Genomic DNA, 55,577 nt, shown 5'->3' with positions numbered 1-55,577 from the left:
GGTCAGTCCATCGAATTGCTAGCGAACGGCTAAGCGCGATCGCGGGATTCGTCACGCTTGCGGCCGCGGAGCAGTTCCAACGCGAGCGGAATGAGCGAGACGATGACGACGAGCGCGATGATCGGCAAGAGGTACTGGTCGATTCCGGGAATGCTGGAACCCAGCAGGTAGCCCGCGACCGTGACACCGACCGACCACAGGAGACCGCCCAGGACCTGCCAGAGCGTGAACGTCCGCGCGGGCACCTCGAGGATCCCCGCGAGCGGGTTCAGCACCGTCCGCACGACCGGGACGAACCGCGCGAGAACGATGGCTTTCGCGTGGCCGTAGCGGCTGAAGAGCTCTTCGGCCCGGGCCATCCCGCGGTGCAGGTGCTCGTTCCGCGACTTGGCGAGCAGGGCGCGGCCGCCCCGGCGACCGAGGAAGAACCCGGTCTGGGCGCCCAAGAGCGCCCCGGCGGCCGACGCGATCAGCACGGCGGGCAGCGAAAGGTGGACGGTGGCGGTGGCACTGGTGGTGCAGAACAGGCCGGCGGTGAAGAGCAGGGAGTCGCCGGGCAGGAAGAACCCGATCAGCAAACCGGTCTCCGCGAACAGGACGAGGAAGACGCCCGCCGTCCCGAGGCTGGACAGCCAGGCCGTGGCGCTCAGGGGGTTCATCGGTCACCTCTCTTCGACAACTACGTAGTAGTTCTACACCGATGTCGTTTTTGACTGCCACCCGCCCCGCTCACGGAGTCGTGGCGCCGCCTCGCCGGCGCAGCCACTCGCGATCCCACAACCGGGCCCGGCGCTTGTCCAACCCGCGGCGGAGCAGCAGGTAGACACCACCGACCACGACGAGCACCAGGGATTCCCAGACGACTCCGCCGAGGATCGCCGTCGTGAACACTTCGGCGCCGCCGGGTGGTGGGGCCACCTGACCGCCCGCTTGGTCGACCCACACCTGGACGTGTTGCGGCAGCGCCGGCCCCGCGCCCACCCGGACGAGGCCCTGCCGGATCCGACCGTCCGGCGCGGTCCAGGTGGCGGTGATCGTGGCCGTTTCCCCGCCTGCGGACTCCGCGCCGGCCGGCACCGGAATGTCCGGCCGCAGGGTCGCGACCACCAGGTGCCGCGACCGGGCATCCGCCGCCGCCTCGGCCGTCAGCCGTTCGTAGTCGGCGACGACGTGCGCGCAGATGACCGCGACGGAGGCGACGACGAGCACGCCCAGCGCGAGGACAAGCAGTGCTTCGAGCCGGTCGGACGCCCGAGCGGATCCGAGGAAGACCGGCTTGAGCAGCCGCATGCGCCGCGACACCCCACTCGATCTCCTCATGCTCCCAGGGTGCGCCACCCGATCCGGCTGTCGCAGCGGCATTTACCGCACGCTTGCCTGGCGCTGGAAGATGCTTGCCCGGCCGGACTCCTTCGACGCCGCGACCAGGCACGTCGCAACCAGCGCCCGTTTTGTCTGTTCCTAAAGTTTCACTAACTCTCCCCTCTCGCCTGGATTTGGAGGTGAGCCTTACCTAATGCTGACGAGGTTCACCTCGTCACCGGACCGCCAGGGAGTCGCGCGTTGTTGTTCTCCAGCCTGCTGATCGGCCTGCGGGAGGGGCTCGAGGCCGCGCTTGTCGTGAGCATCCTCGTGGCCTTCCTCGTCAAGACCGACCGGCGATCGGCGCTGCGCTGGGTGTGGCCCGGCGTGGCCGCAGCCGTGCTGCTCTCGGTCGCCGTGGGCGCGATCCTCACCTACACCACCGCGCACCTGACCTTCGCGCACCAGGAACTGGTCGGCGGGACACTGTCCATTGTGGCCGTGGCGTTCGTCACCGCGATGATCTTCTGGATGCGCACCGCCGCCCGGCACATCTCCGCGGAGCTGCGCGGCAAGATGGAGACCGCGCTGAAGCTCGGCCCGCTGGCCATCGGCCTGGTGTCGTTCCTTTCGGTCGGCCGCGAAGGGCTGGAGACGTCGGTCTTCTTCTACGCGTCGGTGCAGACCGCCCAGGGCCAAACCGCCCTGCCACTACTCGGCTTCGCCATCGGCATCCTGATCGCGGTCGCGCTGACCTGGCTGCTCTACCGCGGCGCGTTGCGCTTCGACCTGGGCAAGTTCTTCAAGATCACCGGGGTGCTACTGGTGTTCGTCGCCGCCGGCGTGCTCGGCTACGGCCTGCACGACCTGCAGGAGGGCGGCTTCCTGCCCGGACTGTCCACTTTGGCCTTCGACGCGTCCGGCGTGCTGCCCGAAACCTCGTGGTACGGCACGGTGCTCAAGGGCATCTTCAACTACTCGCAGCAGACGACCCTGCTGCAGGGAATCGCCTGGGTGGCCTACGTCGCGATCGTGCTGCCGCTGTTCCTGCGTCCCGCGCGGGCCGAGTCCACCACCGGAGTGAATCAGTGATCAAGCGGACCGGAATCACGCTGACCGCGCTCGCTCTCGTCGCGGCGTGCGACGCTCAGCCACCGGCCGCCGCTCCCGGCGGCCCGATCACGGTGACCGCCACGGACACCGCGTGCCAGGTGTCGGCGACCACCGCACCGGCCGGGAACATCACGTTCCAGATCGCGAACCAAGGCAGCAAGGTCACCGAGTTCTACCTCTACGGCGAGGGCGATCGGATCATGGGCGAGGTCGAGAACATCGCACCCGGCCTGAACCGGCGGCTGATCGTCGAAGTCGCCGGCGGCGGCACGTACCAGACCGCGTGCAAGCCGGGCATGGCCGGCACCGGCATCCGCGGGACGTTCACCGTGACCGGCGGCGCGGCCAAGGGCACCGACGCGAACGCCGAACTGGCCGACGCCGCCCGCGGCTACGCCCGCTACGTCGCCAGTCAGACCACCGCGTTCGCCGACGAGACGAAGAAGTTCGCCGCAACCGTGAAGGCCGGCGACGTCGCCGGCGCCAAGGCCCAGTACGCCCGGACGCGTATCTACTACGAGCGGATCGAGCCGGTCGCGGCCAAGTTCGGCGACCTCGACCCGGCCATCGACGTCCGCGAAGCCGACCTCGAAGCCGGCCGGAAGTTCACCGGGTTCCACCGGCTGGAGAAGGACCTGTGGGTGACCGGCCTGCAGCAGGACTCGGGGGCGATCGCCGACCAGCTCGTGACCGACGTCACGACACTCGGCCAGAAGGCGGCGGCCCTGCAGCTGAGCGCGCTCGACCTGGCCAACGGCGCCAAGAGCCTGCTCGACGAGGTCGCGACCGGAAAGATCACCGGTGAGGAGGAAGCCTTTTCCCACACCGACCTCACCGACTTCCAGGCCAATGTGGACGGTTCGAAGGCGGCCATCCAGTCCCTGCGCCCGGTACTGGCCCAACGCGACCGCGCACTGGTGACCGCGATCGACAACCGGTTCGCCGACGTCCAGAAGCTCCTCGACGCCCAGCGCACCGGGGACACGTTCAAGCTCTACACCGACCTGTCGAAGGACCAGGTCAAGGAGTTCGCCGCCGCGGTCGACGCGTTGTCCGAGCCGCTGAGCAAGGTCGCGGAGGTCGTGGCCAAGTAGCGCTGGACCACCTCGCTGTCTCGACAGCGAGTAACCGCAGTGTGCGTAGTAGCCGGCGCCGGGCTCGGCGCGATTTCAGTCGACATTGCTGTCACAGTGCGTTGTGTACGCGCAATTCACGCAGCGTCCAGTCGGTGGCCGCCTGGGACGACGCCGGGTTCTGGCCGGTGAGCAGGTTGGCGTCCACCACGACGTGCCGCTCCCACGGCGCGCCCGTCTTGAAGTCCGCGCCCCGCTCCCGCAGCCGGTCCTCCAGCAGCCACGGCGCGCGGTCGGCGAGGCCGACCAGGCGCTCCTCCTCGTTGGTGTACCCCGTCATTCGCCTGCCCTCGAACAGCCAGTCGCCGTTGCGCCGGTTGGCCGGGAGCAGTGCCGCCGGACCGTGGCAGACCGCCGTGACGACGCGGCCCGTGTCGAAGAACTGGACGAGGAGCTCGCCGAGCGGCTGGAAGCCGGCCAGATCCTCCATCGGCCCGTGCCCGCCGGGGAGGTAGATGGCGTCGTAGTCGGCGACGTGCCCGATCGCGTGCTGCAGCACCATGGGCTGGGCCAGTTCGGTGGCGATCGCGTCGAGGTAGTCGCGGAACGCGGTGGCTTTCCTCTCGCCGCCCGCCATCTCCGGGTCCAGGCTCCGCTGGTCCACCGTCGGCGCCACCCCGCCCGGGGTGGCGACGACCACCTCGACACCCTGGGTGCGGAACCCGTTGTGCGGCACGACGAACTCCTCGGCCCAGTAACCGGTAGGGTGCCGGGTACCGTCCTTGAGCGTCCAGTGGTCGCTGCCGGAGAGCACCACCAGGATTCGGGTCATCGGTCAGCCACCGGTGACCTTGATCTTGTTGGGCTTGGCGGCGTCCACCTTCGGGACGCGTACGGTGAGCACGCCGCTGTCGAGTGATGCCTCGATGCCGTCGGCGCGGATGTCGCCGGGCAGCGTCACGCGGTACTCGAACTCACCGACCCTGCGGGTGCGGCGGCGGAGCAAACCCTTGCGCTCCCGCTCTTTCAGCTCACCGGTGATGACCAACTCATTGCCGTACAGCTCGACGTCGACGTCTTCCCGCCGGACGCCGGGCAGTTCGATCTCGACCAGGTAGGCGTCGTCGGTCTCCGAGAAGTCTCCGGCCGGCAGCCACGGCCCGCCGTCCCGTGCGGTGCCCAGCGCCGACTGCGCGAGCCGGTCCACCTGGTGATAGAAATCTTCGAATTCGCGCAAGGGGTTCCATCGATCCGTCTGGCCGACAGAACGCCTGACGGGCAGAGTCATGGTAGATCTCCTCCCGTTACTCGAACGTCACCGCTGATCGTGTCGCGCAGCGTGGCGAAGACCGCTGCCGTGCCGATGTCACGGGCCGAGCATGGCAGCCGCGGGCGGGTGGCGTCTCAGACGCCGGGGACGGATTTTGCCGGGCCGATTCACCCTGCCAGGCCGACCGGTGTGCCAGGTCAGTACCACTGTGGACGGCCTGCGCCACCACGACGACGTGGCAACACAGCTGCTGTTCGTGCTTGCGGAGGACGACAGTCCGACCTGGTCCGCGGCGCCGCCCGATGCGTCTGGCAGGCCCGTTCGCCGTGCTGGTTTCGACCTGCCAGGTCGATACGGCGCCGGTGCGATCCGATGCATTGTCGAGACAGGCCGGTGAGACCAGAAGGAGCGGACGGGACCCGCGGGGACGCCCGGCGGGGCCGGAACCGCTCCTCGTCCCCGGCCAGGCCCCCGGCGGCCGCTGCCGGCTGGAATTCACCGCGTCGAGGAGGAAAATCCGGGAGCCGTCCACACATCGTCCATAACGGACACCGTCCCGAACCTGGAAGGCCCATGACCGACCACGAGCAGCTGCCGAAACCGGGTTTCGTTCTCAACACGAAGCTGGTCAAGAGGTTCGTCGCCGACGAGTTGGACGAGGACGCCCAGGCCGAGCTGGCCGACCAGGTGGCCCTCATCGCCATGTTCCACGCCGAGCTGCCCACCGCGCTCGCCGCGCAGATGACCCGGATCGTGCAGTACCTCGGCGGCGACGCCGAGCTGGTGCGGTGGCTGGACCGCTTCCCCGGCCGACCGAAGATCGTGGCCAGGCTGTTCGCGCTGATCGACCTGCTGGACACGTTCAGCGCCGAGCCCTCGGTGGTGACCGCGCTGTCCGAACTGCGCGCCGACACCCGGTACCCGCCGGGACTGTCCGGCTACCTGTCCCCGGACGCCGACGACGAGACGCTCGCCGGGCTGGCCTGGCACATCGAGCAGCTGGCCGCGGACGACCGGATGGCCGACGCGGTGCGGCTGGCACAGAACTCGACGGCGCTGGTGGAGCGGCTCGCCGCCAGGGCCAGGGAGCTGAACCCGGACCTGCCCGACCTGGCCGACCTGGCCGCCAAAGCGGGCAAGGCAGTCGACGAAGCCGCCCATGAGGCGGCGGGCCTGACAGAGTGAATGGACAGTCTCCCTCGCGGTCCGCCGTGGCAGCGCCCGGACGCCGTCCATCGAGGTCGTCCGATCCGCGATCACGCAAGCGCTGGAACCAGGTACTGTTCGACAGATCTAAGTGTTAGTCGTCTTTCACTTATCTGGTAGCCTCGGAGTTGCCGCTGAAGATGCGGCGCGATGCGCGACCTGGAGGCCAGGTCGAGCAACGGTCCTCGAGGAGAACCATGCGCACATTCGTCATCACCGGAGGCACCGACGGCATGGGTCGCGGGCTGGGCCTGCACTACCTGGGGCGAGGTGACCGGGTGATCGCAGTGGGCAGCAGCGACGCCAAGGGCGCCCGGTTCCTCGCGGCAGCGGCCGACCTCGGCGCGGCCGAGCGCGCTTCCTTCGTCCGGGCCGATCTCAGCACGACGGCGGGCGTGCGCGAGGTCGTCGACCGGATGCCCGAGGTGATCGACGTTCTGGTCCTCGCCGCCCAGCGGTTCCGGAGCGAACGCGTGGAGACCACGGACGGGCTGGAGTCCACCTTCGCCCTCGGCTACCTCAGCCGCTACCTGCTCGGCCATGACCTGTTCGACCGGCTGGAGAGGGCGGAGGCGCCGCTGGCGCTGAACATCGCCGCCCCGGGCGCCCCCGGGAAGATGCGCTGGGACGACCTGCAAATGCACACGGGCTACAGCAGCATGCGCGCCGCGACGCAGACGGCGCGCCGCAACGACCTCCTGGGCAGGTCCTTCACCCAGGTCCACCCGGACGCCCGCACCCGCTACGTGGTCTACGGCCCGGGCTTCGTCGCCACCGGGATGGGCGAATCGATGACCCAGCCCATGCGCACCCTCTACAAGGGACTGACCCGGCTGTTCGCCGCTCCTGTCGCCAAGGCGATCGCCCCGATGATCAAGCTGATCGACGACCGTCCGGAGGCGGCCCTGACGGTGTTCGACCAGGGCAAGCCCCTGCCGGTCGACGGTCCTGCCTTCGATCCTGCGAACGCCGAGCGCCTGCACAAGGCAACCGCGGATGTGGTCGGCTCGATCGGCCGATGACCGCCCGACGTGGCTGAGCCTCCACAGCTGTGAAAACCTGGGAACAAGGGGCACAACCAGTCAAGCAAGAAGACAAGCCTCCTGCCCGATCGAGCCACCTGGTGAGAGGTCACAGTGCGAGCTGACGCCGCCCGCAACTACGAACGGATCGTCGGCGCCGCGGTCGAAGCGTTCGAGGAGATCGGGCCCGAGGTGACCCTCGAGGAGATCGCCGCGCGCGCGGATGTGAGCGCGATGACGCTCTACCGGCGTTTCCGCACCCGCGACCACCTCGTCCAGGCCGCCTTCGACCACGTCCTCGCCACCGAAATCGAACCCACGACAGCGGTCCACACCGATGATCCCTTCCGAGATCTCGCCGGCGTGCTCGAAGCCGTCATCGAGGTGATCGCCCGGCGGCAGGTGGTCAACTCCCTCGCCTTCGAGTTCACGGCGTTCGCCTCCGAAAGCGCGCAACGCTTCCTGAACTCCGTCGAGCCCGTGCTCCGCCGCGCCATCGACGCCGGCGTAGTCCGCCCCGAGCTGAAGGTCCGCGACGTGACCGCCGTGATCATCATGGCGATGGCCACCACACACCCGGCCGACCCCGACGGCGCGGACCGCCGCCGCTACCTCACCCTGCTCACCGACGGACTTCGCCCCGCACCGACCACCCTCCCGCCGCCCTCACCCCACGATTTCTCCCCGCCCGCCGCCCACCGGCTCTGACCCTGCGGACGGGGAGGACGCCCGACGAGGCCGGCGACGGCCCCGAGCGGTGTGGCGGCCCGGACAGCGGAGAACGGGTGTTCATGACGAGGTCGAGGCATCCGTGATGGAGCGGCCGAGAGTCACTCGCTGACCGGACCACGAAGGATTCCCATGACGACCTCCGCCCGACTGTCCGGGAGAGGCGCGCAAGCCGAGACGGGAGCGGATCTTGCCCGCCTCGACCAACCTCGCCATGGCCGCATCTGGGCACGGATCGAGAAGAGGCTGCCGTAGCCGGCGTGGATCTGGTGCAGGCCGACGGGGAAGGGGGCCAGGTTGGCGATCCGGTCGCCGATGGTGCGCTCGAGGTTCGGCCGAGCGGTGTCCACTTGGTGGAGACGGTGACCTCGTCCGGCGTCATTCCGGCGTAGCCATGAGATCAATGTACCTTATTATGAGACGCTGATGTCTCGTTGCGAGGCGTTAGTATGGTCGAATGGTGAAATCGGATGCCGGGATGCAGCGCACGCGGTCGGCGATCCTCGACGCCGCCGCCCGGGCCCTGCGCCGGCGGCCGGACGCGGGGATCGCGGAGATCGCGGACGAGGCCGGTGTGGGACGCGCGACGCTGTACCGCCACTTCCCCACCCGGGATTCGTTGCTGCGGAGTCTCGCCGAAGCCGGGATCGCCGAACTCGCGACGGCGTTCGAGGCCGCGAATCTCGACGAGCTTCCCGCGGATCGCGCGCTCGCCCGCGTCGTCGCCGTGTTCCTGCGCAACGGCAGTAGGTATGCAGCCGTGATCAGGCAGGCCGACGGATACCGCGACCCTGCCGACGTCGAGCGCACGACCAAGCCCGTCCGCGAGGTCCTCGCCCGCGGCGTCCGGGACCAGGTCCTTCGCAGCGATTTGGGCGAAGACACCCTGTTCGAGTTGTTCTCCGCGATCGTGGAGCGCGTCTTCCGGCTCACCGTCGATCAGGCCACGACACCGGAGGAAGCCACCGAGGCCGCCGTGAGCATCTTCCTCGACGGCGCCCGCAAATCCCGCTAGCCATGCCCCGTCCCCCGCACTACCAGGTCACGTGCAGCGAGCTCACTCCGTAGACGGGGTGGAAGATCCGGAAATCGGGCTCGGCGTCCGGATCCGCCAGCGCAAGCCCGGGGAACCTCTTGAACAGTGCCGGGAACGCGATGCGCATTTCCGTCCGCGCCAGGGGTGCCCCCAGGCAGTGGTGCACCCCGTGGCCGAAGGCGACATGACCGGCACCCCCACGGGTGACGTCGAGGACCTCGGGATTGTCGAGCAAGGCGCGGTCACGGTTGGCGGCCAGCGGCGAGGGTGCCACGAGCGAGCCTGCCGGGATGGTGTGCCCGGCGATCTCGACGTCGGCCTTGGCGGCGCGGATCAGCGACGGCACGATGGACAGCCAGCGCAACAGCTCTTCGACGGCCGGTTCGACGTGCGCCGGGTCGTCGCGGACCATCGCGAGCTGATCCGGATGGTTCAACAGGGCCAGGGTGCCCAGGCCGAGCATGTTCGACGTCGTCTCGTGCCCGGCGAGCAGAAGCAGGCTCGCGATGCCGATCAGCTCGTCGGTGGACAGGTCGTGGCCGTGGTCGCGCACCAGCATCCCGAGCATGTCTTCACCCGGGTCCGCCTGCGCCCGGGCGACCAGGGTGCTCATGTAGGCGCGGTCCTCCTGCCTCGCCGCGTTGCGGTCCGCAGCCGGGGCCGCGAGGTCCAACATGCGCGCGGAACGGTCCTGGAACTCGGCCCGGTCCGCATACGGCACGCCCAGCAGCTCGCAGATCACCAGCGAGGGCACCGGCAACGCGAAGTGCGCCACCAGATCGGCCGGCTTCCCCGCCTTCTCGAGATCGTCCAAAGCGGACTCGACGATTTCGGTGATCCGCGGCTCCAGCCGGCGCATCCGCCGGACCGTGAACTCCGGGGTCAGCATCCGCCGCAACCGCGTGTGCTCCGGCGGGTCGAACCCGATCAACTGCCCGGCCTGCAGCTTGGCCCGTTCCTCCGCCGCCAGGTGTTCGGTGTCGGGAGGCCCGTCGAAGGCGCTGCTGAACCGGCCGGCGTCCGAGAACACCTCCCGGACGTCCTCGTACCGCAGGATCAGGTAGGCGTACTCGCCGAACGGCGTCATCTGCCGCAGCACGCCTTGACCTTCCCGTACCCGGCCCAGCTCCTCGACCGGGTTCACCCCGTTGCGCCGCATCTCCAGCGGCAGTTCCAGTGCCTCTGTCATCTTCAGTCCGCCCCTTGTGTCTCGTAGTTCGCTCACACCAGCAGAAGCGTCTTGCCGATCGTGGCCCTGGCCTCGATGGCGGCGTGGGCGTCCTCGGCCCGCTCGAGCGGAAACGTCTGCCCGACCACCGGGCGCAGCCGGCCCGCCGCGGCCTCCGCGAGCGCGGCGATCCCCAGCTCACCCATGATCGGGCCGAGCTTGGCCACCATCTGCGGGATCCCGAGCACGGCGACACCCCGGGCTTCGAGGTCCGCGGTGTCGGTGTAGGCGCCGCTGGCCGCGCCGTGCACCACGAACCGCCCACCGGACTCGACCAGCGACGTCGCCGCCGCGCCGATCTCCCCGCCCACACCGTCGAACACCACGTCGACGGCCGCACCGCTCGTCAGGCCGCGGACCCGCTCGAGCCAGCCGGGCTGCCGGTCGTTCACCGCCTCCGCACCGGTCGCACGTACCGTGTCCAGCTTGGTATCGCTGCCGACGGCACCGATCACGCGTGCACCGGCGTTCACGGCGAGCTGCACCAGCAGGCTCCCGAGCCCACCGGCCGCGGCCTCGACGAGCACCCACTCCTGCGGCTTCGGTTCGACCAGCCGGAAGAAACCCATCGCCGTGCGGCCGTCGTCGATCAACGCCACCGCGTCGGTGGTGGACACCTCCGCCGGAATCGGGATCACACCGGTGGCACCGAGCACCGCCTTCTCCGCGTAGCCGCTCGAGCCGACCACTCGCTGTCCCAGCAGGCTCGGATCGACGTGCGGACCGATCGCGGTGACCACTCCGCCGACGCTGTTGCCGGGCACGAACGGCGGAGTCGGCAGTGGGAACGGGGCCATCGAGCGCCCGGCCCGCGCCTGCGTCTCCGCGAACAGCACGCTCGCCGCTTCCACGTCCACCAGCACCTGGTCCTCGCCGGGAACCGGATCAGGGGCATCCCCGGCGACCAGCACCGATGGGTCCCCGAATTCGGTCAACCAGATCGCTTTCATCGCCAGTCGGGGGCGCTACGCCCTCGCGGGCCGGCCCCCTCCTCCCTTCACGTCCACGCCTCCGGGCTCCCCGCCCATCGGACTATCCGTTAGTTGACTAACAGATAGCTGTCACCGTACACGGTTATCGAGCAGTGGACGACTCGTAATGAGATGTCAATGTCTCGCAAGAGATGAACTCCAACGCCCGCCTGACCGGCAAACCATCGGACCGTCGTCCTTCGCCGGCGCGGCCACGCAAGCGCGACCCCGGACGACGAGGACCTGGCCAACGGCGGTTCGAAGGACTGGCCCCGGCCGCCTACGACCGCGGAGACGGCGGCTGGGCCGCACTCGTGCTGCTGGTGGTGATCTTCGCTCGGCTGCTCGCCCGTGGTGTCGTCCGCCGGCTGCGGCGTCCGTAGCGAAGGTCGCGCCGCGGCATCGAGTAGAGCCGCATTGTCGTGTTCACCGTTCGTTCATCTGCCGGTTGTCTGATGGGGTACACCAGACTCGCCAGGACCGACACGCGGGGAGGCACCATGAGCACACCCACCCTGGACACCATGGCGTCCGAACAGCTGAACGCCCACTTCGAACAGCTCGAGGACCGCCTCGTGAACGACTACACCGGTGTCGAGGCCACGACGGTGCACGACCTCGTCGAGCACGAACGATCCCGCTTCGGCAGCGCCCGCATCCACGCCTTCGTGCCCATCCTGGTCGAACGCGCCGTCCGAGCCACCCTCGCGGCCCCACCGGCGAAACACCGCAAGGGGTAACCCGTTTGCCCGGGTGATCGATACACTGAGACCGTCTCGGCGAGCAGCGCAAGCTCCGCGCCCTGGGCGACCCGGCCCGGCAGCAGCCCGGGCCGTGGACGAGGTGACACACGCGGTCCAGGCGCCGATGGCCGGTGAGATCACACAGATCCGGCGTCAAGTGTCGAGCCTGGGCGAACAGCCCGACCGCCGGGCCCGCTCCGCCGCGGACGCGTTCGAACGGCACTACCAGTCCTACCTGGCCGGCTCCTACGCGACGTTCGAGCTGTTCCAGGTCGGCGCGGACCGCCGACCGGCACGTCCTGCTCGTCGGTGGAGCCGGCGCCGGGAAGACCACGCTCCTGCAGTGGCTCGCGCACAAGGAGGTCGCCCCATGTCCGAATGCGCGGCGACCACCCGAAGACCGTGCGAAACCATCGCCGACTCTGCTCGCGGCCGCGCCGACCGTCCCTATCGCCGATGAGCGCACATGGCGGATGAGCGAGCCCGTGAGGTCAATCCTGCCACCGCCCGACCGTAGCTCCAGCCGAACGCACTCTTCTGCCGCCCACGATCGCAGCCATCGCCCACCGGTGGGGCCCCACCGACCCCGCACACTTCAGCTCGGCGTTCGGTGCCCGCTGCGGCGTCCCGCCCAGCACCGTACGCCAGCGATCGACCGTTTCACTGCCGGCCGAGCTCGGCCATCTGTTACCTGGCTTCGCCCGGGGTCCGGAAGGTCACCTTGTCCAACCGGCCCGGCTCGGTCCGGTCGTAGCGGGTAGCCACCGCACTCTAGGCGACCTGCGGGTCTTCGCGGAGGATCCGCCAGCACAGGTAGAGGCAGGCGCCCGCCGAGGGCGCGCCTCCCAGCAGCGTGGCGGCGATGCCGAGTGCGGTGGTCTGCCCGGCCACGTACAGCGGCAACTGCACCGCCGTCGCGATCGCGCACTTCACCACGAACACCGCCGTGCACAACTGGTAGCGCCGCCGTGCCGCCGGATCGCGTCGCCAGCCGAACCGTTCGCGGCGCGCCACCCCCATGACCACCCCGACCATCGGCCACCGCACCAGCACGGACAGCAGGAAGACCGCCCCCTGAACGGCCTGGATGACCACGGCCGGAAGGTAGAAGTTGATCGCCTGCCCGGTGGCCCCGGCCAGCAAGGCCGAGCCGCCGACGATGGCCAGCCCGATCGCCGCCGACCAGTAGCGCCGGTCGGTCCACACGCGCACGACCGCGAGCGCCGCCACCCCGCCGACGGCGATCAGCGCGGCGGTCCACACCCGGCCGGTCAGCAGGTAGGCGACCAGGAACACCACCCGGGACGCGACACCCTCGGCGACCGTGCGCCACCCGCCCACCGCGTCGAACAACGACAGGGACTTCCGGGTCAGCACGTCGAGGCTCATGCGCTCGCCTTCGCCGCGACGGGCGTGAAGCTGGTGCGGCGCATGGTGTCCTCGTACGCGCCGATCGCGCCGGGCAGGTCGAGCCGGCCACCATCCGCCGCGGACAGCGCCTCGCCGAGGCGGTGCGCGTCCCGCATCGCGAGGTTGCCACCGAAACCCGGGGCCAGGTGGATGGCGTCGCCGAGGACCGTCACCGGACTGGCGGGCCAGGCGGGCATCGGCGGGATCGTTCCGATCCGGAGTGCGGCCGTGACGTCCGGCCAGGCCTCGGCGACGATCAGCCGCAACGTCGGATGCAAGTCCGCGGCCAGGTCCTGGGCCTGGTGCCACACCGAGACCGGTGAGCCGAGCCGCTCCCGTGTGCTGGGCAAGGCCCACATCACGTAATCCTCGGCGTCGACGACCGCGCGGGAGCTCAATGCGGGCAACAACTCCTGCCGCGCGGTCACCGGCCGCCGGGTGAACCGCAGCACGCCCAGCGCCATCATCGTGCCGCCCTCCCGCGCGGCGGCCGGGCTGTCGCCGACCAGCTCCGGCAACCCGGTGCCGGCCACCGCTCGCAGCGGCGTCGCGCCCATGATCATGCGCCGTCCCGTGTCGGCCACCCGCACGTCCGGCAAGTATCGGCGGCGAACCGCCGAACCGATCCCGTCCGCGCCGACCAGGACGTCCCCGGTGTCCGTGCTGCCGTCCGCAAAAAAGGCCCGGACCGTGCCATCGGCGCGCTGCTCGAACCGCGTGAACTCCGCGCCGAACCGGACCACGTCGTCCAGTCCCGTCAGCAGCACCGCCCGGAGCAACGGCCGGTGGACCTGCCGGCCAGGCCGCGGCCGGCCGGCCACACCGTCGGACGGGCGGGTGTCCACGACGGTCAGCTCTCCCTCCACATCGGACAGTGTCAGGGTCCGCTCGCGCAGCCCTCCCATGGTGGCTTCCGCCATCGCGGCGTGCGCCGGGGGCAGGCACGCCCGCAGCGCCGCCGCGCCCCGGTCGTCGACGTGCAGGCTCACGCCCTGCCGACGTCCCCGCGCGCCATCCCGCTCGTACACCGCGACGTCGATGCCCGCCCGGCGGAGCCCGTGGGCCAGCGTCAGCCCACCGAGACCGGCTCCGATCACGATCACTCTCATGTCAGCACCCTTTCTTCACCACCCGATGAAGAACACGCTACGACGAGTTCGGGCAAAACTCCACCGACTGATGAAGAAAGGGTGCTAGGCTTAGGTGGTCATGATGGAAGACGACACCCACAGCCGCCCCGGACGCTGGCGATCCGGCGCGGAGAGCAAGCAGCGGATCCTCGAGACCGCGCGCGAACTGTTCGGTGAGCACGGTTACCGCGCCACGACGGTGCGCGCGATCGCCACCGCGGCCGGAGTCGACCCGGCGATGGTGTTCTACTTCTTCGGCACCAAGCAGGGCTTGTTCGGCGCCGCTGTCGAGATGTCCGGCACCGTCCCGCCGGCCATCGAATCGATCTTCGCCGGCGGCCTCGACACCATCGGCGAGCGCATCGTCCGGACGCTGGTGGAGAACCTCGACAAGTCGGGCCGCACCCCGCTCGTGATGCTGACCAGATCGGCACCGACCGACGCCCAGTCCCAAGCGCTGCTGCGCGAGTTCATCGACCGCGAGATCACCGACCGGCTGGCGGCGCTGCTCGGCACACCGGACGCCGCACTGCGGGCAGCCATGGTCAACGTCCAGATCCTCGGTCTCACGGTGGCGCGGTACATCATGCGGATCGAACCGATCGCGTCCTCGACCGTCGACGAACTGGTGGACCGGTTCGGTCCCCTGGTGCAGCACTGCCTGACCGGACCCACGGCATCATCGTGAGCCGGTAGCGCGGCGGAAAGCTTTCTCACCGACTCTTTGCACGCTCGTCGTCTGCGGCCGGTCGGACGTCTCGGAAGTCCGGAACGGCCGCTCGGGAGATTCGGATCAGCCTCGCTGGTTCGCGCGGGCCGAAGCAGTCGTGCCACGCCATGTCCACCAGGTGCGGCAGATCGAGTGCCGCCTCGACCTGCGCGGACGAGAATCGAGCCTCGACCGAAGCGACATCGACGTCGTCGCGCATCGGCTGGTGCACGGCGGCCCGGACGTCGTCGAACCCGCCGTGGTCAACGGCAAAGTGCGCTCGGCCTATCCCCTGCCCGCGCGCTGGCGGGCCCGCTGGGACCTGCGGCGGTACGGCTTCCACGGGCTGTCGTTCAGCTGGGCGACCAAGCGGGCGGCCGAGCTCTTGCGTCGTCCGGTCAGTGAGCTGAACCTGCTGGTGGCGCACCTGTCCGGCGGCTGCTCGGTCGTCGGACGATAGCCGTGATGTCGCCCGCGACGGCGACGTCACGGCACGGTTCGCGCTGGCGGTCTTCGAGCACCGCACCCGCCGGGAACCGGCCGCGGTCACGGCAAGCCTCGACCAGGTCGACGCGCTCGTCTTCACCGGCGACATCGGCTGGGACCAGCCGAAAACCGCAGAGGCGATCGCCGGGGGCCCCGGGGTGCTCGGCATCACCGGAGGCCTCAGCCGTCTCCGCGAGCGGGATTCGGTGATCAACCCGCGAACGCGGCCGTCCCGGTGCTCGCCGTCCGCTCTCGGGAAGAGCTCGAGCTGGCGACGTCCGCCGTCTCAGGCGTTCCGGCGCCGCCGAATCCGGAACGCCGACCACGCGACCATCGCGAAGACCACCATCGTGATCAAGTGCAGGAGGACGTCGGCCCAGTTCAGGTTCAACCGGTCGCCGGTGCCGACGGTGATCACGAGGAGGCTGTAGGCGTTGAGGCCGGCGAACGCGACCGCCGCCGCGAGCGCGTAGATCCGCGTCCAGGAGGCACTGCGCGCCGCGACCACGCCCGCCACGCCGACGAGCGTGTGGAGCATGTTCAAAACCGGTCCCACACTGAAGATCAGCAGCGTGTATTGCGTGGCGTGCACTCCGAAGGGACCGGCGGTCGTCGAACCGGCGTTGCCGGGGACGAAGAATCCCACGACTCCCAGCACGAGGTAGACGACACCGATCGCCAGCACCGCGATGCGTAACGGGGTACCACGGGAAATGACGTCGCGTTCGGCGGCGATTCGCTCGGGCACGTCGGGCTCTCCGTTCACGGGCGCCGCGCTCATTTCCCGAGCGCGGTGCGGATGACGTCACGCGCCCGGTCCATGATCGCCGCCGGCGGGCCCAGCAGCAGATTGGCCTTGGCGCTCTCCACGCCCGGGTGCGGCCGCGTCGGCGCCACCGCCTCGGCCAGTCGCACCGTCGCCGCCATGGCCAGTAACCGCTCCGGCGTATGGTGCGCACGCAGGAACGGGAACTCTTCGCGCTCTTCGTGATCCGCGTGCGCGAGCACGTCCTCGCGCAGCTGGACCAGCAGCGTGTCGAACCCGTCGGCGTCAGGACCCATCTTCTGCAACGTGGTCAGCAGCTCCTTGGCCCGGTGCTCCTCGCCCAGCCGAGCCTCGACGACGGTCTCCGCCGCCGGTTCGAGATCGCGGATCTCGGGGTGCACGACCTCTTCTTCGGCGGTTTCATGCACGGCCAGCAGGCGTACCAGATCCCGGAAAACCTCTTTCCGCCGGTCGTTTGCCGCGGTTTCAAGCTCGGCGAACATCGCCCGGATCTCCCGGTGCTGCCGCTGCAGCAACGCGATGACGTCTTCGTCGTGGTCCTCCATGGGAACTCCTCATCAGAACGGGGTGAGTGCCGCACCACGGCGGGAAAGTGAGGCCGGGGTGGCTGCGGCGAGTGAACTCGAACTTTCCGGGCCACTATCTCCTTGCCCTGTACCCGCATACCTTCCCACCAAACGAACGGCGTCCCGTCAAGTGAGCGGCCGCTCGACACGAGCCGATTGCCGGTCGAGTAGCTATACGGCACTCATCGCACGGCGAACTTCCCCTTGCTCTTCGAGAACAAGGGCGCGCCCTGCAAGGACATCGGACGTGGCCTGGGCGACGCGATCCACGATTTCGCGGGCGGCATCAGGTTCCATCGTCAAATTGGACATCTGGTTTCGTCTACCGCTTCGGACGGGTCTACACCGCCTCACTGCCCCGGACCTCCGGTTCCGGGTATCTCCCCCGGCTCCGGTCGAAGGCCGTCGTGGCGATGCCGGCGGCGATCATCCGCCGATCATCAAATATGCCCGGGAGGTGCCGTTCGACCGGACCGCGAATACGCCGACCACCCCGACCACCAGGTGGATCAGGTTGTGCAGTACGGAAACGGTGAAGACTCCGAGCAGGCGGGCGCCCGAGTGCGGGCCGGCGAGCGGCACTTCTTGCCGCACTTCGTCGTGAGCGAACTCCTGTCATGACACCTCCGCGCCGGTTGACGAAAGCGCGGTTTCCCGCTTCGGAAGCCGGTAAACCCTAGCTTTCGCTGGTGGTCGAGGGCCCGGGCGGCCCCAGGCACCTCCGGCCGGCGGCGGGCGGCCTCGCCTCCGCCCACCGCCGGTCCGAGACTGCCGATCAGGTGAGCTTCTTCTTGGCCGCCTTGGCCTTGCCCTTCGCGGTGCCCTTGGCGTTCTGGAGCGGCGCGTAGGTGCCGTAGAGCGCGGGATCGGGCTTCGGCGCGGTGCCCGGGCCGCCGAGTGGTTCGGGTTCCATGAGGTGTTCGATGCCTGCGTCGGTGGTCCAGCCGCCCTTGGCGCCGGGCGGTCTGCACCGGCCCTGCGCCTCGGCCGCGACATTGGCGCGGAAGTCGGCCGGCAGGTTGCCGGAGGCGACGATGTACCGGCCGTCCCAGGGGTAGCCGTTGCTGTCGGCCGGCAGCGCCCCACCCCCGCCGACGATGGCCTGCTGGACGTCCATGCCCCCGAGCGTGGCGGCCATGACCGGGTCCTTGACGGCTTCGGCGGTCACGGAATCGAGGACCGCAACTGTCCGCGTCCGGCGGCAAGGTAGGCGACGTCAGCCCTACTACCAACGGAGAACCCCGATGAGCCGACACGTCCAGGTCACGTTCGACGCCCACGACCCGCGAGCGCTTTCGGCGTTCTGGCGCGAGGTGCTGGGCTACGTCCACCCGGCGCCACCCGGCGTCGAACTGCCCGAGGGCGCCGACCCGTTCGCCGCGTGGGACGAGTTCCTCGAGCGGGCCGGCGTGCCGGCAAACCAGCGCAACAGCAGCTCCGCGGTCGAAGACCCCGACGGTCAGGGACCCCGCCTGTTCTTCCAGCAGGTCCCGGAAGACAAGACCACGAAAAACCGAATCCACCTCGACGTCCGGGCCGCACCCGGCCTGCGGGGCGCCGAGCGGATGGCGGCGCTCGAAGCGGAGTGCAACCGGCTGATCGCCCTCGGCGCCACCCGGGTACGCCGCTTCGAGCCCGAACCGCCGCTCAGCGCCGGGTTCATCGTGATGACCGATCCCGAAGGCAACGAGTTCTGCCTGGATTGACGGTAAAGCATGTGACCGGCTTGGCCGTCGCCGCCCGATCAGCCGAGGACTTCGCCCGCGGCGTCGTCGGGCGGTGATCTCGTGGTGTTTGCCGAGCTGGGTGATCGCGGGGTTTTACCCGTTCCGGGTTCACCGGACACGATCGGGCCGCGCCGCGCCGAGGTCTGGTCGCGGTTGAGCAGAGTCAGGCGTCTCCCGGTGCGGGTGATGTCGCTGACCATGCCGCGAGTGCCGCTGCGGGGAGCGACAGTGGGTTCGGGCACCAGTGCGGCTCTCGGCGGTCGGGTCGAACACGCCGAATGGGATGACCTCGGCCAGCGGGCGCCGTTCCGGCTCGGGTTCCAGGGCCGGCTCGACGGGTCTGATCGAGATCAGCTCGGCCCCCGCAGATCCGATGGCGCTGAGCGGGTACGGGCGACCGCGCGCCGGATCCGGGCGGGTCCGGCGCCGACGTGTGTGAGCAGCCTCGAGCGCGGGCGACGTCGGCCTCGTTGGTGTCGCCGCCGCCGCGTTCAGCGACCAGGGCGCGGGCGGCTGGATTCGTCCGGGAACGCTCGCCGCTTCACCTCGGTTCCACCTCCGTTTTCCGTGCGCTGTGGCGGAGCGCGTCGAGCGCACCTCGCTGAGCATCCGGCGGCATGAACGAGAGGGATTCGTCTCATCGCGGCTCGGCGATCTGAAGGATGATCTTGCCGCCGGGGTGTTGTGACTGGCTCTGTTCGATGGCTTCGCGCCAGTCGGAGAGGGGGATGGTGCGGGCGATGGGGACGCCGAAGCGGCCCTGGGCTGCGAGCGCGGCGCACATTTCGACGATGTCGTAGCGGTGACCGAGCGGTCCTTGGGTGAACGCGTCGCGGGCGCCGGATTTCCGTGCCTGGGCGAGGTTGCTGATGGTCAGGACGTGCTGGGGGTCGGTGACCGTGTGGAGGAGTTGCGGGATGGTGCCGTCGGCGGGCGGTGAGACGTCGAGGACGACGTCGACGGGCCCGCCCGCCAGGTCGCGGATCCGTTCGGCCATGCCCTCGCCGTAGGGGGTGACCTCGGCTCCGCTGGCGCGCAGGGCTTTCGTGTGGGTGGGGCCGGCGGTGGTGAGCACCCGGGCCCCGATCCGGCGAGCGAGTTGCACGGCGGCGAAGCCGGTGGTGGTGCCGCCGCCGCTGACGAGCAGGGTTGTGCCGGGGGTGATGCGGAGCAGGTCCAGGCCGAGTTGCGCGGTGTCCACAGCCATGGGCAGTGCGGCGGCGGCCGCCGGGTGGAGGGCGGGTGGCCGCGGGAACCAGATGTCGAGCAGCGCGTGGTCGGCGGCGCCCGCGGTCGGTCCGGTGAACGGCGCGGGACCGAACACCGCGTCCCCGAGCCGGACGCCTGTGACGTCGTCGCCGACGGCATCGACAATGCCGGCCACTTCGAGCCCGACTCCGCGGGGCAGGTCGCCGGGGTAGAGGCCCCGGCACAGGGCCAGGTCGGCGGGGTTGATGGTGCAGACCTCCACGGCGACCCGGATCTGCCCCGGGGCCGGCCGGGGCGGCTCGGCCTCCTCAAGTCGCAGGACGTCGAGGGGCTCACCGGTGTAGTGGAAACGCAGAGTACGCATGGTGATCTCCTGGCTCGGCCAACGATGACAGCAGATGCTGTCGTCACTACGACGGTAGCACGGTGACGACAGCATCTGCTGTCGCTATGCTCGAGGCCATGGCTCGTTGGGAGGGCAACACCCGTGAGCGGCTCGAGCGCGCCGCGTTGGAGTTGTTCCGTGACCAGGGCTACGACCGCACGACGGTGGCCCAGATCGCCAAGCACGCCGGCTTGACCGAGCGATCGTTCTACCGCTGGTTCACCGACAAGCGCGAGGTCCTCTTCGCCGGCGACGAGCTGCAGGCCTGCTTGGAAGCGGGCATCGCCGAGGTGCCCGCGGGAACCGGTGCGCTCGCGACGCTGATGGCCGCGTTCACCGCCGTACCGGAGGTGCTGCGTCCGCGTGAACTGCTGATCGAGCTGCGCACGGTCATCGTGGCCAACCCGCCGTTGCGGGAACGCAGCCTGATCAAGGAAGCGATGCTGTCCGAAGTGACCGCGGCGGCCCTGCGTCGCAGGGGCCACGACGAGCAGACGGCCCGGCTGGCCACTGCCCTCGGGATGGCGATCCTGGGGGCGGCCACCAGACGCTGGGTGTCGGGTGACGAGGCCGGCTTCGCCACCCTGCTGGCCGACAGCGCCGGCGACCTCCTTGCCGTCGCCGCCGACCTGCCACCTGCCAACCCCGCGACCGGCCACGCGCCGCGCAAGGGGAAGTAGCGGGAGGCCAGGGGGCACCTCGAGTTCGGGCAAGCACGCCACGATCTTCGTCGGCGGCACCGCCGGTGACACCGACGACTACGACATGCCCTGCTCGAACTCGGTCGTAGGCACCCCGCGTACCGGGGTGTCGACGGCTTGTCGACCGCTTGTCGACGGCGCCTGCGAGCGTCGGACAGACGCCGAGCGGTTGGAGTACCGAGCGATGACGACTGATCCCACCCCAGCGCCACCTTGCCTTCCCGAGCAGGGGAGGCCGGCCGATGTTTGACGTGTCGAAGGCGTCGCGCTACCTCGTGGTGGCCTCCGCCAGCCAGGAGATCATCGACGAGTGGAAGAAGAAGGACCCCAACCGCGTGTTCATCCCGGTCGTCCGGGACTACGCCCTGATGAAGGTCCTGCACAACATGCGCAAGAGCAGCAGGGCGTTCGGCATCCACGTCAACATCCTGCAGCACACCACACCGGTGTCCCCCTTGGACTTCTCCGGCCTCAGGGACTCGGACGTCATCTTCATCGCCGGCCACGGCAACCCCAAAGGGCTCTACGCCATGGGTCACGACGGGGACGAGGCGATGACCAGGATCGTCGACGCCCTGACGGCGGACGGCAACCTCGAGAAACGCCGTCGAGGCAAGAAGATCGTCATCGCCCTCCTGTCCTGCCGCTCGGGGCTCGGTTTTCACAAGGCACTGGCGCTCCAGCTTTCCGAAAGGCTGTCGATCGAGGTCACGGTGGGTGGCGCGGCGGGGTTCACCTTCGGGTCGATCCGGGCCCCGAGCAAGGCCTGCAACGAGGTCCTCGTCCGCGGCATCCCCTGGCACATGGAGTACCAAGGCAGTATCCCGCCGAAGGAAGCCGAGGCCGTGACCTCGGCCCGGGAGAAGAAAACCCTGACCATCGCCGGGAAACAGGCCGAGATCGACCGGTTCCTGGTCACCAAGACGGCTCAGGAAGACGCCATGCGCGCCATCGTCGAACAACTCGACGGCACCGAGGTCAACGCGGCGCTGACGGAGCTGGACCTCCGGTTCGGCTTCCGGCGCTGGGAGCCCTTGCTCCGGCAGCAGTTCGAGCTCTATTCCAAGGCGAAGGAGCCGAAGCCGAGCAACCTCGAGTTCGACATGTGGTTCAAAGAGATCACCGACGGATACCTGTGGACCGACGGGCAGACGGTCACCCACGCCGAGGTCGACGCCATTCTCGCCGGCGACCAGATCCCGGTCGGCGACGGATTCACCTCGACGAGGTGACCGGCCATGACCACACCAGACGACACCTTCCTGCAGTTCCTCCTCCGTGAGGTCCGCCTGCTGCTCGTGCCCTTCGAGGGCACCGTCGAGGGCGGGGTCACCGCGCAGCTGCTCTCCGACACCACCGGCTGGAGCCTGCAGGACGGCACGGACCCGGCGAACGACGTCCGCGTCCTCCAGCTCGCGACCGCCTACCGCGCGCTCGACGACCTCCTCGAAGACCCACCGCATTCGCTCGAGGACGTCGTCCGGGTGCTGAACCGCCTCGACGGCCTGTGGGCCGGCGCGCGCCAGGTCCCGGTCCAGCCCCTGCCCGGGGGCGAGGACGCCGGCGTCCTCGGCCGCAACCTCGTCGAGGGCCTCGTGCTCGACGGCCTGCGCACCCAGCATCCGGTCGTCCACGACGTCCTGGCCCTGCTGACGATCATCCGGCTGCCCGGCCGGCTCTCGCTCGACCGCGTGACCGGCCTCTTCACCCATCCGTTGACGCTGCTGCGCGAGGAGTACCTCGGGCCGGGCGGGCTCACGACCGCCGACGACGCACGCGCCACGGCGGACAAGCTCTTCCCCCGGGTCGCCGCGCTCCTCCAGAACCTCGGGCTGCACGCCGAGTACGGCGCCCAGTCGCTGGGCGGGCCGCTTCCGCCCGAGGCCGCCGCGCACGTCGCCGGAGGCCTGCTCTCGGTGTACCTCCAGCCCGACTTCGAGACCCCGGACCGGTACGGTGTCACGCTCGCCCTGTCCCCGCGGGACCTCGGCGGCCCGCAGCTGGTCGTCGTCCCCTTCGGCCGGGTCTCGCCGTTCTGGGACGCGGACGTCGACCTCCGGGCGGCGGCCGACGGCTTCGCCATCGGGCCCGACGGCGTCACGCTGTTCGGGACGTCCGGCCCCCTGCACAACGCGGTCACCCTCGCCGAGCCGGCCGGGCAGGTCGTCGGCGCGGTCGACGCGACGCGCCTCGAACTCGGGGCGATCACCGTCTCGGCCACCCTCGCCCTCGACGCCCGGAACCCCGAGTACGGGCTGGCCGTGGACCTGGGCACCTCATCGCTGGTGATCGCGGCCGGCGACGCCGACGGCTTCCTCGCGTCGATCCTGCCCGCCGACGGGCTGCGGACGAGCTTCGACCTCGGCGTCAGCTGGTCCAACACGAAGGGCCTGCACTTCAGCGGGACCGCCGGGCTCGACGTGTCCCTGCCGGGGTTCACGGTCGGCGGCGTGCTCCGCGTCCCGTCCGTCGACCTCTCGCTGCGCGCCGTCGACGACCACCTGTCCGCCCAGGCGTCGGCGGCCGTGTCCGTCGATCTCGGCCCGGTGCACGCAACGGTCGACGGTGTCGGGTTCGGCGGCAAGCTCACCTTCCCGGCCGACGGCGGCAACCTCGGCGCCGCCGACATCGACCTCGCTTTCGTGCCACCGACCGGGGTCGGCCTGACCATCGGCGCGAGCGGCGTGTCCGGCGGCGGGTTCCTCTCCTTCGACGCCGAACGCGGCGAGTACGCGGGCGCGGTGGAGCTGGAGCTGGCCGACTTCCTCGCGATCAAGGGCATCGGGCTGATCACCACCCGGCGGCCCGACGGCTCCCCCGGCTTCTCGCTGCTCGTCGTGCTCACCGCGGAGTTCCCCACCGGGATCCAGCTCGGCGCCGGGTTCACGCTGCTGGCCGTCGGCGGCCTGATCGGGCTGAACCGCGGGATGGACCTGCAGGCCCTCGTCCAGGGCGTGGCGAGCGGGGCCATCGAGTCGGTGGCGTTCCCGAAGGACGTCGTCGCGAACGCACCCCGGATCCTCTCCGACCTGAACCGGTTCTTCCCCGAGGAGGACGGCACGTTCCTCGTCGGGCCGATGGTGAAGATCGGCTGGGGCACGCCGACGCTGATCAGCGTCTCGCTCGGGGTGATCGCCGAGATCCCCGGCGACATCGCGGTGCTCGGCGTGGTGCGGGCCGCGCTGCCGACCGCGGACAAGCCGCTTCTGCTACTACAGGCGCAGTTCATCGGCGCGCTGGAGCTCTCCAAGTCGCGGGCGTGGTTCTTCGCCAAGCTCTTCCAGTCGCGGATCATGGGGATGACCGTCGAGGGCGGCATGGGCGTGCTCGCCGCGTGGGGCGGTGCCCGCGACCTGATCGTCACGGTCGGCGGCTTCCACCCGTCGTTCCGGCCGCCGCCGCTGCCCTTCCCGGTGCCCGACCGGCTGGCCGTGCCGCTGCTGAACCGCAGTGGCCAGCTCGTCCGGCTGACCGGCTACTTCGCGATCACCCCCAATACCGTCCAGCTGGGCGGCGACGTCGAGGTCCGGCTCGGGTTCAGCGCGTTCCGCGTCGAGGGCCACCTCGGGGTGGACGGCCTGATCCAGCGCTCGCCGTTCCGGTTCACCGCGCACACCGGCGGCGACGTTTCGCTGAAGGTGTTCGGCATCGGCGTATTCACCCTCGGCCTCGACTTCACCCTCGAAGGGCCGGCGCCGTGGCGGGCGCACGGGCGCGGATCGATCGGGTTCCTGTTCTTCTCCGTGTCCGCGGACTTCGACCTCACGTGGGGCGAGGTACTGGACTTCTTCCTGCCGCCGGTCGTGGTGCTGGACCTGCTCGCCGGCGAGCTGGCCAAGCCCGAGGGGTGGGAGACCCGGCTGCCCTCGGGCGGGACGCGGTCCCTGGTCAGCCTCCGGGTGCTGCCCGGCACGGACGACCTGGTGCTGCACCCGCTCGGCACGCTGGTGATCACCCAGCGGGCGCTGCCGCTGAACGTCCGGGTCGACCGGGTCGGCGGGCAGCGGGCCAGTGACGGGAAGCGGTTCAGCGTCGAGCCGGTGGACGGCACCGGGCTCGAGCGGCTCTCGATCACCGGTGACCGGTTCGCGATGGCGCAGTACCAGGACATGTCCGACGCCGCGAAGCTGTCCCGGCCCTCCTACGAGACCCAGGACGCCGGCTTGGAGCTCACCGCCGCCGGCGGTGCGCTGGCCACGGCGCGCGTGGTGCGCCGCGCGGCCCGCTACGAACTGCACGTCATCGGCGACGACGCGCCCGCCACCGCGACCGCGCTCGCGGCCACCACCCCGCCGGTGAAGCGCTTCCACAGCGTCACCGCGCCGGTGTTCGAGGAGCTGCGCAAGGGCGCCAGCACGAGCCGGGCGCCGCTATCCGCGCGGCAGGCGCGGCGCAAGCAGCCGTTCGCGGCGCAGGACACGGTCCGGATCGACGAGCAGCGTTTCGTCGTGGCCTACGTCAAGAGCAACCGGCAGGCGTTCCCGCGCAGCAAGCCGGGCCGCCCGAGCGTCGCGGCGACGTTCCGCAGCCGCGCGACGGCGGAGGACGCGCTGGCCGGCTTCGTCACCGACGATCCGGCGCTCGCCGGCCGGCTGCACGTGATCCCGGTGGCCGAGGCGGCCCTCACGCCGGGTGTGCCCGGCACGTGGTCGCCCGCCGGCACTCTGCCGACCACAGTGTCCACAGTGGACTTGGTGGCGCTGCCCAGCGACGCCGTGCTGATCGCCGGGGGCACCGGCGAATCGGGCGAGCCGGTCGCCGCGGCCGCGGTGTTCGACCCGACCGGGGACTCGTGGGCGGCCGGCCCCGCGCTGGGGACACCCCGGCAGCGCCACACCACCACGGCGCTGCTCGACGGCCGGGTGCTGGTCGCGGGCGGTGCGGACGCGGCGTCCGCGGAGCTGTTCGACCCGGCCGGCCGCCGCTGGATCCCGACGCCGTCGATGACCGCCGTCCGCCACGGGCACTCGGCGACCCGGCTGGCGGACGGCCGGGTGCTGGTGGCCGGCGGCCGCGGCGCACTGACCTCCGCCGAGGTGTACGACCCGAAGGGCGGGACGTGGACCGCGACCGGGCCGATGACCGACGCCCGCACGGACCACCAGGCCGTGCTGCTCGACGACGGCCGCGTCCTGGTCGTCGGCGGCGCGCTCCCCACCGGCGACGGCGGGGCGGCCCCGATCGCGTACTGCGAGGTCTACGACCCGAAGACGCGGGAGTGGACCCCGGCCGGCACGCTCCACCAGCCACGCTCGGGCCACCAGGCCGTGGTCCTGCCGGACCACCGCGTGCTGGTGACCGGCGGCGACCCGGTCCTCGCCCCCGATCGCACCCTGGACCCGCACAGCCTCGCGACCGCCGAGCTGTACGACCCCAAGACCGGGGTGTGGCAGGCCGCGCAGCCCATGCCGGGCGGCGGGCGCAGCGGGCACCGCGCGCTCGTGCTGCGCTCAGGCGCGGTGCTCGTGACCGGCGGCACCGGCGCGCCGGAACGCACCGCGGGCTACCGGTCGGTGCTCGCCTTCGACCCCGTCGCGGGCACGTGGTCCGCGCTCGGCGGCCTGATCACCGGCCGGAGCTCCCACGCGATGACCGAACTGCCCGACGACCGCGTGCTCCTCGCCGCGGGTGCCGGCACCGGCGAGGTGCTCATCCCTTGACCAGCAAAGGAAACCCAGCCATGGCCGCGCCAACCGTGACATCCGTCGGGACGTGGACGCCCGCCGGTACCCTCCCGACCCCGGCCGCCTGGTACGGCCAGCACGACGGGCCCGTTCTCCTCGACACCGGCGACGTCCTCGTGGCCGGCGGCGCGGACGCGGGCGGTTCCCCGGTCCCCGACACCGCTGTCTTCGACGCCGGGCACACCCAGTGGCACCCGGCGGCCGGCGGCCTCGGCACGCCGCGGCGGCTGCACACGCTCACCCGCCTGGCGAACGGCAAGGTCCTCGCCGTCGGCGGGCTCGACGGCTCGACCGGCCTCCCGTCGGCCGAGCTGTTCGACCCGAAGACGGGCCGGTGGACCCCGACCGCGTCGCTCGAGACGCCGCGCTGGGGCCACACCGCCACGCTGCTGCCGGACGAGACCGTCCTCGTCACCGGCGGCAGCACCGCCCGCCCTGGCGGAGGCACCACCGCGGTGCGGTCCGCGGAGCGGTTCGACCCCGACCCCGACCACCCCGTGTGGCACGCCGCCCAGGACATGACCGACGCGCGCACCGCCCACACGGCAGTGCTGCTCGCGAGCGGGTTCGTCCTGGTCGTCGGCGGCGTCGCCCCGGTCGGGGCCGTCGACGACCCCGCGCTCGCGTTCTGCGAGCTGTACGACCCCGGCCACGACAGGTGGACGACGACCGGCAGCCTCCTGCACGGCCGGCGGCACCACCGGGCGACCCTGCTGTCCGGCGGCGCGGTCCTGGTCACCGGCGGCACGGCGCCCGGCTCGCCGGGGACCACGCCGTTCGACCCGTTCAGCCAGCGGACCGTCGAGCGGTTCGACCCGGCCACCGGCACGTGGGCGGAGAAGGCACCCATGCCGTCGGGCCGGGCGTTCCACCGGGCCGTGGCGCTGCCGGACGACCAGCTCCTGGTGGTCGGCGGCGCGGCGAGCGACCGCGACGAGTCCGGCTTCCGCAGCGCGCTCGTCTACGACGCGGTCCGCAACGAGTGGGCCACGGCCCCCGGGCTCCGGGACGGGCGCTGGTCGTTCGGCGCGGTGGCGCTGGCGGACGGCCGGATCCTGGTCGCGGGCGGCGTCGCCCGCTCCGGTCTCGCCGCCGCCGACCCGGGCGTCACGGAGCTGATCGCCACCGCCGAGGTGTCCGGGGTAGCTCCATGACCGCCAACGCCTACACGTTCCTGCCGTGGCTGCGCGCCGGCATCACCGCCCGTGTCGACACCGACCCCGGCACCGCCCAGCGGGCGAGCGTTCCGGTGGAGCTGCTCGTGTCCGGCGACACGTCGTCCAAGCCCGTCTCGAAGAACGTCCAGCTGTACGGCCCGGGCGACGTCATCGGGGTGGACCCGCGGGCGATCTCCCGGCTCGAGCCGCGGCCCGGGGTGGCGGGCGTGGAGCCGAACTTCCTGGCCCACATAGAGTTCTCCGAGGAGGACTTCCCGTGGCGCTACAGCCCCGCGCCGTCCGGGCCGGCGACGCCGCGGCTCGCGCCGTGGCTCGCGCTGGTGGTCCTGGCGACCGGCACCGAGTTCACCGACGCGCCGGGCACCGACCCGCTCCCGGCCGTCGACGTCGAGGACCCGGCCGGCACGCTGCCGCCGCCGGAGCAGCTCGGCGCGTGGGTCCACGTCCACGTGGACGGCTCGCTCACCGGCCCGATCGCCACCGACCGCACCGACGACGCCCTCGCGACGCTGCAGGACGTGCTGGGTGCCGACCCGGACCGCGCCTGCTCCCGGCTCGTATGCCCGCGCCACCTCGGGCCGGACACCGCGTACGAGGCGTTCCTGGTGCCGGCGTTCGAGACCGGCAGGCTCGCCGGGCTCGGCCTCGACCCGGTGGTCTCGCCCGGCGCGCTGTACGCCGCGTGGGGCCCGCACTACCCGGGCCGCCCGGCCGAGAACCGGCTGCCGTACTACCACCGCTGGGCGTTCCGCACCGGCACGGCCGGTGACTTCGAGTTCCTCGTCCGCCTGCTCACCCCGCGCAAGCCCGACGCGTCGGTCGGCCACCGGCCGGTGGACACGCACCGCTCCCCCGGCTTCGGCGTCCGCGGTGTCGAGGAGCAGGGCGGGGTGCTGCCGCTGGGCGGCGCGCTGCGCGTCCCGAACGTCGCCGACCCGGCGGAGAACTGGGACAACTTCGCCGGCGACCCGGATCAGCCGCCCTACCCGCGCCCGTTCGAGGAGGACCTCGCCGGCCTCGTCGACCTGGCCGACGACTACCAGCGCCACGCCCCGGGCGAGGCGCACGCCGCCGCCGGCCTCACGGCGGCCGGCGACCCCGGCCCGGACCCGATCATCACGCCGCCGCTCTACGGACGCTGGCACTCGCTGACGTCCCGGCTGCTGACCGACGAGGACGGCGTCCCGCTCTCCCCCGAGCTGACCCACAACTGGGTGCACCGGCTGAACCTGGACCCGCGGTTTCGGATCGCGGCGAACCTCGGCGCCCAGGTCGTGCGAGACCATGAGGAGGAGCTGATGGCGGCCGCATGGGCCCAGGTCGGCGACGTCCTGGTGGCCAACGGCCGGATCCGCGCCGCCCAGCTGGCCCGCGAGGTCGGCCACGTGCTGCAGGCCAAGCACGTGGATCCGCCGGCCGGCACGGGCCTGGCCGCGGCTCCGGAGCGCTCCGGCCGGGCGCTCACCCTGACCGCGCCCGCCCACCCCCGCGTGACGACGACGTCGGCGGGCGGCGCGGCCGGGCTGGTCGCGGGCGACGCCGACACGGTCGCCGTCGGGTTCCGGGTCGCGTCGAGCCGGGTGGCCGCGGCGCCGGTGTCCCCGGAGATGCGCCGGATCATCCGGCCGGGTGCGCGCCTGGTGAAGACGCTGGAGTTCCCCGAAGGCCGCCGGCCGGACAGGCTGCTGTCCAGAATGGACGATCCGGTCGCCCCGGCGGTGGCCGCGCCGGTCAAGGTCACGCCGGGCGCGCTCGTCACGCCGAGGGACGTGACCACCGCGCTGCACCCCGAGCGGCCGCCGGACGCCGACCCGGTCGACGTCCTGGCGCACAGCCCGGACTTCGTCCTGCGGTCCCCCGGCGACCCCGTCGTCCCGCACCCCGGTGCCACCGACAGCGACGAGGCGCTCCGGTTCAAGGCCGCGCTTCGCGAGCTGCACCAAGGGTTCGACGCGGGCCGGGCCGTCGGCCGGGCACCCGAGCCGCCGGCCCTCGACCTGGCCGCCACGACCACCGACACCCTCGCCGGGCTGCGGTCCGACGACACCGTGCCGAGGGCGCTGCTCGACGGCTCGGTGAGCCTGCCCGAGCGGCTGCGCCCGTTCGCCGAGCAGTTCACCGAAGCCATGGCGTACCCGGTGTTCGACGTGCCGGTGTTCCGGTCGCTGCTGGACGTCTCGCTCGACTCGTTCGTGCCGAACCTCGGGCTGCTGCCGCCGAACTCGCTGACCCTGCTGGAGAACAACTACGAGTTCATCGAGTCCTACCTCGCCGGCCTCAACCACGAGATGGCCCGCGAGCTGCTGTGGCGGGAATTCCCGACCGACCAGCGCGGCACGCCGTTCCGCCAGTTCTGGGACGCGCTCTCGCCCGCCGGGGACATCCCGCCGATGCACGAGTGGTCGACGGCCACCCGGCTGGGCGACAACGCCCACCGCCGTGGTGACCTCGTCTTCGTCGTGCGCGGCGAGCTGCTGCGGAAGTACCCGACGACCGCCGTCTACGCGCAGCGGGCGGAGTGGCCGCCCGGCCGGGACGGGCTGCCCGACAAGACCAAGCCGCGCCGGCTGGTCGAACCGCCGTCGGCGGCGGACATCGAGCTGCCGCGCTACGAGGCCACCGTCGACCCGGACATCTACCTGCTGGGGTTCGACCTGACCGCGGAGCGGGCGGTCGGCGGGCCGGACGACGCCGGCTGGTTCTTCGTGCTGAAGGAGCGGCCGGGCGACCCGAGGTTCGGGGTCGACGACGGCCCCGCGGTGCCCGTCGAGGTGTGGAACGACCTCACCTGGTCCGATGTGGACCCGGCGGGCCGGGGCTTTCTCGTGCTCGACCCGGCCGTCACGGTGGCGCTCGCCGGCTTCGACGGATCCGACGACGACGCCGAAAAGGCCGACCAGCGCGCCGAAGACGAGAACGTGCCGCCGTGGTCCGCGGAGCTGTCCTCGGCCGACCTCGCCTACCTGCTGTTCCAGGTGCCGGTCATGGTCGCCGTGCACGCCAAGGAGATGGTGCCCCGATGACCGCGCTCAGTGACGACTTCCCGGTGCTGCTGGCCCCGGTCCGCGTCGAGACCCGGTTCACCCCGACGGAGCTGCTCGTCCGGGTGTTCCCGGACGAGTGGGCGATCGACAAGTCCGAGCCGAAGCCCGCCGACGCCGAGATCGCCGCCCTCGACGCGTACTGGACGGCCCGCTGGGCCGCCGGCGGCCGGGAGACGCCGCTGCGGGAGGCGTGGCGGGAGCTGGCGGCCCGGGTGCCCGCCGGCCGGGCGGACTGGCTGCTGCGCACCCGGGTCCCGGCCAACCCGGCCGAGGAGCCCGCCGGGGTGGCGCCCGGCGCCGTGGTGCTCGTCATCCGGACGGCCGCGGCGGTGGCCGCGAACGACCGGGCGCCGTCGATCGCGTACTGGACGGCGGTGTGGCGGGCGCACGGCGACCGCACGCTCCTGCGCCAGGCCGACACCGCGCTCGACAACGCCGTGAAGAACGCGGGCCGGGCCGCCGGGATCCGCGCCCGCCGGCCGGCCGGGGTGGACGCCGCGCTGACGACCGTGTCCCCGGCACCCCCGGCGACCGAGCTGGTGGTGGTGGCGTTCCTCGTCCTGCCGGCGCCCGCGGCGGGCACCGTCGCGACGGCCGCGTGGACGCAGGGGGCGCGGGCGCGGCTGCTGCCGGACAAGTTCCAGGTGCTCGGGTTCACCGGCGGCACGCAGGTGGTGTCGGTGACCGGCGCGACCGTGCCGGCGACGCTCGCGGTGAGCCCGGACCCGGCCGCGCCGGACCAGATCAGCGTCAACGAGCAGACCGGCGCGCTACACGTGCCCGACGACCTGCGCTGGCTCGTCGACTTCGACCGGGCCGTGCAGGTCGGCATGGGCGTGCGCATCCCGCTGACCGACCAGATCCGCGGCGGGCTCGAGCGGCTCGTCGTGCTCGGGTTGCGGGAGACGGCGACGCCGGCCCAGTCGGCGACGGCCCTCACCGACCTGATCACCCGCCAGCTGCGTGGCTCCGACGGCTTCTCCTTGCTGCCGCAGGGAACTCCGACGAACAACTCGGAGGCGGCCGACGCCGGTCAGGACGCCGGGGACGAGGCCGACAGCGTGCGGGCGAAGCTGTCCGCCACCGCCACCACCGACTGGACGACCCGGACCGACGGGCAGCGGTTCGCCGACCTGCTCGGCCTCGCCCCCGGGGTGCTGACCGGGATGCCCAACGCGAACAGCACCGACCACCGGGACGCGCGCGCCGCGAACACCGCGCTGTGGCCGGCGACCTGGGGCTACTTCCTGCAGACCGCGCTGCACCCGCTGCTCGGCCCGGACGCTGTCGCCGCGACGCGGGACTTCTTCCTCAAGTACGTGTCCGGCCGCGGGCCGCTGCCCGCGGTGAAGATCGGGCGGCAGCCGTACGGGATCCTGCCGACGACCGCGTTCTCCCGGCTGTCCTTTCCGGACAGTGCCACCCATCGCCGTGCGCTCGGCCGGGTGCTGACCGAGGCGGGCCGCGACTGGGCGACGGCCGCCGAGCACGTGCCGCACCTCGGTGGCGAGGCCGACGACGCGCACCAGCACCTGCTCGACCTCCTCGCCCTGCACCCGACCTCGGCCGAGTACCACCAGCGGTACGCCCAGAGCGTCGAGGACCTGTTCAACCGCGAGAACCTCGGCGGGCTCGGCGCCACGGTGGCGGCGCTGGGCCTGCCCGGCCCGGTGCGGGCGCTGCTCGACCGGTTCGGCACCGGCCAGGCCCCGGACCTGCTGCGCCGGCTGTTCACCGACTTCCAGCAACCCCTGCCGGGACCGCTGGTCGACGACCGCCCGCTGTCGGAGACCGACCTGATCCGGCCCTACACCACCGACGGCCGCGACTACCTGACCTGGCTGGCCGGCCTGGCCCGCACCGACCTGCACGGCATCCGGCTGGAGTCGGGCTTCGCCGCCGGCAGCCGCCCCGCGGCACTGCTGTACCTGTTGCTGCGGCACGCCTTGCTGCTCGGCTGGGACGACGCGGCCCGCGCGCTCGCGGCCGCGGCCGGCGTGCCGGCCGGGCCACCGGTCGACCCGGCGTTCATCCACGTCCACCTGCCCACCGGGGGCGAGGACCCGGCGAGCGAGAGCCGGTTCCGGCTGCTGTATTCGCCGAACCCGCCCGTCACCGGGCACGCCGACCAGCTGCTGGTGGACTTCATCCCGGGGGTGCTGGCTTCGTCGGGGCCGACCGCCGCGCTCGACGAGCAGGCGCGCTCGCTCGAGGTGCTCAGGCAGCTCCCGACCGCGAAGCTGGAGCGGGTGCTCGCCGAGCACCTCGACCTGGCCACCTACCGGCTCGACGCGTGGCGGCTCGGCCTGGCGACCGAGCGGCTCACCGAGCTGCGGTTCGCCCCCGACGGCACGGCCAAGCCCGGCCTGCACCTCGGCGCGTACGGGTTCCTCGAGGAGGTCCGGCCGCATGCGGCGAACCTCGAGCCGGTCACGCTGACCGGTCCGCTGGCGACGGTCTTCGCCGGTGCCAAGCCGCTGCTGCACGACCCGGGCAACCAGGGCTTCGTGCACGCGCCGTCCCTCGGTCACGCCCGCACGGCCGCGGTGCTGCGCGCCGGCCACGTCGCCAACGAGACGCCCGGGAACCCCGATCCCTTCGCGGTGAACCTCAGCTCCGCGCGGGTCCGGGTCGCACTGTCCATCCTGGACGGGATGCGCCAAGGCCAGTCGCTCGGCGCCCTGCTGGGCTACCGGTTCGAGCGCGGCCTGCACGACCGCGACGCCGAAGCCGAGGTGGACCGGTTCATCGCGGGGCTGCGCCTGAAGTTCCCGCTGCGGGCCGCCAAGATCCCGGAGACCGCCGGCACCGAGCCGGACGAGATCGGGCAGGTGGAGGCCCGCAACGTCATCGACGGTCTCGCGCTCGCGCGGCACCTGAGCCGCACCGAGGTGTCGCGGGTCTACCCGTTCGACCTCGACGGGCTCCCGGACGCCTCGCCGGCGCAGGCCCAGGCGATCGGCGAAGAGGCGGAACGGCTGCTCGACGCCAACGACGCCGTCGCCGATCTCGCGGTCGCCGAGGCGGCCCACCAGGCGCTCGGCGGCAACCCGGAACGCGCGTCCGCGACCCTCGACGCGTACGCCAAGGACGGTCTGCCGCCCGATCCGGCCGTCATCCGGACCCCGCGCGGCGGGACCACCCTCACGCACCGGTTCGGCCTGCGCCTGCGGACCGGCCTGCACTCGAGCGGCGGGGCGAGCCCGCGCGCCCAGGCCGAGCCCGCCGTCGACGACTGGCTGCCGTCGTTGTTACCGCCGGCCCGGTCGGTCGCCGCGGTCGTGCGGTGGACCGACCCGGTGGACGGGGACGAGCACCGGGAAGAGGTCACCCAGGACGACCTGGACCTCTCCCCTATCGACCTGCTGTGGCTGGTGCGGCCGGTCGGGGAGGCGGCGCGGACCGACCTCGACGACCGGATCATCGGCGAGGTGGTGGACCGGTTCCACCCGCGCCCGGACGCCGTGCCGACGATCCGCTACACCGAGCGCTCCGAGGACGACGACAAGATCACGTTCTTCGAGCTGTCCCCCTTGGTCGCCGCGCTGCGGACGCTGCTGACCACCGCCAGGCCGCTGACGCCGACGGATCTCGTGCCGCCGGCCGGGCCGGTCACCGTGGACCGGTCGCTCGACGACACGATCTCCGTGTCCCGGCAGCGTCCCGACGCGGTCCGCGACTCGCTCGACGACCTCGCCGACGACGTGGCCGGCTACCTCGACGACCTGGAACGGCTGTACCCACCGGCCCCCGCCGTCCCCCGGCGCAACGACATCGTGCGGGACATCGACTCCTTCCTCACCCGCTACGCCGGACTGGCGACCACGGCGGGCGGCTTCGGCATGCCGCGCAGCGGCTGGGGCGAGCTGACCGCGTGGCGGCGCGGGGTGTTCACCGGCGTGCTCGCCGAAGTCGCGGCGACCGCCGACCGGCTGGCACGGACGCTCGCCGAGGCCGACGCACTGCTCGTGGCGTACGACGCACTGCCGAACACGACGCCGGATGTCGAGCGCTTCCGGCAGCTGCGGGTCGTCGAGGGCCTGCTCACGACGACGCCGGATCCCGACCCGCCGCGCCGGGCGAGCGATTTCCGCGGCGACGTGCGCCACCTCCGCAACGACTTCGACGACCGGATCGACGACCTGCGAGAGATCGCCGGCACCGGCCGGACCACGCTCAGCGGCCTGCTGGCCGAGGTCGCCGACCAGCTCCCACTGTCCGATGTGGACCCGACGGGGCTCGAGCTGACCCCGGTGCTCGACCAGGTGGTCGCGTTCGGCGCCGAGCTGCTGTCGCGGGCCCGCGCGCTCGCGGCGGAGATCGACGTGCGGATGAGCGCGTCGGCCGCCGCGCTCGCGGAGGCGGACCTGGCCCGCACCGATCCGGAGAAGGCACGGGCGGTGCTCGGCGCGCTCCGGGCGCTGCTCGGGGAGGACGTCCTCGTGGTGCCCGAGTACACGGTCCCGGACGACCTGGGTGACAGCCTGCACGACGCGTTCGAGCACAGCGACGACCTGGTGCGGCACCTGACCCAGGCGCCCGCGCTCCGGGACTTCCCGGTGGACGACTGGCTGCACGGCGCCGCCAGGGTCCGCGAGATGCCGCGCCTGTGGGAGCGGGTCCTGCTGCTGAGCGACGCGCTCCGCGAGCGCGACGGCCTGCTCGGCGACGATCCCGACGACGACGGGCCGGTGCTCCACCCCGTCCAGCTGCCGTTCCGGGCGAACGACCACTGGCTGGCCATGGAGCTGGCCGCGGGCGCCACGATCGACGAGGACCGGCTCCTGTTCACCGCGCACTACGCCGACGAGCCGTCGAGCGGCGACGGGCCGTCGTGCGGGCTGCTGTTCGACGAGTGGACCGAGGTCCTGCCCACCGACCGGGAGACCACCGGGATCGCGGTGCACGCCGACAGCCCGGACTCCGAGCCCCCGCAGAGCATGCTGCTGGTTGTGCCCCCGGTCCGCACCGGGACGTGGCAGGTCGCCGACCTCGTCGCCGCGGTGCTCGAGACGGTCGACCTGGCCCGCACCCGGCTCGTCGAGCCGGCCCAGCTCGACGACACGGGGTACGCGCAACTGCTGCCGGCGACCGTGCTGTCCGCGACGGCGCGCCCCATCACGATCAGCACCGACCTGGCGACCGCCACCACGCGCTGGAAGGCAGACCATGACTGAGCCCATTACCGACCTCGCCGGGGCGCTGTCCCGTCGCGAGTTCCCCACCGTCGGGGTGTGGAACCGCCTCGAGGGCCGGCCCCGCACCACCGACTTCGCGCGGGCGCTGCGGGCCGAGGTGCGGGACCCGCTGTGGCTGCTGGCGAGGCAGTGGCAGCTCGGCGAGTTCCGCGCCACCGACGGCGGCTCACCGGTGACCGCGACGTACTCCGTGGTGGCGAGCCCCCTGACGCGGTTCCGGCCGGACCCCGGCGGCCCGCCCGGCCCGCTGCCCGCCGACCGTCCACTGGAGACGATCGTGGAGCGCCGTCCGCTGCCGTTCTCGTTCGGCACCGACCTGATCTCGTTCGACCTGCGGCTCGCGTTCGGCCGCCGCTGGCTGAAGCTCGTCGGCCGGACGTCGGTGCAGCACCGGCGAGACGTCCTGGCGCAGTACGTCGGCCGGTACCCGATCGCGCTACCCGACCCCGGCTCCGACGTCCAGCAGGTGGCGCATCCCGACGTCTGGGCCGGGATGCAGGCGGTCGCGGGCCGGCGGATGGACGGCTACCAGCTGTACCAGCACGTGAAAGGCGGCGGGAAGGCGTCCGACGGGATCACCGGCCTGTCCAAAAAGGATCGTGATGCGCTCGACGCACTCGGCCCCCGGCTCACCGGCTGGTTCGACCAGCTCATCGACCGGCCGGACGGCGCGGGAGCGTGGGATCCCCGCCGCCTCGAGCACCGGTTCTCGGTGGCGACGGCGACCCCCGGCGGCGAGCGGGTGCTGACGGCGCCCGAGTACCCGGGCGGCGAGCTCGACTGGCACGCGTTCTCCACCGGCGACGGCTCGCTCGGCGGCGCCGGCACCGCGCCGGCCGCGCTGAACCGCACGGTGTTCCCCGCACCGGTCCGGTTCTCCGGCATGCCGCTGCCGCGGTGGTGGGCGGTGGAGGACGGGAAGACCAACTTCGCCGCGGTGACACCGGACAGCACGGACCTGGCCCGGCTGATCTTCCTCGAGTTCGCGCTGGTGTACAGCAACGACTGGTACCTGCTGCCGTGCGACGTGCCGGCCGGCACGTTCGCGTCGATCCAGGGACTGGCGGTCACCGACGTCTTCGGCGAGCGCCGCTGGATCACCCCGACCGGCACACCGCAGTGGCAGATGTACACCCTCGGCGGCAACCCTGGCCTGCTCCTGCCGCCCGGCACGCCGAAGGTGGCCACCGGCCCGGCGCTGGAGGCGGTCGACCTCGTCCGTGACGAGAGCGCGAACATGGTGTGGGGCATCGAGCAAACCGTCCGCCTGGCCACCGGCGAGCCGCGTCCCGGCCCCGAAACGGCGGCCGAAACGCTGGCGTTCCGCCGCCGCGGGCACACCCCGCCGGCTCAGGACGATCCCCGGGCCCCCATCGCGTACGAGCTGATGACGTCGGTCCCGGAGAACTGGATCCCGTTCATCCCGGTCCACGTCCCCGGCGACAACCGCACCGTGCAGCTGCGCCGGGCCGCCATGCCGAGCGAGGTCGACGCGGCCGCGGTCCGCCCCCGGACCGCGATGCTGCGCGAAGGCTTCGACGCCGGTCAGGCGTACTACATCAACGAAGAGGAGGTCCCCCGCACCGGCACCCGCCTGACCGCCGCGTACAACCGCACGAGAACCCGCTCCGGCCGGGTGGCGGTCTGGCTCACCACCCGCCGCGACTCCGGGCGCGGCGAGCGCACCAGCGGCCTGGCCTTCGACACGCTGACCGACACCCCGTGAGCCACCGGCGCGGTCCCTCCTTCGCCGGCTCCAGCCGGATCCGGACGTCGAGGTTCCGTTCGACCTCGCTGCGGCTGTACAGCAAGGGGAACGAGCCGCCCGAGGACCAGCGCGCATTGAGGTCGCTATAACGCGGGCTGCGGGATTTCCGAGTCGGCGTGCGCACCAGCCAACGGCGAGCGGCCTCTCCGCTGCTTTCAGCACGCACCCGCTGGTGTTCGGAAACGCCTGCGAGTCAGGCCTGTTCACCCCGTCGTAGCAGTCTGGCTTCGTATCATCGCCCGCTCGGCTGGGGGTACTCCAGGCCAGCAGTGTTGTCGTAGCGGATCATCGCCGCACGGGTAGCCGCGACGTAACCCCAGGTAACCAATACGATCAGGACCGCAGCTATGGCGAGAGTGATCCACATCGCCGGCCGGCCCTTGTCCACGCCGAACGCGATCAGCACCACAATGCCGCCGGTGGCAAGCACAAAGACGAACAGCGACAACAGCGCCCAGAGCAACGCAACCGGCCAGGCCGCGCCGAAGCCAGTGGGATGGCCGCGGACAGCCAACTGGAACGCCCCTAGCCCCCACAGGCAACACAGGACGAGTGCGACGACCGTCAACCCGGCCCCGACCAGGATGTGCGTCCACACTCGCCGCCCCGACATGGTGCTCTGTCTAGCCGAGGCACCACACGATCACGTCCGGACTCCGCCTTTGTGATCGACCCGTGACGGACCCCATGTCCAACGGCAGCATCCTGCGGCGCTCAAGTCCGCGCGACGTGGTGTGCGTCTACATCCCCGAGTACGTCGTCGGCCGCTGGTGGGAAAATGCGCTCCACAACCAGAGTTCTCTGCGCTTGAAGGGGCGGCTGCTGTTCGAACCCGGGGTGATGGTGACCAGCGTCCCCCTGGCAGCTGCACTCGACGACTCGCCGGGACCTCCAGCGGGTCCGCCCGTTGCCCGGCGACCTCCGGCGCGGGGTCACCACGCAGCGCCAGGCGTCGCGGTGACGCCTGGCGCTGCCGCCGCCTGGCCGGCGCAGAATTCCTTTTGCAGGAGGGTTTGCACAGCCTTCTGGTACGCCGCCGTGGGAGCGACCCCGGTGTCCACATAGGTCACCGATGCCCGCAGCGTCTTGCTGCCGTTGTGCGTCATCAGCATCCGCCCACTGCAGTTAGCGTCCGCGTGCAGCTCGAAGATCCCGAGGCCGTAGTCGCTCGTCGGGGTCCGGGGTCGCGTGCGGCTTCAGCATCTCGGCCGGCTGCGGGGCCGGGAGACCGTCTTCTCCTGCCCGCCGTCGGGGTACCGGTAGTAGGCGTGGGCGTGCGGCCCCGGCCCCAACACCCGCCGCCGCATCTCATCGGCGCAGGAGTGACCGGTGACCTTCTCGATCAGCAGACGGGCGACGACGTAGTTGGTGTTGGCGTAGCTCCAGCCCGAGCCCGGCGCGAACCGCGCCGGCCTGGCCAGCGAAACCGGACGAGTTCCTGCGGCCGGTAGGTGTGGAACCGGTTGTCCACCCACCCCTTGCCCGACCACGTGCTGCAGCAGCATCCGCACCGTGATCCGCCGGTCGAAGGCGAATCAGGCCGGCACGAAGGTCCAGCGGGAGGCCTGGTTTCCGCATGGTCTAGGGACGACGCCGTCGCGTACGCCGCCGTCGGAGTGCATGCAGTCCTGGTAGTGGCTGTTCTTGATCCACTTCTTCGGGGTCGAGTCGGTCGTCCACCTTTGGAAGCCGACGGCAGGGTCGTCGTTGGCCAGGCAGGAGGAGGTGAAGATGTCCGTGCCGTAGGTGTCGAGGCAGTAGCCTGTCGCGCCCAGGCTCGTGAACTTGCCGCCGGCGATGTGCCACTTCTGGGAGGCCGCGTTGACGCAGGTGTTGGTGATGACGGAGTTGAGCTGTCCCAGCAGCTGGTTGGCGGTCAGGCACAGCCCGGTGTTCGCGTTCTTGACGTAGTAGTTCGACGCTGCCGAGGCGGTGCCCGATCCGGCGATCAAGGCTGTCGCCGCGATCGCGACCGCGGTACCCGCGTTGGCGAGTCGACGGAGTTTCCCTCGGGGCGCCAAGATCTTCTTGTTGATCGTCATGCTGGATGTCCTCCAGTGTCTCGTGATTCCGGCGGTTTCGAGTCGGCCGGCTCGTCATCCGAATGGACGAAGCGCTCGCGTCGTCGGGATGCTCCACCCTGTGTGCTCGGACGGTCACCCGTGGCTGCAGGCGTCACAGCGTCCCCGCTACACTTCGGGTACGTCATCCCCGAAAACGGGATGGTTCCCGCAGATCCTCAGGTTAGCGAGCGCTTAGACTGGACCTGATCGGAGCCGGCCATTCCGGGCGGTGCGGTCTGGGAGGATCACCGGATGACGATGTCGCTGTCGGCTGAACTTTGGCCTGATGTTCAGCCCGAGACCGCTCGACGGTTGATGCTTGCCGGGGTTGAGGCCTTTGCCAAGCGGGGGTATCACGCCACCACCACCCGGGACATCGCCGGGGCCGCCGGGATGAGCCCCGCCGCGCTCTACGTGCACTTTCCTTCCAAGGCCGCGCTGCTCTTCGCCATCAGCCGGTATGGGCACGAGCAGACCCTCGCGCTCGTCGAGAACGTTGTCGCCAAGGAGTCCGATCCCGTCGAGCGGATCCGGCTCATCGTCGAGGACTTCGTCGCCTGGCACGCTCGGCGGCACACCGTTGCCCGCGTCGTCCAGTACGAGCTGCAGGCCCTGCCCGAAGAGGAGTTCGCCGTGGTCGCCGAGCTGCGGCGGCGCATCGAACGGATCGTCCGCAAGGTCGTCGAGGACGGCGTCGGGACCGGTGTCTTCACCGTCTCCGATCCCCACACCTCGGCCCGCGCCGTGCTCTCCCTCGGCGTCGACGTCGCCCGCTGGTACACCGAGCGTGCCCGGCAGACGCCGACCGCTCTCGGCAAGGAGTACGGCGGGCTCGTACTGCGGATGCTCGGGGCGACTCAGCCTGAGACGCCGGTCACAGACTGAGCGGTCGGTCGGCCGCGGCGGCGTAGCGGCGGGCCAGCCGCGCGAACGCGTCCTTCAGCTCCGGCGGGCCGACGACCTCGACGTCCGCGTCGAACCGGCCGATCGACGCCGCCAGGCCCACCCACGACCACGCCCCCAGCACCAGCCGGCAGCGCGCGGGCCCCAGCTCCTCCACCACCCCGTCGCCGGCGTACTGCGACACCACCCCCGCCGGCAGGTCCAGGATCACCTCGCCGCGGCACTCGTCCCGGCCCGAGAACCGGTCCGCCACGAACGCCGCCACGTCTCCCCCGGGCACCTCCCGGGGGACGAACCGCGGGCCGGTCGGCACCCGCGGTGTCAGCCGGTCGACGCGGAACGTGCGCCAGTCCGCGCGGTCGAGGTCCCACGCCACCAGGTACCAGCGCCCGCCGCGCGTCACCAGGTGGTGCGGCTCCGCCCGGCGCGGCGAGCCCGAATAGTCGAACCGCAGCACCTCGCGGGCGTGCACAGCCGCGCTCAGCGCCGCCAGTGCCGACGGGTCCACCGGCGGCCCCGCCGGCGAGACCGCCGTGACGTGCAGCGCGTCGACGCGGTGCCGGAGCCGCGCCGGCATCACCTGCCGGACCGTCGTCAGGGCCCGCGCCGCCGCCTCCTCGATCCCGCCGCCGGCGACCGTCCGCAGCGCCACCGCCAGTGCGACCGCCTGCTCGTCGTCGAACAGCAGCGGCGGCAGGTCCGCGCCCGCGCCGAGCCGGTAGCCGCCGTCGGGACCCTTGGCCGTCGCGATCGGGTAGCCGAGCTCCCGCAGGCGGTCGACGTCGCGGCGGACCGTCCGCGAGCTGACCTCGAGCCGCTCGGCCAGCAGCGCCCCCGGCCAGTCGCGGCGCGCCTGCAGGAGCGAGAGCAGAGCCAGCAACCGCGCGGAAGTTTTCGGCATACCCCGATAGTGCCCGAAGTAGCGGACACATCCTGTCCGCTACCCCTGCCAGGGTGGTCCTATGACACACGGAACCGAACGCGACGACCTCATCGCCGAGCTGGCGGCCGCCCGAGCCGCCCTCGTCACCACCACGAACGGCCTCACCGACGAGCAGGCCGGCGAGCGGCCGACCGTCAGCGCACTGTGCCTCGGCGGGCTCGTCAAGCACGTCGCGTCCATGGAAGAGAACTGGCAGCGCTTCGCCGTCGACGGCCCGTCCGCCATGCGCTACGACCTGCCCGAGGGCGTGACCTGGGCGGACATGGCCGCCGGGACCGCCCGCGAGTACCCGCAGTGGGCGATCGACCACCAGAACGACTTCGCCATGCAGCCCGGCGAGACCCTGGCCGGCGTGCTCGCGCGCTACGAAGACGTCGCGAAGCGCAGCGAGGAGATCGTCGCGAAGGTCGACCTCTCCACGACGCACCCGCTGCCGGACGCGCCGTGGAACCGGCCGGGGACGACGTGGACCGCGCGGCGGGCGATCCTGCACATCATCTCCGAAACCGCCCAGCACGCCGGCCACGCCGACCTCCTGCGCGAGACGCTCGACGGCCAGAAGTCCACGTGACGGTCCTCGGCACCGAGGCGCTCAACCGCGCGACGCTCGCCCGGCAGCTGCTGCTCGACCGGGCGGCGCTGCCGGTGCACGACGCCGTCGCGCACCTCGGCGGCCTGCAGGCGCAGGAACCGCAGGAGCCGTTCACCGGCCTGTGGTCGCGGCTGCGCGCGTTCGACCCGGCGGCGTTGTCCGACCTGCTCGCCGGGCGGCGCGTGGTGCGGACGCACCTGATGCGCCGGACCGTCCACCTGCTCACCGCCGACGACGTCCTGGCGTGGCGGGCCCGCTTCGACGCCATGCTGCGCCAGCGCGTCCTCGGCACCTACCGCCGCGAGCTCACCGGGGTCGACCTCGGCGAGCTCGCGGCGGCGGGCCGGGCCGTCCTGGCCGACGGCGAGCCCCGCTCGATGGGCGAGCTGGCCCGGGCGGTCGCGGACCGGTGGCCGTCCGCCGGGCCGCGGCCGCTCGGCGAAATGCTCGTCGCCGCGCTGATCCCGGTGGCGCAGCTGCCGCCGCGCGGGCTGTGGCGCACCAAGGGCGGGGTGCGGAACCTGCCGCTCGCGGCGTGGCTCGGCCGGGAGATCGACCCGCTCGACCCGGCCGACGGCGTCGGGCAGGCGCTGGTCAAGCGCTACCTGGCCGCGTACGGCCCGGCGGCGACGGCGGACCTGCGCGCGTGGTCCGGCCTGGCCGGGCTGCCGGCGGCGGTGAAGGCGGTGCGCGAGGAGCTGGTGGCCTTCCGCGACGAGCGGGGCCGCGAGCTGCTCGACCTGCCGGACGCGCCGCGTCCCGACCCGGACACGCCGGCTCCGGTGCGGTTCCTGCCGGCGTTCGACAACGCGATCCTCGGCTACGACGACCGGAGCCGGATCATCGACGACGCCCACCGGGGCGTATCGGTCGCGGGCGAACGGGTGGTGCTGGTGGACGGCCGGGTCTCGGCGACCTGGACGGTGGACGACGGCACGGTGGCGGTGCGGCCGTTGCGGCGGCTGACCCGGGCCGAACGCTCGGCGGTGACCGGGGAAGGAAGCGAACTCGCGTCGTTCCTGACCGACGGCGAAAGTGACCGCATCCGCGTCGAAACGACCTAGCCCACCGCGCGGGCGAAGCGCTCGGCCACCTCCCGCAGCCGCTCCACCAGCCCCGGCGGGGCCTCCTCGACGACGAAGTCGTAGCCCCACTGGGCCAGGTAGTACGGCACCGTGTCCAGGGTGTTCGCGCCGGTCCGCACCCGGCAGCTGTGCTCGTCGACCTCCTCCACCGCGCCGCTCGTCGGCGGCACCCGGCGAGCCACCTCCGCCGCCGGGGCCGCCACCCGCAGCACCAGCTGGACCGGGTACGGCGCCGACGAAATCTGTCGCGACACGTACGCCGCCAGGTCCTCGGCCGGGGGCTCGCGCGGGGTGAACCGGAAGCTCGGGGCGGGCACGCCGGTGACGCGGTCGACGCGGAACGTGCGCCAGCCGTCGCGGTCCAGGTCGAACGCCACCAGGTACCAGCGGCGTCCGGTGTGGACCAGCCGCAGCGGCTCGACCGAGCGTTCGGTCTCCGTGCCCGCGCGGTCGCCGTAGCCGAATCGCAGCCGCTCGTGGTCGCGGCAGGCCGACGCGATCGCCGTCAGCACCGAAGCGTCGACCGTCGGGCCGCCGCCGGGCATCGACACCGTCGCCGCCTGCAGCGCGCCCACCCGCGGCCGCAGCCGCGCCGGCAGCACCTGCTCGAGCTTCGCCAGCGCGCGCACCGACGTCTCCTCGATGCCGCTGACCGTGCCGCTCGCCGCCGTGCGCAGGCCCACCGCCACCGCGACGGCCTCGTCGTCGTCCAGCAGCAGCGGCGGGAGCGCGGCGCCCGCGCCGAGCCGGTAGCCGCCCGCGACGCCGGGTGTCGCGTGCACCGGGTAGCCGAGGGACCGCAGCCGCTCGACGTCACGGCGGATCGTGCGGACGTCGACGTCGAGCCGTGACGCGAGGTCGGCGCCCGGCCAGTCGCGCCGGGCCTGCAGCAGCGACAGCAGCCTGAGCAGGCGTTCCGATGTCCCGTACATGAGACGCAGTGTGGCAGACATCGAGGACAGTTCCGGTCCGCGATCCGCCGGATGGTGCAGCCATGTGGTCAAACACTTGCCACGGACCGCGTCGGGCGGAAAGAGTGGCGCATGCCGATCGACCCCGCCGCCCTCCTCGCCGTCGCCCGTGAAGAAGCCGAGCTGGGCAAGGCCGAGGGTGGCGTGCCGATCGGGGCCGCGCTGTTCGACACCGCGGGCACGCTGCTGGGCCGCGGGCACAACCGGCGCGTGCAGGACGACGACCCCTCGATGCACGCCGAGACCTCGGCGTTCCGCGACGCCGGTCGCCGCCCGCACTACCGCGACACGATCATGGTCACGACGCTTTCGCCGTGCTGGTACTGCTCCGGGCTCGTCCGTCAGTTCGGGATCGGACGCGTCGTCATCGGCGAGGCCGAAACGTTCCACGGCGGGCACGACTGGCTGGCCGGGCTCGGCGTGGAGATCACCCTGCTCGACGACCCCGCGTGCACCGCGCTGATGACGGAGTTCATCGCCGCGCGCCCGGACCTGTGGTTCGAGGACATCGGGGTCGAGAAGTCCGAATAGGACAGAGTTTTCCGAGGAGCCGGTATGCCGTCAACCGTTCCGCTCGTGGACCTTTCGCCGTGGTTCGCGGGCACGTCAGAGGGCCGCGCCGAGGTGGCCGGGCAGATCGACCGCGCGCTGCGCGAGTCCGGGTTCCTGCTGGTCACCGGGCACGGCATCGCGGACGACCTGCGCCGCCGGACGCGGGAGCTGGCGCGGGAGTTCTTCGCGCTGCCCGAGGACGTCAAGCAGCGCTACGCCGTGACCGTCGGCGGCCGCGGCTGGCTGCCGCCGGGGGTCGAGGCCAACGGCTACGCCGAGGGCACCGAGACACCGCCGGACCTCAAGGAGTCGTACTCGGCCGGCGCCGACCTCGGCGTGGGCGTCGCCGAGGTCGACGGGTTCTGGTTCCAGGCCAACGTCTGGCCGGACGAGGTGCCGGGGCTCGCCGAAGCGGCCACGGAGTACATGCACCGGATGCGGGCGCTGTCGGACCACCTGCTGGAGATCTTCGCCGCGGCGCTCGGGCTGGCCGAGAGCCACTTCACGCGGCACACCGTGCACCCGACGTACACGTTCAACATCAACTGGTACCCGCCGATGACCCACGTCGGCGCGCCCGAGCCGGAGCAGTTCCGGATCGGCCCGCACACCGACTTCGGCACGGTGACGGTGCTCGACCGCCAGGCCGGGGTCGGCGGGCTGCAGGTCTACACGGCCGCCGGCGAGTGGGAGGACGCGCCGTTCCACCCGGACGCGTTCACGGTGAACATCGGCGACCTGATGGCCCGCTGGACCGGCGACCGGTGGCGGTCGACGCGGCACCGCGTCCTGCCCCCGGCCGCCGCGGCCCCCGACGAGGACCTGGTGTCGCTGATCTTCTTCTACGAGACCGACCACGACGCGCGGATCACGTCGCTGGCGCCGCCGCTGGGCAAGCGGACGTACCCGGAGGTCATCGCCGCGGACTACCTGCGGGAGAAGCTGAACGCGATCACGATGTCCTGACCCGCTAGCCCGGCTCCGCGCAGATCGTCCGGTTGCGGCCCGCCGCCTTGGCGCGCAGCACCGCCGCCTCCGCGACCCGGAGCGCCTCACCGAGGAGGCCGTCCGGGCAGCCCGCGACGCCGATCGACACCGTCACGCCGACGAACTGCGGCCCGTCACCCGAAGCCTTCAGCGCCACCAGCGTCGAGGCGACCTTCAGCCGGATGCGCTCGGCGATGGCCATCGCGTCGAAGCGGCCGGTGCCCGGCAGCAGCACCGCGAACTCCTCGCCGCCGGAGCGGCCCACGAGATCCGCCGCGCGGACCTCGTCGCGCAGGGTGTCGGCGACCGCGCGCAGGACGGCGTCGCCGATGCGGGCGCCGTAGCGGTCGTTGAGCTGGCGGAAGTGGTCGAGGTCGAGCAGCAGCACGGCCTGCCCGGGGCCGTGGCGGCCGAGCCGGTCCAGCTCGGCCTCGGCGGCACCGCGCCACGACGCCGCGGTCAGCACGCCGGTGCCGGGGTCGAGGGTGACGTGGTCGCGGCGGCCGCGGCCCAGTCCGCCGCGGTGCAGCACGACGGTGGCGCCGGCCAGCAGCGGGACCAGCAGCGGAGCGGCTCCGGCGGCCCAGGCGAGCGGCAGCGCGGACGCCGTCATCGCGGCGTCGAAGGCGTGTCCCGGAAGGGCTTCGCGGAGCGGGCGGGGACCGTCGGCGGCGGTCACGAGCGCGGCGTTCACCGCCAGGAACACCACGCCGGCGACGGTCAGCAGGAGGACGGTGTGGGTGTCGAGGACCGCGCCGAGTGGCTGCCCGCCGGTCGCGGTGCGGAACGCGCCGGCGACGAGGCCGGCCAGCGCCGTCGCGGCGGCGCCGAACACCTGCCGGTAGACGGGTCTTCTGCGGACCCGGAACCACTGGTGCAGCGCGGACAGCACGACCAGTGCGACGGCTAGGCCGGGCCGGAGCACCAGCACCCCGGCGAAGATCCACGGAGTGTCGATGCCGGGGCCGAGGAGGGTGTCCTCGCGGTGGCGCTCCACCGTCCTGGCGAGCTCGGCCGACACCACCATCCCGCCCAGGAGCAGCGCGAACGGCACCAGCATGGCGGCCAGCGGCGGGAACCGGAGGGCCGCGAGCGCGGTGGCGGCCACGGCGAGGACGTCGATCGCGACGAAGTAGAGGACCTGGCCGCGGCGCGGCAGGCGCCACAGTGCCCAACGTCGCAGCGCCCAGCGCTGCAGGACGACGGCGGGCAGGAACCGGCCCGGGCGGCGTCCCCCGCCGGCGGCGACCGTGGAATCCCCCACCATTTCGGCAAAGTAGCCGGAATGCGGGGCGCTGTCACTCCGCCTTCAGGGGAATCTCACGTCGCCGACGCTCGGGAGCCGTGCGCGCACGGTCAGTCATGTTTCCGACCCTCGAAGGGTTGACATACAACATTGGTCTAGTCCACTGTGTGGTGGCACACAGCGCTCCTCCCGGGTTGATCCCGCCGCCTCAAACCGGAGGTGCTCCATCCTGTTCGTTTGGAGGACCCCGATGAAATCAGTGCGCCGTCTGGTCACGCTCGCGGTCGCGGCCGGAGCCGCGATGGCCACCGCGGTCGGCCTCGCCCCGCAGGCCATGGCCGCGGTCGATCCGGTGCTCGCTTCCCCGTACCTGTACCAGTGGGGCGGCCAGACCAGCCCCACCGCGGCGATGTCCGCGACCGGGGTGAAAGCGTTTACCCTGGCGTTCGTCCTGTCCGACGGCACCTGCAACCCGAAGTGGGACGGCAGCCGCTCGCTGACCGGCTCGGACAAGACGATGATCCAGAACATCCGCAACGCGGGCGGGGACGTGATCCCCTCCTTCGGCGGCTGGTCCGGCACGAAGCTGGGCTCGAAGTGCACGTCGGCGTCGGCGCTGGCCGGCGCGTACCAGAAGGTGATCGACGCCTACGGCCTCAAGGCGATCGACCTCGACATCGAGAACACCGACGAGTTCCAGAACAACACGGTGCAGGACCGCATCCTCAACGCGGTCAAGCTGACCAAGCAGAAGAACCCGAACCTGAAGGTCGTCATCACCATCGGCACCACCACGACCGGTCCCGACTCGTGGGGCAAGCGCCTGATCAACCAGGCCAAGGCGATCGGCGCCCCGGTCGACGTCTGGTCGGTCATGCCGTTCGACTTCTCCAGCGGCGGCGACATGGCCGCGCACACGAAGTCCGCGGTCGACGGGCTGAAGAACCAGCTCAAGACCACGTTCGGCTGGAACGACGACACCGCCTACCGGCACAGCGGCCTCTCCTCGATGAACGGCAAGACCGACAACGCGGGCGAGACGGTCACGGTCGCGAACTTCAACTCCATCCGCGGCTACGCGACGAGCCACCACCTGGCCCGCTTCACGTTCTGGGCCACCAACCGCGACTGCAGCGGCGGCGGCGAGTGCAGCGGCATCACGCAGGACAAGTACGCGTTCACGAAGATCGTCGCCGGGTACGCCGGCTGACACCAGGCCCGTAGTGGGGCTGTCGAAGGCCCTCTCACCGGCATCGGGGCCGGTGAGGGGGTCTTCGCGGGTTTCGGAGACGGTGCCCGGTGAGCGGAAACCGTTCCGGTGACCGGGAACCGGATTCCGTCACACCGGCGCAATCTTCGTCGCCTACCGTCTTCGCATGGCGAGCATCGAGGAACCCGGCTACGGCGCCAAGCTGGCGGCCGTCGAACCCGGCGGGGTCGAACCCGTCGCCGACGCGGACCGCCACGGCGAGCCCCGGCAGCTGGCCTGGACGTGGGCCTCCCCCAACCTCGAGTTCGCGACGATCTTCGTCGGCGTCCTCGCCGTCACGGCGTTCGGGCTCTCCTTCACCCAGGCCGCGCTCGCGGCGATCGTCGGGAACGCGCTCGGCGCCGTCGCGCACGGCGTCCTGAGCGCCCGCGGGCCACGCTACGGCGTGCCGCAGATGGTGCTGGGGCGGGCCGCGTTCGGCTACCGCGGGAACCTGGTGCCCGCCGCGCTCATGTCGGTCATGGCGGGCATCGGCTGGTTCGCCGTCAACAGCGTCAGCGGGGCCTTCGCGCTCGCCAGCCTCACCGGGCTCCCCACCGTCGCCTGCCTCGTGCTCGTCGTCGTGCTGCAGATCGTCATCGCGTTCTTCGGGCACAATCTCGTCCAGGCGTACGAGAAGTACGTCTTCGCCGTCCTCGCCGTCGTGTTCGCCGTCGCGAGCGTCGTCATCTTCGGGAAGGCGGGCGCCACCACGAACTCCGGCAGCGTGGGCGGGTTCCTCCTCGCCGTCGGCACGGCGTTCGGCTACACCGCGGGCTGGAACCCCTACGCCGCCGACTACACGCGCTACCTGCCGAAGACCGCGTCACCACGCGCGATCGGCCTCTACGCCGGCGGCGGCCTGTTCCTTTCGACCACGATCCTGATGCTCGTCGGCGCCGCCTCGACCACCATCGCCGGCCCGGCCGACGACAACCCGGCGACGGCGTTCACCGGGCACCTGCCCGGCTTCCTCGCCGCCGCGACACTGCTGGCGATCACGCTCGGCGCGGTCGCGGCGAACGTCCTCAACGTCTATTCGGGCGCGCTCGCCTTCCTCGCGCTCGGGGTCCGGTTGCCGCTGGCCTGGCGCCGCGCCGCCGTGGCGCTCGCGTTCGGCGTCGTCGGGTTCGCGCTGGCCTGGCTGGGGCTGGCCGACGCCGGGCACGCGTACGAGAACTTCCTGCTGGTCATCGCCTACTGGATCGGCCCGTGGCTCGGCGTGCTGCTGGCCGACCACCACCTGCGCCGCGGCACGGAGTTCGGCGAGCTGCTCGCCGACCGGCACCACCGCAACGTCGCCGGGTTCACCGCGTTCCTGGTCGGGCTGGTCGTTTCCGTCGGGCTGTTCGCGAACCAGGCGCTCTACACCGCGCCGATCCCGAAAGCGGTTCCCGGCACCGGCGACCTGACGTTCGCCGCCGGGTTCGTGCTCGCCGCCGGTATCTACCTGCTGCTCCGGCGTCAGCGCACCGGCGTGCCGTCCCGGCGGCAGCCGTAGGGGTAGCACCGGTAGTCCGGGGTGAACGTCGGGAGGGTGACCGTCGTCGTCGGGGAGGGCGGGAGGTCGATCGTCACCGTCGGCGTGGGGGTCGGCGTCTGGCGCGCGTGCATGACCACCGGCGACGGCGTCGTCGTCTGCGTCGGCACGGCGATCGCGGTCGACGTCGGAACGGCGGTGGCCGGCTGCAGCTGCGGGAACTGCGTGGACCCCGGGACGGGGTCGGTCCGCGTCGCCAGGACGAGCACGAGCCCGCCGAGCACCACGATCACCGCCGACGCCAGCGCGATCCGGCCCGCCGCGCCGCGCGGCTCGGCGTCGGGATCACGCCGGGCGGCCACCTCGGCCGAGCGCGAACCGGGTTTGCGCGGCCGGGCCCCCGCCGCCCGCAGCAGTTCGTCGACCGTGACCCGGTCCCGCCGTCTGCGCGCCCTGCGCGTCATGCACGCCCTCCACCCCATCGCTGATCCGGATGGATCGTAGAAAGCCGCGCGGGAAATGTAAACGCGCTGATCGCAGCGGTCTCGTTACCGTTTCGAGACATCCGGATCACGTTCCCGGCCGTAGTCGTCAACGAGGGGCGAACCGCCGCAGGAGAGCGCCCGCGCTCCGGGTCACGGGCGTGAACTCCGGGAGCCTCAGCAGCGCCAGCAAACCGAACGGGACGGCCATCCCGAGCAAGGTCTGGACCGGCAGTTTCACCCAGGCGGACGGGATCGTGCCGAGGGAGCCGGGCACGGCGTAGCCGGCGAGCACCGCCGTCCCGACGCCGAGGGCGCTGGCGCAGAGGGTGATCAGCCCGACCCGCAGGGATCGCTTGCTGCGCAGGTGCCCGAGCCGGACCCACAGCCACACCTGGCCGAGGACGGCGCCGACGACGAACCCGGCGCCGTTCACCAGCATCACGCCGAGGACGATGTGCTCGCCGTCGAGCAGGCCGCGGCAGAGCAGCAGCAGCGGGATCTTCACGACGGTCATCACGAGCATGATCAGCGTCGGCGTCCGGGCGTCCTTCATCGCGTAGAACACCCGCAGCTGCAACATGACCAGCGCGAAGGGCAGCAGCCCGACGGCGGAGACGGCCAGGGTCTGGCCGAGGCGCTCGGCGTCGCCGAGGGTGCCGCGGCCCAGGGTGAAGATCGCGATGCCGACGGGCGTGCCGATCACGGCCAGCACCGCGGAGATCGGCACGAACAGCACCGTCGAGATGCGGGAAGCGAGCGAGAGGTCGCCGACGAGCGAGACCGTGTCGCCGTCCGCGGCCGCGCGGCTCATCCGCGGCATCAGCGCGGTCAGCAGCGAGACGCCGAGGATGCCGTACGGGAGCTGGAAGAGCAGGGACGCGTAGCTGTAGGCCGTGACGCCGCCGCTGGTCCCGTGCGTCAGCACGCGGGTGGTGACGACGAACCCGACGTGGCTGACCACGACGTAGCCGAGGATCCACGCGGCGAGCCCGCCGAACTCCTTGATCCGCGGGTCGAAGCCCCAGCGCCAGCGGAACCGGAACCCGGTGCGCAGCAACGCCGGGACCAGCACCACGGCCTGCACGACGATGCCGAGCGTGGTGCCGAGGCCGAGGACCAGCAGCTTCGGGTCGCCCATCCGGACCGGGTCGAGCGTCAGCTCCCCCGGCACGACGGCGAACAGGACGAGCGTGGCGGTGACGACGACGTTGTTCAGCACCGGCGCCCAGGCCGGCGGGCCGAAGACGTTCTGGGCGTTGAGGATCGCCGAGAGCAGCGCGAAGAGGCCGTAGAACAGGATCTGCGGCAGCAGCAGGTAGGCCAGGGCGGTGGTCAGCGCCGAGTTGGCCGTCGGAGACGATTTGTCGACGTAGAGCGCGGTGAACAGCGGCGCGATCGCCACCGCGACGACCGTGCCGACGACGAGCAGCACCAGCCCCATCGTGATGAGCCGCTGTGTGTAGGCGCGGCCGCCGTCCGGGTCGTCCTGGGAGCGGACGAGCAGCGGCACGACGACGCTGGCGAGCACGCCGCCGAAGAGCAGCTCGAAGACGATGTTGGGCAGGGTGTTCGCGACGGTGAAGGAGTCGTTGACGACCCCGGTGCCGACCACGGCGGCGAGCAGCAGCTTCGCGACGAACCCGGTGAGCCTGCTGACGGCCGAGGCGACGGCCATCCGGCCACTCGATCGGGCCAGCGACGAGCCGGCGCCGTCGCCGCGACCGGCGGAGACGGGCGAGGCGGGCGGGCGCGCGACGATCTGGGTGGCGAACTCGTCGTACGGCCGCCGGGAGACGTCGAGGTCGCGCGTCGGCCAGTGGGCGCCGCGCAGGTCACTGGGGAGGAAGACCGTCGCGTCGTCGTCCACCGGTGGTGGGGGTTCCGCCATGGCTCAAGCCTGCCAGGTCGGGATAACCGACGGTAGATCGAACACTTGTTCGAAGCTACGACACTGCGTTACCTGCTCAGGCGGCGGCGGTGATCTCCAGCGCGGCGCGGCCGGCCTCGGTCAGTTCGGCCGGAACGCGCCCGGCGGCGGCTTCGACGGCGGGGCGCAGGTAGCCGCCGTGGGCCAGCGCGTGGGCCGTCATCTGATCGCAACAGGCGAATCCGTCGATGAAGAGGTCGGGCTCGCAGCTGCACGACATCTGCGCACGGCCTGCTGCCACCGCCTTCAGCATCGCCATCGCGCGGTGGGTGAGCTCGACTCCTGAACCGGACACCGGACTGCCTTCCTCTGAGAACCGCTACTACCAGTCATTCGCCCATTGGGCCGATTGTGTTACTTACGGCACTATGACGCTTCGGACCCGGATGAGGTTCCGGATTGGTCCGGCGTGTCGCCGACCGGTTCAGGAGTCGCGGCAAGCGGCGGCTGAACCGCCGGATCGGCCCGGGCGTGGAGGCGGCGGCCCCGGCGGCACCACTCGCGGCCGTCGCGTCGCCGAAGTGCTCGGGCACGCTGTCGCACGGCAAGATCCGCTACCAGGTCTGCTTCCGCTGGAACTGCGACAGCACGGGCCCGCGGCCGGCCCACCTCCGCGCGCGGTCAGCGGCGCGCTTCGAGCTTCAGGTCCCCTCGCATCACCGCGCGGATGTGGTCACCAGCCAGCAGGTCGTGCGGGTAGCCCAGGTCGATCGCGCTCGCCTCGTCCAGCCGGGTCAGCTGGGCCGCGGTGAACTCGACCGCCAGCGCGCCGAGGTTGCCTTCCAGCTGCTCGGGCGTGCGGGCGCCGACGATCGGGGCCGTCACGCCCGGGTTGGCCAGCAGCCAGGCCAGCCCGACCTGCGCGGGAGTGTGGCCCAGCTCGGCCGCGACCTCCGTCACGACGTCGGCGATCGCGAGGTTCCGGTCGGTGACCATCCCCAGCCCGGCGTTGAAGCTCTCGCGGGCGCCCGAAGCAGCACCGGCACGGTACTTGCCGGTCAGCAGACCGCCCGCCAGCGGCGAAAACGGCGTCACCCCCAGCCCCATCGCCCGCGCCATCGGGATCAGGTCGCGTTCCGCGGCGCGGTTGATCAGGTTGTACTCGACCTGCAGCCCGACCAGCGGCGACCAGCCGCGCAGGTCGGCGATCGCCTGCATGCGCGAGATCTCCCAGGCCGGGACGTTGGACATCGCCACGTACAGCACCTTGCCCTGGCGGACCAGGTCGTCCAGGCCGCGCAGGATCTCCTCGACCGGCGTCGTGAAGTCCCACACGTGCAGGTAAAGCAGATCGAGGTAGTCCGTGCCCAGCCGCTCCAGGCTGGCTTCCACCGAGGCGAACAGGCTCTTGCGGTGCGAGCCCGCGGAGTTCGGGTCGCCGGGCCGGCGCAGCGTCGTGTACTTCGTGGCCAGCACGAGGCTCTCGCGGCGGTCGCGGGCGAACTCGCCCAGCTGGCGCTCGGCACTGCCGTCCGTGTACGTGTTCGCGGTGTCGATGAAGTTGCCGCCGCGCTCGACGTAGGTGTCGAACAGCTTGCGTGCCTCGGACTTCTCGGCGCCCCAGCCCCACTCGGTGCCGAAGGTCGCCGTGCCCAGCGCCAGCGGGGAGACCCGCAGCCCGGACCGGCCCAGCAGCCGGTAGCTGTCGAGGGTGAGCGTCATGGTGTCCTCCTTGAAACGGTGTCGGCAGCGAGTCTCCGGCCACCGCCCACCCGGGGTAAGGGAAGGAACTTCCTGGGAACACCGGTCCCACCCTGGCGGTTGCACCGATCATGACGACCCCCACCGTGGAGCTGGGCGCGTTCCTGCGGTCCCGGCGGGAACGCCTGGACCCGCGCGACTTCGGCCTGCCGCCGCGCCGGCGGACACCGGGGCTGCGCCGCGAAGACGTCGCCGAGCTGGCCGGCATCAGCATCGACTACGTCGTGCGGCTGGAGCAGGCGCGCGGGTTGCGGCCCTCGGCGGAGGTCGTGGAGGCGCTGGCCCGCGCGCTGCGCCTGGCTCCCGACGAACGCGCGTACCTCTTCGACCTGACCCGGCAGCGCCCGCGGGACGCCGACGAGCTCGTCACCACCCCGGCGCCGCCGCTGGCCCGGCTGGTCACCGACCTGTCCCCGCTGCCGGCCATGCTCCTGAACCACCGCTACGACGTCCTGGCGTGGAACCCCGAGATGGCGCGGCTGCTGGTGGATTTCGCCGCGCTGCCGCCGTCGCGGCGCAACGCCGTGTGGATCTGCCTCATGCACCCGGAGGTGCGCGAGTTCTACGTCGACCGGGAACGTGTGGTCCGCGACGGGGTCGCCCACCTGCGCACCGCGTGGGCCGCGCACCCGGACGACCGGGCGCTCACCGGCCTCATCGCCGAGCTGACCGCGGGCGACGCCGAGTTCGCGCGCTTGTGGGCCGAACAGGACGTCAAGGTCAACGCCCGCGGGCGCAAAGTCGTGCGGCACCCCGAGGCCGGCGTGCTCGCCGTGCAGTTCGAGACGCTCCGGCCGGTCCAGGACCCCGACCAGCTGCTGGTCATCCACCGCGCCGCCGACGAGGAGAGCCAGGCGGCGCTGGACCGGCTCACCCGAGCCGCAGCTCCAGCGTCCGCGCCCATTCCCGGACGATCTGACGCCGGCGGCGCGTGTCGTCCGTGAGCAGGTTCGCCAGGCCCAGCCCGCGCCCGAGGTCGAGGGTGGCCTGGACCAGCTCGCGCACCCCCGGCCGGGACTCGTCGACGCCGAGGAGCTCCACCGCCACCCGGTGCGCCTCGCGCCCGACCCGTGCCTCGAGGGGCACCAGCACGTCCCGCAGGGCGTCGTCGGTCGCCGCGACCGACCACAGCTGCAGGGCCGCGCGGAACAGCGGTCCGGTGTAGAGGTTCAGCACCATCTCGACGACGCCCTCGATGCGCGACGCCCCGCTCGGCAGGTCCGCGGCCTGGGCCCGCAGCTCGTCGATCTGCGACTGGCCGAGCAGGTCGACCGCCGCCACCACGAGGTCCTCCCGGGTCGGGAAGTGGTGCTGGGCCGCGCCGCGCGAGACGCCGGCGCGCTCGGCGATCGCGGCCACCGTCACGCCGTGCCAGCCGCGCTCGCCGAAGCCGTCGAGCGCGGCCTCGATCAGCCGCCGCCGCGTGGTGCGGCTGCGCTCCTGCTGGGGTTCGCGGACGCCGGTCAAGCCGGGTCGACCCAGAAGTCGAGCTGGAGGTCCTCCTCCGAACCCCCGATGCGGTACTTCGCGAAGTCCGTGACGCCGGCCGCGCGCAGCACCTCGTCGTCGAGGAAGAAGTTCCCGGTCGCCTCACCGCTCGGCTTGGTGAGGATCGCGTACGCCGCGTCGGCCATGATCTCCGGCGTCCGGCTGCGGTCGGCCAGCTCGGCGCCGACGACGTTGCGGATCGCCGCCGTGTCGATCGTGGTACGCGGCCA

52 protein-coding genes and 3 pseudogenes (1 of these 55 only partly in view) are annotated in these 55,577 nt (G+C 71.8%); 28 read left to right on the top strand and 27 right to left on the bottom strand.

The genetic code is table 11. From position 1 onward, the window contains the following. Positions 1 to 29: 29 nt before the first annotated feature. Positions 30 to 659, bottom strand: coding sequence for a DedA family protein (locus tag ACZ7OU_RS21985; protein ID WP_470256439.1), 630 nt, complete (start codon positions 657 to 659; stop codon positions 30 to 32). A gap of 70 nt (positions 660 to 729) precedes the next feature. Then, positions 730 to 1,320, bottom strand: coding sequence for an Rv1733c family protein (locus tag ACZ7OU_RS21980; RefSeq protein ID WP_470256438.1), 591 nt, complete (start codon positions 1,318 to 1,320; stop codon positions 730 to 732). 243 nt (positions 1,321 to 1,563) lie between these two features. Between ACZ7OU_RS21980 and efeU the strand changes: the two genes are divergently transcribed. Beyond that, positions 1,564 to 2,394 carry an iron uptake transporter permease EfeU gene (gene efeU / locus ACZ7OU_RS21975; protein WP_470256437.1) on the top strand — a complete coding sequence of 277 codons (831 nt, stop codon included), beginning with the start codon at positions 1,564 to 1,566 and terminating at the stop codon, positions 2,392 to 2,394. After that, a complete protein-coding gene (gene efeO / locus ACZ7OU_RS21970; protein WP_470257643.1) occupies positions 2,394 to 3,509 on the top strand; it encodes an iron uptake system protein EfeO in 1,116 nt (371 codons plus the stop codon). Before efeU ends, efeO begins: the two co-directional genes overlap by 1 nt. Before the next feature lie 91 nt (positions 3,510 to 3,600). Here efeO and ACZ7OU_RS21965 read toward each other — a convergent pair whose 3' ends face one another. Further along, positions 3,601 to 4,320, bottom strand: a complete 720-nt coding sequence (locus ACZ7OU_RS21965) for a type 1 glutamine amidotransferase domain-containing protein (RefSeq protein ID WP_470256436.1) — start codon at positions 4,318 to 4,320, stop codon at positions 3,601 to 3,603. A 3-nt stretch (positions 4,321 to 4,323) separates the two neighbouring features. Continuing rightward, positions 4,324 to 4,776: an Hsp20/alpha crystallin family protein gene (locus ACZ7OU_RS21960; RefSeq protein ID WP_470256435.1), complete on the bottom strand. Its 453-nt coding sequence runs from the start codon at positions 4,774 to 4,776 to the stop codon at positions 4,324 to 4,326. A 555-nt stretch (positions 4,777 to 5,331) separates the two neighbouring features. Between ACZ7OU_RS21960 and ACZ7OU_RS21955 the strand changes: the two genes are divergently transcribed. The 5 genes from ACZ7OU_RS21955 to ACZ7OU_RS21935 all read left to right on the top strand — a co-directional run bounded on the left by ACZ7OU_RS21955 (position 5,332) and on the right by ACZ7OU_RS21935 (position 8,730). Next, positions 5,332 to 5,943 (top strand): hypothetical protein, encoded by a 612-nt coding sequence (locus ACZ7OU_RS21955; RefSeq protein ID WP_470256434.1) that lies wholly within the window; start codon positions 5,332 to 5,334, stop codon positions 5,941 to 5,943. A gap of 218 nt (positions 5,944 to 6,161) precedes the next feature. Next, the gene (locus tag ACZ7OU_RS21950; protein ID WP_470256433.1) at positions 6,162 to 6,986 is read left to right on the top strand and encodes an SDR family NAD(P)-dependent oxidoreductase; all 825 of its coding nucleotides are present in this window, start codon (positions 6,162 to 6,164) and stop codon (positions 6,984 to 6,986) included. Positions 6,987 to 7,100: 114 nt separating this feature from the next. After that, positions 7,101 to 7,694 (top strand): TetR/AcrR family transcriptional regulator, encoded by a 594-nt coding sequence (locus tag ACZ7OU_RS21945; protein WP_470256432.1) that lies wholly within the window; start codon positions 7,101 to 7,103, stop codon positions 7,692 to 7,694. 281 nt (positions 7,695 to 7,975) lie between these two features. Beyond that, positions 7,976 to 8,107 (top strand): hypothetical protein, encoded by a 132-nt coding sequence (locus tag ACZ7OU_RS21940; protein WP_470256431.1) that lies wholly within the window; start codon positions 7,976 to 7,978, stop codon positions 8,105 to 8,107. A gap of 65 nt (positions 8,108 to 8,172) precedes the next feature. Beyond that, positions 8,173 to 8,730 (top strand): TetR/AcrR family transcriptional regulator, encoded by a 558-nt coding sequence (locus ACZ7OU_RS21935; RefSeq protein ID WP_470256430.1) that lies wholly within the window; start codon positions 8,173 to 8,175, stop codon positions 8,728 to 8,730. Between the two features lie 19 nt (positions 8,731 to 8,749). On the opposite strand, the gene ACZ7OU_RS21930 is transcribed toward ACZ7OU_RS21935, so the two are convergent. Next, positions 8,750 to 9,940: a cytochrome P450 gene (locus ACZ7OU_RS21930; RefSeq protein WP_470256429.1), complete on the bottom strand. Its 1,191-nt coding sequence runs from the start codon at positions 9,938 to 9,940 to the stop codon at positions 8,750 to 8,752. Between the two features lie 32 nt (positions 9,941 to 9,972). Continuing rightward, the gene (locus tag ACZ7OU_RS21925; protein ID WP_470256428.1) at positions 9,973 to 10,914 is read right to left on the bottom strand and encodes a zinc-binding dehydrogenase; all 942 of its coding nucleotides are present in this window, start codon (positions 10,912 to 10,914) and stop codon (positions 9,973 to 9,975) included. Between the two features lie 536 nt (positions 10,915 to 11,450). On the opposite strand from ACZ7OU_RS21925, the gene ACZ7OU_RS21920 reads away from it, so the two are divergent. Further along, entirely contained in the window at positions 11,451 to 11,690 is a 240-nt protein-coding gene (locus ACZ7OU_RS21920) for a three-helix bundle dimerization domain-containing protein (protein ID WP_470238242.1), read from the top strand. A gap of 774 nt (positions 11,691 to 12,464) precedes the next feature. Here ACZ7OU_RS21920 and ACZ7OU_RS21915 read toward each other — a convergent pair. Further along, on the bottom strand, positions 12,465 to 13,082 hold the full coding sequence (locus ACZ7OU_RS21915) for a DUF3159 domain-containing protein (RefSeq protein WP_470256427.1): 618 nt from the start codon (positions 13,080 to 13,082) through the stop codon (positions 12,465 to 12,467). Further along, positions 13,079 to 14,212, bottom strand: coding sequence for an FAD-dependent oxidoreductase (locus ACZ7OU_RS21910; RefSeq protein ID WP_470256426.1), 1,134 nt, complete (start codon positions 14,210 to 14,212; stop codon positions 13,079 to 13,081). Before ACZ7OU_RS21910 ends, ACZ7OU_RS21915 begins: the two co-directional genes overlap by 4 nt. 103 nt (positions 14,213 to 14,315) lie before the next feature. Between ACZ7OU_RS21910 and ACZ7OU_RS21905 the strand changes: the two genes are divergently transcribed. From ACZ7OU_RS21905 to ACZ7OU_RS21895, 3 genes and pseudogenes are all read left to right on the top strand, one after another. Beyond that, entirely contained in the window at positions 14,316 to 14,921 is a 606-nt protein-coding gene (locus tag ACZ7OU_RS21905; RefSeq protein ID WP_470256425.1) for a TetR/AcrR family transcriptional regulator, read from the top strand. 139 nt (positions 14,922 to 15,060) lie between these two features. After that, positions 15,061 to 15,402, top strand: a complete 342-nt coding sequence (locus ACZ7OU_RS21900; RefSeq protein WP_470256424.1) for a hypothetical protein — start codon at positions 15,061 to 15,063, stop codon at positions 15,400 to 15,402. A gap of 43 nt (positions 15,403 to 15,445) precedes the next feature. Next, positions 15,446 to 15,541, top strand: a pseudogene (locus ACZ7OU_RS21895) (hypothetical protein); the annotation flags it as partial. Positions 15,542 to 15,714: 173 nt separating this feature from the next. On the opposite strand, the gene ACZ7OU_RS21890 reads toward ACZ7OU_RS21895, so the two are convergent. The 4 genes and pseudogenes from ACZ7OU_RS21890 to ACZ7OU_RS21875 form a co-directional block, all read right to left on the bottom strand. Then, complete coding sequence (locus tag ACZ7OU_RS21890) at positions 15,715 to 16,176, bottom strand: DUF4383 domain-containing protein (protein WP_470256423.1); 462 nt, start codon at positions 16,174 to 16,176, stop codon at positions 15,715 to 15,717. A gap of 29 nt (positions 16,177 to 16,205) precedes the next feature. Beyond that, positions 16,206 to 16,760 (bottom strand): hemerythrin domain-containing protein, encoded by a 555-nt coding sequence (locus tag ACZ7OU_RS21885; protein ID WP_470238247.1) that lies wholly within the window; start codon positions 16,758 to 16,760, stop codon positions 16,206 to 16,208. A 447-nt stretch (positions 16,761 to 17,207) separates the two neighbouring features. Continuing rightward, a complete protein-coding gene (locus ACZ7OU_RS21880) occupies positions 17,208 to 17,363 on the bottom strand; it encodes a DUF4383 domain-containing protein (protein WP_470256422.1) in 156 nt (51 codons plus the stop codon). A gap of 193 nt (positions 17,364 to 17,556) precedes the next feature. Further along, positions 17,557 to 17,952: pseudogene (locus tag ACZ7OU_RS21875) on the bottom strand (manganese catalase family protein); the annotation flags it as partial. 73 nt (positions 17,953 to 18,025) lie between these two features. On the opposite strand from ACZ7OU_RS21875, the gene ACZ7OU_RS21870 reads away from it, so the two are divergent. Next, on the top strand, positions 18,026 to 18,487 hold the full coding sequence (locus ACZ7OU_RS21870) for a VOC family protein (RefSeq protein ID WP_470256421.1): 462 nt from the start codon (positions 18,026 to 18,028) through the stop codon (positions 18,485 to 18,487). 38 nt (positions 18,488 to 18,525) lie between these two features. On the opposite strand, the gene ACZ7OU_RS21865 is transcribed toward ACZ7OU_RS21870, so the two are convergent. After that, the gene (locus ACZ7OU_RS21865) at positions 18,526 to 18,708 is read right to left on the bottom strand and encodes a hypothetical protein (RefSeq protein WP_470256420.1); all 183 of its coding nucleotides are present in this window, start codon (positions 18,706 to 18,708) and stop codon (positions 18,526 to 18,528) included. A gap of 437 nt (positions 18,709 to 19,145) precedes the next feature. Next, the gene (locus ACZ7OU_RS21860) at positions 19,146 to 20,081 is read right to left on the bottom strand and encodes an NADP-dependent oxidoreductase (RefSeq protein WP_470256419.1); all 936 of its coding nucleotides are present in this window, start codon (positions 20,079 to 20,081) and stop codon (positions 19,146 to 19,148) included. Positions 20,082 to 20,179: 98 nt separating this feature from the next. Here ACZ7OU_RS21860 and ACZ7OU_RS21855 point away from each other — a divergent pair, with 98 nt between their 5' ends. The 7 genes from ACZ7OU_RS21855 to ACZ7OU_RS21825 all read left to right on the top strand — a co-directional run bounded on the left by ACZ7OU_RS21855 (position 20,180) and on the right by ACZ7OU_RS21825 (position 37,633). Next, the gene (locus ACZ7OU_RS21855) at positions 20,180 to 20,782 is read left to right on the top strand and encodes a TetR/AcrR family transcriptional regulator (protein ID WP_470256418.1); all 603 of its coding nucleotides are present in this window, start codon (positions 20,180 to 20,182) and stop codon (positions 20,780 to 20,782) included. Between the two features lie 263 nt (positions 20,783 to 21,045). After that, entirely contained in the window at positions 21,046 to 22,035 is a 990-nt protein-coding gene (locus ACZ7OU_RS21850; RefSeq protein ID WP_470256417.1) for a hypothetical protein, read from the top strand. Positions 22,036 to 22,041: 6 nt separating this feature from the next. Further along, positions 22,042 to 26,463 (top strand): DUF6603 domain-containing protein, encoded by a 4,422-nt coding sequence (locus ACZ7OU_RS21845; RefSeq protein ID WP_470256416.1) that lies wholly within the window; start codon positions 22,042 to 22,044, stop codon positions 26,461 to 26,463. Positions 26,464 to 26,483: 20 nt separating this feature from the next. Further along, entirely contained in the window at positions 26,484 to 27,641 is a 1,158-nt protein-coding gene (locus ACZ7OU_RS21840) for a Kelch repeat-containing protein (protein WP_470256415.1), read from the top strand. Beyond that, a complete protein-coding gene (locus tag ACZ7OU_RS21835) occupies positions 27,638 to 30,688 on the top strand; it encodes a hypothetical protein (protein ID WP_470256414.1) in 3,051 nt (1,016 codons plus the stop codon). The genes ACZ7OU_RS21840 and ACZ7OU_RS21835 overlap by 4 nt, the downstream gene beginning before the upstream one ends. Continuing rightward, a complete protein-coding gene (locus ACZ7OU_RS21830) occupies positions 30,685 to 35,886 on the top strand; it encodes a hypothetical protein (RefSeq protein WP_470256413.1) in 5,202 nt (1,733 codons plus the stop codon). Before ACZ7OU_RS21835 ends, ACZ7OU_RS21830 begins: the two co-directional genes overlap by 4 nt. Then, positions 35,879 to 37,633, top strand: a complete 1,755-nt coding sequence (locus ACZ7OU_RS21825; RefSeq protein ID WP_470256412.1) for a hypothetical protein — start codon at positions 35,879 to 35,881, stop codon at positions 37,631 to 37,633. The genes ACZ7OU_RS21830 and ACZ7OU_RS21825 overlap by 8 nt, the downstream gene beginning before the upstream one ends. A gap of 274 nt (positions 37,634 to 37,907) precedes the next feature. On the opposite strand, the gene ACZ7OU_RS21820 is transcribed toward ACZ7OU_RS21825, so the two are convergent. Next, complete coding sequence (locus ACZ7OU_RS21820; RefSeq protein ID WP_470256411.1) at positions 37,908 to 38,288, bottom strand: hypothetical protein; 381 nt, start codon at positions 38,286 to 38,288, stop codon at positions 37,908 to 37,910. A 29-nt stretch (positions 38,289 to 38,317) separates the two neighbouring features. Here ACZ7OU_RS21820 and ACZ7OU_RS21815 point away from each other — a divergent pair. Beyond that, a pseudogene (locus tag ACZ7OU_RS21815) lies at positions 38,318 to 38,636 on the top strand (DNA-binding protein); the annotation flags it as partial. On the opposite strand, the gene ACZ7OU_RS21810 reads toward ACZ7OU_RS21815, so the two are convergent. The 3 genes from ACZ7OU_RS21810 to ACZ7OU_RS21800 all read right to left on the bottom strand — a co-directional run bounded on the left by ACZ7OU_RS21810 (position 38,608) and on the right by ACZ7OU_RS21800 (position 39,717). After that, the gene (locus ACZ7OU_RS21810) at positions 38,608 to 38,787 is read right to left on the bottom strand and encodes a hypothetical protein (RefSeq protein WP_470256410.1); all 180 of its coding nucleotides are present in this window, start codon (positions 38,785 to 38,787) and stop codon (positions 38,608 to 38,610) included. The pseudogene ACZ7OU_RS21815 and the gene ACZ7OU_RS21810 overlap by 29 nt on opposite strands. Before the next feature lie 84 nt (positions 38,788 to 38,871). Beyond that, positions 38,872 to 39,180 (bottom strand): serine hydrolase domain-containing protein, encoded by a 309-nt coding sequence (locus ACZ7OU_RS21805; protein WP_470256409.1) that lies wholly within the window; start codon positions 39,178 to 39,180, stop codon positions 38,872 to 38,874. Between the two features lie 30 nt (positions 39,181 to 39,210). Next, positions 39,211 to 39,717 (bottom strand): ricin-type beta-trefoil lectin domain protein, encoded by a 507-nt coding sequence (locus ACZ7OU_RS21800; protein ID WP_470256408.1) that lies wholly within the window; start codon positions 39,715 to 39,717, stop codon positions 39,211 to 39,213. Between the two features lie 273 nt (positions 39,718 to 39,990). Between ACZ7OU_RS21800 and ACZ7OU_RS21795 the strand changes: the two genes are divergently transcribed. After that, positions 39,991 to 40,623: a TetR/AcrR family transcriptional regulator gene (locus tag ACZ7OU_RS21795; RefSeq protein WP_470238259.1), complete on the top strand. Its 633-nt coding sequence runs from the start codon at positions 39,991 to 39,993 to the stop codon at positions 40,621 to 40,623. On the opposite strand, the gene ACZ7OU_RS21790 is transcribed toward ACZ7OU_RS21795, so the two are convergent. Next, on the bottom strand, positions 40,613 to 41,542 hold the full coding sequence (locus ACZ7OU_RS21790) for a helix-turn-helix transcriptional regulator (protein WP_470238260.1): 930 nt from the start codon (positions 41,540 to 41,542) through the stop codon (positions 40,613 to 40,615). The two genes, ACZ7OU_RS21795 and ACZ7OU_RS21790, sit on opposite strands and share 11 nt — an antisense overlap. 61 nt (positions 41,543 to 41,603) lie before the next feature. On the opposite strand from ACZ7OU_RS21790, the gene ACZ7OU_RS21785 reads away from it, so the two are divergent. After that, positions 41,604 to 42,155: a DinB family protein gene (locus ACZ7OU_RS21785; RefSeq protein WP_470238261.1), complete on the top strand. Its 552-nt coding sequence runs from the start codon at positions 41,604 to 41,606 to the stop codon at positions 42,153 to 42,155. Then, positions 42,152 to 43,240, top strand: coding sequence for a winged helix DNA-binding domain-containing protein (locus ACZ7OU_RS21780; protein ID WP_470238262.1), 1,089 nt, complete (start codon positions 42,152 to 42,154; stop codon positions 43,238 to 43,240). Before ACZ7OU_RS21785 ends, ACZ7OU_RS21780 begins: the two co-directional genes overlap by 4 nt. Here the strand turns inward: ACZ7OU_RS21780 and ACZ7OU_RS21775 are convergent. Then, positions 43,237 to 44,193, bottom strand: a complete 957-nt coding sequence (locus ACZ7OU_RS21775; RefSeq protein ID WP_470238263.1) for a helix-turn-helix transcriptional regulator — start codon at positions 44,191 to 44,193, stop codon at positions 43,237 to 43,239. The genes ACZ7OU_RS21780 and ACZ7OU_RS21775 overlap by 4 nt on opposite strands. A gap of 111 nt (positions 44,194 to 44,304) precedes the next feature. On the opposite strand from ACZ7OU_RS21775, the gene ACZ7OU_RS21770 reads away from it, so the two are divergent. Both ACZ7OU_RS21770 and ACZ7OU_RS21765 read left to right on the top strand, forming a co-directional pair. Next, the gene (locus ACZ7OU_RS21770; protein ID WP_470256407.1) at positions 44,305 to 44,763 is read left to right on the top strand and encodes a nucleoside deaminase; all 459 of its coding nucleotides are present in this window, start codon (positions 44,305 to 44,307) and stop codon (positions 44,761 to 44,763) included. Positions 44,764 to 44,787: 24 nt separating this feature from the next. Continuing rightward, complete coding sequence (locus ACZ7OU_RS21765) at positions 44,788 to 45,750, top strand: isopenicillin N synthase family dioxygenase (protein WP_470238265.1); 963 nt, start codon at positions 44,788 to 44,790, stop codon at positions 45,748 to 45,750. A 4-nt stretch (positions 45,751 to 45,754) separates the two neighbouring features. Here the strand turns inward: ACZ7OU_RS21765 and ACZ7OU_RS21760 are convergent, their stop codons facing one another. After that, positions 45,755 to 47,038 (bottom strand): GGDEF domain-containing protein, encoded by a 1,284-nt coding sequence (locus ACZ7OU_RS21760; protein WP_470256406.1) that lies wholly within the window; start codon positions 47,036 to 47,038, stop codon positions 45,755 to 45,757. Positions 47,039 to 47,267: 229 nt separating this feature from the next. Between ACZ7OU_RS21760 and ACZ7OU_RS21755 the strand changes: the two genes are divergently transcribed. Together ACZ7OU_RS21755 and ACZ7OU_RS21750 are read left to right on the top strand one after the other, a co-directional pair. Then, positions 47,268 to 48,227, top strand: coding sequence for a chitinase (locus ACZ7OU_RS21755; RefSeq protein ID WP_470256405.1), 960 nt, complete (start codon positions 47,268 to 47,270; stop codon positions 48,225 to 48,227). Between the two features lie 166 nt (positions 48,228 to 48,393). After that, positions 48,394 to 49,767, top strand: coding sequence for a purine-cytosine permease family protein (locus tag ACZ7OU_RS21750; RefSeq protein ID WP_470256404.1), 1,374 nt, complete (start codon positions 48,394 to 48,396; stop codon positions 49,765 to 49,767). Here the strand turns inward: ACZ7OU_RS21750 and ACZ7OU_RS21745 are convergent. The 4 genes from ACZ7OU_RS21745 to ACZ7OU_RS21730 all read right to left on the bottom strand — a co-directional run bounded on the left by ACZ7OU_RS21745 (position 49,731) and on the right by ACZ7OU_RS21730 (position 53,820). Then, complete coding sequence (locus ACZ7OU_RS21745; protein ID WP_470238269.1) at positions 49,731 to 50,210, bottom strand: hypothetical protein; 480 nt, start codon at positions 50,208 to 50,210, stop codon at positions 49,731 to 49,733. The genes ACZ7OU_RS21750 and ACZ7OU_RS21745 overlap by 37 nt on opposite strands. 127 nt (positions 50,211 to 50,337) lie before the next feature. Further along, positions 50,338 to 52,119 (bottom strand): murein biosynthesis integral membrane protein MurJ, encoded by a 1,782-nt coding sequence (gene murJ / locus ACZ7OU_RS21740; RefSeq protein WP_470256403.1) that lies wholly within the window; start codon positions 52,117 to 52,119, stop codon positions 50,338 to 50,340. 76 nt (positions 52,120 to 52,195) lie between these two features. Beyond that, positions 52,196 to 52,453, bottom strand: a complete 258-nt coding sequence (locus ACZ7OU_RS21735) for a hypothetical protein (protein WP_155542567.1) — start codon at positions 52,451 to 52,453, stop codon at positions 52,196 to 52,198. Between the two features lie 326 nt (positions 52,454 to 52,779). Continuing rightward, positions 52,780 to 53,820: an aldo/keto reductase gene (locus ACZ7OU_RS21730; RefSeq protein WP_470256402.1), complete on the bottom strand. Its 1,041-nt coding sequence runs from the start codon at positions 53,818 to 53,820 to the stop codon at positions 52,780 to 52,782. Positions 53,821 to 53,930: 110 nt separating this feature from the next. Between ACZ7OU_RS21730 and ACZ7OU_RS21725 the strand changes: the two genes are divergently transcribed. Then, positions 53,931 to 54,803 carry a helix-turn-helix transcriptional regulator gene (locus ACZ7OU_RS21725; RefSeq protein WP_470256401.1) on the top strand — a complete coding sequence of 291 codons (873 nt, stop codon included), beginning with the start codon at positions 53,931 to 53,933 and terminating at the stop codon, positions 54,801 to 54,803. On the opposite strand, the gene ACZ7OU_RS21720 is transcribed toward ACZ7OU_RS21725, so the two are convergent. Together ACZ7OU_RS21720 and ACZ7OU_RS21715 are read right to left on the bottom strand one after the other, a co-directional pair. Next, positions 54,730 to 55,326: a TetR/AcrR family transcriptional regulator gene (locus ACZ7OU_RS21720; RefSeq protein ID WP_470238273.1), complete on the bottom strand. Its 597-nt coding sequence runs from the start codon at positions 55,324 to 55,326 to the stop codon at positions 54,730 to 54,732. The two genes, ACZ7OU_RS21725 and ACZ7OU_RS21720, sit on opposite strands and share 74 nt — an antisense overlap. After that, positions 55,323 to 55,577, bottom strand: the 3' portion of a protein-coding gene (locus tag ACZ7OU_RS21715; protein WP_470256400.1) for an SDR family oxidoreductase. Its footprint extends 579 nt past the window's final position; 255 of the gene's 834 nt are visible here — the last part of the coding sequence; its start codon lies off the right edge, out of view; its stop codon occupies positions 55,323 to 55,325. Before ACZ7OU_RS21715 ends, ACZ7OU_RS21720 begins: the two co-directional genes overlap by 4 nt.

It is taken from the genome of Amycolatopsis sp. NPDC114505 (assembly GCF_055633615.1).
The sequence above is the reverse complement of the archived record's forward strand: the minus strand, read 5'-3'. Positions and strand labels throughout refer to the sequence as shown.

Coding starts and splice junctions, on each gene's coding strand:
- ACZ7OU_RS21850 (WP_470256417.1), top strand. CDS start 21,046: ATGTTTGACGTGTCGAAGGCGTCGCGCTACCTCGTGGTGGCCTCCGCC.
- ACZ7OU_RS21760 (WP_470256406.1), bottom strand. CDS start 47,038: ATGGTGGGGGATTCCACGGTCGCCGCCGGCGGGGGACGCCGCCCGGGC.
- ACZ7OU_RS21860 (WP_470256419.1), bottom strand. CDS start 20,081: ATGCGTACTCTGCGTTTCCACTACACCGGTGAGCCCCTCGACGTCCTG.
- ACZ7OU_RS21980 (WP_470256438.1), bottom strand. CDS start 1,320: ATGAGGAGATCGAGTGGGGTGTCGCGGCGCATGCGGCTGCTCAAGCCG.
- ACZ7OU_RS21935 (WP_470256430.1), top strand. CDS start 8,173: ATGGTGAAATCGGATGCCGGGATGCAGCGCACGCGGTCGGCGATCCTC.
- ACZ7OU_RS21745 (WP_470238269.1), bottom strand. CDS start 50,210: ATGACGCGCAGGGCGCGCAGACGGCGGGACCGGGTCACGGTCGACGAA.
- ACZ7OU_RS21965 (WP_470256436.1), bottom strand. CDS start 4,320: ATGACCCGAATCCTGGTGGTGCTCTCCGGCAGCGACCACTGGACGCTC.
- ACZ7OU_RS21985 (WP_470256439.1), bottom strand. CDS start 659: ATGAACCCCCTGAGCGCCACGGCCTGGCTGTCCAGCCTCGGGACGGCG.
- ACZ7OU_RS21835 (WP_470256414.1), top strand. CDS start 27,638: ATGACCGCCAACGCCTACACGTTCCTGCCGTGGCTGCGCGCCGGCATC.
- ACZ7OU_RS21790 (WP_470238260.1), bottom strand. CDS start 41,542: ATGCCGAAAACTTCCGCGCGGTTGCTGGCTCTGCTCTCGCTCCTGCAG.
- ACZ7OU_RS21775 (WP_470238263.1), bottom strand. CDS start 44,193: ATGTACGGGACATCGGAACGCCTGCTCAGGCTGCTGTCGCTGCTGCAG.
- ACZ7OU_RS21750 (WP_470256404.1), top strand. CDS start 48,394: ATGGCGAGCATCGAGGAACCCGGCTACGGCGCCAAGCTGGCGGCCGTC.
- ACZ7OU_RS21955 (WP_470256434.1), top strand. CDS start 5,332: ATGACCGACCACGAGCAGCTGCCGAAACCGGGTTTCGTTCTCAACACG.
- ACZ7OU_RS21810 (WP_470256410.1), bottom strand. CDS start 38,787: ATGCTGATGACGCACAACGGCAGCAAGACGCTGCGGGCATCGGTGACC.
- ACZ7OU_RS21960 (WP_470256435.1), bottom strand. CDS start 4,776: ATGACTCTGCCCGTCAGGCGTTCTGTCGGCCAGACGGATCGATGGAAC.
- ACZ7OU_RS21870 (WP_470256421.1), top strand. CDS start 18,026: ATGAGCCGACACGTCCAGGTCACGTTCGACGCCCACGACCCGCGAGCG.
- ACZ7OU_RS21920 (WP_470238242.1), top strand. CDS start 11,451: ATGAGCACACCCACCCTGGACACCATGGCGTCCGAACAGCTGAACGCC.
- ACZ7OU_RS21785 (WP_470238261.1), top strand. CDS start 41,604: ATGACACACGGAACCGAACGCGACGACCTCATCGCCGAGCTGGCGGCC.
- ACZ7OU_RS21725 (WP_470256401.1), top strand. CDS start 53,931: ATGACGACCCCCACCGTGGAGCTGGGCGCGTTCCTGCGGTCCCGGCGG.
- ACZ7OU_RS21830 (WP_470256413.1), top strand. CDS start 30,685: ATGACCGCGCTCAGTGACGACTTCCCGGTGCTGCTGGCCCCGGTCCGC.
- ACZ7OU_RS21795 (WP_470238259.1), top strand. CDS start 39,991: ATGACGATGTCGCTGTCGGCTGAACTTTGGCCTGATGTTCAGCCCGAG.
- ACZ7OU_RS21800 (WP_470256408.1), bottom strand. CDS start 39,717: ATGACGATCAACAAGAAGATCTTGGCGCCCCGAGGGAAACTCCGTCGA.
- ACZ7OU_RS21905 (WP_470256425.1), top strand. CDS start 14,316: ATGGAAGACGACACCCACAGCCGCCCCGGACGCTGGCGATCCGGCGCG.
- ACZ7OU_RS21820 (WP_470256411.1), bottom strand. CDS start 38,288: ATGTCGGGGCGGCGAGTGTGGACGCACATCCTGGTCGGGGCCGGGTTG.
- murJ (WP_470256403.1), bottom strand. CDS start 52,119: ATGGCGGAACCCCCACCACCGGTGGACGACGACGCGACGGTCTTCCTC.
- ACZ7OU_RS21755 (WP_470256405.1), top strand. CDS start 47,268: ATGAAATCAGTGCGCCGTCTGGTCACGCTCGCGGTCGCGGCCGGAGCC.
- ACZ7OU_RS21930 (WP_470256429.1), bottom strand. CDS start 9,940: ATGACAGAGGCACTGGAACTGCCGCTGGAGATGCGGCGCAACGGGGTG.
- ACZ7OU_RS21865 (WP_470256420.1), bottom strand. CDS start 18,708: ATGGTCAGCGACATCACCCGCACCGGGAGACGCCTGACTCTGCTCAAC.
- ACZ7OU_RS21950 (WP_470256433.1), top strand. CDS start 6,162: ATGCGCACATTCGTCATCACCGGAGGCACCGACGGCATGGGTCGCGGG.
- ACZ7OU_RS21805 (WP_470256409.1), bottom strand. CDS start 39,180: ATGCTGCTGCAGCACGTGGTCGGGCAAGGGGTGGGTGGACAACCGGTT.
- ACZ7OU_RS21915 (WP_470256427.1), bottom strand. CDS start 13,082: ATGAGCCTCGACGTGCTGACCCGGAAGTCCCTGTCGTTGTTCGACGCG.
- ACZ7OU_RS21910 (WP_470256426.1), bottom strand. CDS start 14,212: ATGAGAGTGATCGTGATCGGAGCCGGTCTCGGTGGGCTGACGCTGGCC.
- ACZ7OU_RS21885 (WP_470238247.1), bottom strand. CDS start 16,760: ATGGAGGACCACGACGAAGACGTCATCGCGTTGCTGCAGCGGCAGCAC.
- ACZ7OU_RS21770 (WP_470256407.1), top strand. CDS start 44,305: ATGCCGATCGACCCCGCCGCCCTCCTCGCCGTCGCCCGTGAAGAAGCC.
- ACZ7OU_RS21730 (WP_470256402.1), bottom strand. CDS start 53,820: ATGACGCTCACCCTCGACAGCTACCGGCTGCTGGGCCGGTCCGGGCTG.
- ACZ7OU_RS21840 (WP_470256415.1), top strand. CDS start 26,484: ATGGCCGCGCCAACCGTGACATCCGTCGGGACGTGGACGCCCGCCGGT.
- ACZ7OU_RS21845 (WP_470256416.1), top strand. CDS start 22,042: ATGACCACACCAGACGACACCTTCCTGCAGTTCCTCCTCCGTGAGGTC.
- ACZ7OU_RS21765 (WP_470238265.1), top strand. CDS start 44,788: ATGCCGTCAACCGTTCCGCTCGTGGACCTTTCGCCGTGGTTCGCGGGC.
- ACZ7OU_RS21855 (WP_470256418.1), top strand. CDS start 20,180: ATGGCTCGTTGGGAGGGCAACACCCGTGAGCGGCTCGAGCGCGCCGCG.
- ACZ7OU_RS21825 (WP_470256412.1), top strand. CDS start 35,879: ATGACTGAGCCCATTACCGACCTCGCCGGGGCGCTGTCCCGTCGCGAG.